58 protein-coding genes and 2 pseudogenes (1 of these 60 only partly in view) are annotated in these 57,671 nt (G+C 47.2%); 21 read left to right on the forward strand and 39 right to left on the reverse strand.

Annotation, left to right across the window (positions count from 1 at the left end; genetic code table 11):
* Positions 1-39: the start of a heme o synthase gene (cyoE, locus tag L6442_RS28075; protein ID WP_194230675.1), read on the reverse strand. It extends 897 nt beyond the left edge of the window; 39 of the gene's 936 nt are visible here — the first part of the coding sequence; its start codon is at positions 37-39; the stop codon falls past the left edge of the window.
* A gap of 307 nt (positions 40-346) precedes the next feature.
* Between cyoE and L6442_RS28080 the strand changes: the two genes are divergently transcribed.
* A complete protein-coding gene (locus tag L6442_RS28080) occupies positions 347-1,330 on the forward strand; it encodes a metal-dependent hydrolase (protein WP_212978173.1) in 984 nt (327 codons plus the stop codon).
* Between the two features lie 288 nt (positions 1,331-1,618).
* On the opposite strand, the gene L6442_RS28085 is transcribed toward L6442_RS28080, so the two are convergent.
* A complete protein-coding gene (locus L6442_RS28085) occupies positions 1,619-1,831 on the reverse strand; it encodes an alpha/beta-type small acid-soluble spore protein (RefSeq protein ID WP_194230677.1) in 213 nt (70 codons plus the stop codon).
* Positions 1,832-1,948: 117 nt separating this feature from the next.
* Between L6442_RS28085 and L6442_RS28090 the strand changes: the two genes are divergently transcribed.
* Entirely contained in the window at positions 1,949-2,125 is a 177-nt protein-coding gene (locus L6442_RS28090; protein ID WP_212978174.1) for a hypothetical protein, read from the forward strand.
* Positions 2,126-2,131: 6 nt separating this feature from the next.
* Here the strand turns inward: L6442_RS28090 and trpS are convergent, their stop codons facing one another.
* Positions 2,132-3,121 (reverse strand): tryptophan--tRNA ligase, encoded by a 990-nt coding sequence (trpS, locus tag L6442_RS28095; protein ID WP_212978175.1) that lies wholly within the window; start codon positions 3,119-3,121, stop codon positions 2,132-2,134.
* 623 nt (positions 3,122-3,744) lie between these two features.
* Between trpS and L6442_RS28100 the strand changes: the two genes are divergently transcribed.
* Positions 3,745-4,722, forward strand: a complete 978-nt coding sequence (locus tag L6442_RS28100; protein ID WP_212978176.1) for an aldose 1-epimerase — start codon at positions 3,745-3,747, stop codon at positions 4,720-4,722.
* Positions 4,723-4,881: 159 nt separating this feature from the next.
* Positions 4,882-5,121, forward strand: coding sequence for an alpha/beta-type small acid-soluble spore protein (locus L6442_RS28105; RefSeq protein ID WP_194230681.1), 240 nt, complete (start codon positions 4,882-4,884; stop codon positions 5,119-5,121).
* A gap of 187 nt (positions 5,122-5,308) precedes the next feature.
* Here L6442_RS28105 and L6442_RS28110 read toward each other — a convergent pair whose 3' ends face one another.
* Entirely contained in the window at positions 5,309-5,716 is a 408-nt protein-coding gene (locus tag L6442_RS28110) for an O-methyltransferase (protein WP_194230682.1), read from the reverse strand.
* Positions 5,717-6,011: 295 nt separating this feature from the next.
* Entirely contained in the window at positions 6,012-7,811 is a 1,800-nt protein-coding gene (locus tag L6442_RS28115) for a M3 family oligoendopeptidase (RefSeq protein WP_212978177.1), read from the reverse strand.
* 132 nt (positions 7,812-7,943) lie between these two features.
* On the opposite strand from L6442_RS28115, the gene L6442_RS28120 reads away from it, so the two are divergent.
* Both L6442_RS28120 and L6442_RS28125 read left to right on the forward strand, forming a co-directional pair.
* Entirely contained in the window at positions 7,944-8,114 is a 171-nt protein-coding gene (locus L6442_RS28120) for a YycC family protein (protein ID WP_212978178.1), read from the forward strand.
* Entirely contained in the window at positions 8,111-8,341 is a 231-nt protein-coding gene (locus tag L6442_RS28125; RefSeq protein WP_194230685.1) for a hypothetical protein, read from the forward strand. The genes L6442_RS28120 and L6442_RS28125 overlap by 4 nt, the downstream gene beginning before the upstream one ends.
* Positions 8,342-8,406: 65 nt before the next feature.
* Here the strand turns inward: L6442_RS28125 and L6442_RS28130 are convergent, their stop codons facing one another.
* A complete protein-coding gene (locus tag L6442_RS28130) occupies positions 8,407-9,108 on the reverse strand; it encodes a DUF2225 domain-containing protein (protein WP_194230686.1) in 702 nt (233 codons plus the stop codon).
* Positions 9,109-9,667: 559 nt separating this feature from the next.
* On the opposite strand from L6442_RS28130, the gene ylbJ reads away from it, so the two are divergent.
* A complete protein-coding gene (ylbJ, locus tag L6442_RS28135) occupies positions 9,668-10,933 on the forward strand; it encodes a sporulation integral membrane protein YlbJ (protein ID WP_212978179.1) in 1,266 nt (421 codons plus the stop codon).
* A 68-nt stretch (positions 10,934-11,001) separates the two neighbouring features.
* Positions 11,002-11,805: an NAD kinase gene (locus L6442_RS28140; RefSeq protein WP_194230688.1), complete on the forward strand. Its 804-nt coding sequence runs from the start codon at positions 11,002-11,004 to the stop codon at positions 11,803-11,805.
* A 24-nt stretch (positions 11,806-11,829) separates the two neighbouring features.
* On the opposite strand, the gene L6442_RS28145 is transcribed toward L6442_RS28140, so the two are convergent.
* Both L6442_RS28145 and lipA read right to left on the reverse strand, forming a co-directional pair.
* Positions 11,830-12,162, reverse strand: coding sequence for a YutD family protein (locus L6442_RS28145; protein WP_194230689.1), 333 nt, complete (start codon positions 12,160-12,162; stop codon positions 11,830-11,832).
* 35 nt (positions 12,163-12,197) lie between these two features.
* Positions 12,198-13,079, reverse strand: coding sequence for a lipoyl synthase (gene lipA, locus L6442_RS28150; RefSeq protein ID WP_194230690.1), 882 nt, complete (start codon positions 13,077-13,079; stop codon positions 12,198-12,200).
* 176 nt (positions 13,080-13,255) lie between these two features.
* Here lipA and L6442_RS28155 point away from each other — a divergent pair, with 176 nt between their 5' ends.
* Entirely contained in the window at positions 13,256-14,341 is a 1,086-nt protein-coding gene (locus tag L6442_RS28155) for a M23 family metallopeptidase (RefSeq protein ID WP_212978180.1), read from the forward strand.
* Positions 14,342-14,501: 160 nt separating this feature from the next.
* Here the strand turns inward: L6442_RS28155 and yunB are convergent, their stop codons facing one another.
* Positions 14,502-15,335 carry a sporulation protein YunB gene (gene yunB, locus L6442_RS28160; RefSeq protein ID WP_212978181.1) on the reverse strand — a complete coding sequence of 278 codons (834 nt, stop codon included), beginning with the start codon at positions 15,333-15,335 and terminating at the stop codon, positions 14,502-14,504.
* Positions 15,336-15,546: 211 nt separating this feature from the next.
* On the opposite strand from yunB, the gene L6442_RS28165 reads away from it, so the two are divergent.
* Positions 15,547-16,221, forward strand: a complete 675-nt coding sequence (locus L6442_RS28165; RefSeq protein WP_212978182.1) for an RNA polymerase sigma factor — start codon at positions 15,547-15,549, stop codon at positions 16,219-16,221.
* Between the two features lie 35 nt (positions 16,222-16,256).
* A complete protein-coding gene (gene clpP, locus L6442_RS28170) occupies positions 16,257-16,844 on the forward strand; it encodes an ATP-dependent Clp endopeptidase proteolytic subunit ClpP (RefSeq protein ID WP_212978183.1) in 588 nt (195 codons plus the stop codon).
* On the opposite strand, the gene L6442_RS28175 is transcribed toward clpP, so the two are convergent.
* Both L6442_RS28175 and uxaC read right to left on the reverse strand, forming a co-directional pair.
* Entirely contained in the window at positions 16,825-17,022 is a 198-nt protein-coding gene (locus L6442_RS28175) for a hypothetical protein (RefSeq protein WP_212978184.1), read from the reverse strand. The two genes, clpP and L6442_RS28175, sit on opposite strands and share 20 nt — an antisense overlap.
* Positions 17,023-17,285: 263 nt before the next feature.
* Positions 17,286-18,689 (reverse strand): glucuronate isomerase, encoded by a 1,404-nt coding sequence (gene uxaC / locus L6442_RS28180; protein ID WP_212978185.1) that lies wholly within the window; start codon positions 18,687-18,689, stop codon positions 17,286-17,288.
* A gap of 88 nt (positions 18,690-18,777) precedes the next feature.
* Between uxaC and L6442_RS28185 the strand changes: the two genes are divergently transcribed.
* From L6442_RS28185 to L6442_RS28195, 3 genes are all read left to right on the forward strand, one after another.
* The gene (locus L6442_RS28185; protein WP_212978186.1) at positions 18,778-19,455 is read left to right on the forward strand and encodes a GntR family transcriptional regulator; all 678 of its coding nucleotides are present in this window, start codon (positions 18,778-18,780) and stop codon (positions 19,453-19,455) included.
* A gap of 221 nt (positions 19,456-19,676) precedes the next feature.
* Positions 19,677-20,765 carry a mannonate dehydratase gene (gene uxuA, locus L6442_RS28190; RefSeq protein WP_212978187.1) on the forward strand — a complete coding sequence of 363 codons (1,089 nt, stop codon included), beginning with the start codon at positions 19,677-19,679 and terminating at the stop codon, positions 20,763-20,765.
* Positions 20,762-21,622: an SDR family oxidoreductase gene (locus L6442_RS28195; RefSeq protein WP_237100109.1), complete on the forward strand. Its 861-nt coding sequence runs from the start codon at positions 20,762-20,764 to the stop codon at positions 21,620-21,622. The genes uxuA and L6442_RS28195 overlap by 4 nt, the downstream gene beginning before the upstream one ends.
* A gap of 161 nt (positions 21,623-21,783) precedes the next feature.
* On the opposite strand, the gene pulA is transcribed toward L6442_RS28195, so the two are convergent.
* Positions 21,784-23,742, reverse strand: coding sequence for a type I pullulanase (gene pulA, locus L6442_RS28200; RefSeq protein WP_212978188.1), 1,959 nt, complete (start codon positions 23,740-23,742; stop codon positions 21,784-21,786).
* A gap of 330 nt (positions 23,743-24,072) precedes the next feature.
* Between pulA and L6442_RS28205 the strand changes: the two genes are divergently transcribed.
* From L6442_RS28205 to L6442_RS28225, 5 genes are all read left to right on the forward strand, one after another.
* Complete coding sequence (locus L6442_RS28205; protein WP_212978189.1) at positions 24,073-25,392, forward strand: YheC/YheD family endospore coat-associated protein; 1,320 nt, start codon at positions 24,073-24,075, stop codon at positions 25,390-25,392.
* A 92-nt stretch (positions 25,393-25,484) separates the two neighbouring features.
* Positions 25,485-26,678, forward strand: coding sequence for a beta-propeller fold lactonase family protein (locus L6442_RS28210; RefSeq protein WP_212978190.1), 1,194 nt, complete (start codon positions 25,485-25,487; stop codon positions 26,676-26,678).
* 197 nt (positions 26,679-26,875) lie between these two features.
* Complete coding sequence (locus tag L6442_RS28215) at positions 26,876-27,955, forward strand: tetratricopeptide repeat-containing glycosyltransferase family 2 protein (protein WP_212978191.1); 1,080 nt, start codon at positions 26,876-26,878, stop codon at positions 27,953-27,955.
* 23 nt (positions 27,956-27,978) lie between these two features.
* A complete protein-coding gene (locus L6442_RS28220; protein WP_212978192.1) occupies positions 27,979-28,869 on the forward strand; it encodes a glycosyltransferase family 2 protein in 891 nt (296 codons plus the stop codon).
* A gap of 25 nt (positions 28,870-28,894) precedes the next feature.
* Positions 28,895-29,605, forward strand: coding sequence for a glycosyltransferase (locus tag L6442_RS28225; protein ID WP_212978193.1), 711 nt, complete (start codon positions 28,895-28,897; stop codon positions 29,603-29,605).
* A gap of 128 nt (positions 29,606-29,733) precedes the next feature.
* Here the strand turns inward: L6442_RS28225 and L6442_RS28230 are convergent.
* The 21 genes and pseudogenes from L6442_RS28230 to L6442_RS28325 form a co-directional block, all read right to left on the reverse strand.
* A pseudogene (locus tag L6442_RS28230) lies at positions 29,734-30,018 on the reverse strand (hypothetical protein); the annotation flags it as partial.
* Complete coding sequence (tnpA, locus tag L6442_RS33205) at positions 29,991-30,206, reverse strand: IS66 family insertion sequence element accessory protein TnpA (RefSeq protein ID WP_416003419.1); 216 nt, start codon at positions 30,204-30,206, stop codon at positions 29,991-29,993. The pseudogene L6442_RS28230 and the gene tnpA, both read right to left, overlap by 28 nt.
* 380 nt (positions 30,207-30,586) lie before the next feature.
* Positions 30,587-31,330 carry a hypothetical protein gene (locus L6442_RS28235; protein ID WP_212978194.1) on the reverse strand — a complete coding sequence of 248 codons (744 nt, stop codon included), beginning with the start codon at positions 31,328-31,330 and terminating at the stop codon, positions 30,587-30,589.
* 900 nt (positions 31,331-32,230) lie between these two features.
* Positions 32,231-32,641: a hypothetical protein gene (locus tag L6442_RS28240; protein ID WP_212978195.1), complete on the reverse strand. Its 411-nt coding sequence runs from the start codon at positions 32,639-32,641 to the stop codon at positions 32,231-32,233.
* Positions 32,642-33,208: 567 nt separating this feature from the next.
* Positions 33,209-33,547 (reverse strand): hypothetical protein, encoded by a 339-nt coding sequence (locus L6442_RS28245; protein ID WP_212978196.1) that lies wholly within the window; start codon positions 33,545-33,547, stop codon positions 33,209-33,211.
* Positions 33,548-33,568: 21 nt separating this feature from the next.
* Entirely contained in the window at positions 33,569-34,231 is a 663-nt protein-coding gene (locus L6442_RS28250) for a hypothetical protein (RefSeq protein ID WP_212978197.1), read from the reverse strand.
* A 111-nt stretch (positions 34,232-34,342) separates the two neighbouring features.
* A complete protein-coding gene (locus tag L6442_RS28255; RefSeq protein WP_212978198.1) occupies positions 34,343-34,528 on the reverse strand; it encodes a hypothetical protein in 186 nt (61 codons plus the stop codon).
* A gap of 123 nt (positions 34,529-34,651) precedes the next feature.
* The gene (locus L6442_RS28260; protein WP_212978199.1) at positions 34,652-34,960 is read right to left on the reverse strand and encodes a hypothetical protein; all 309 of its coding nucleotides are present in this window, start codon (positions 34,958-34,960) and stop codon (positions 34,652-34,654) included.
* 13 nt (positions 34,961-34,973) lie between these two features.
* Positions 34,974-35,900 (reverse strand): RNase A-like domain-containing protein, encoded by a 927-nt coding sequence (locus tag L6442_RS28265; RefSeq protein ID WP_212978200.1) that lies wholly within the window; start codon positions 35,898-35,900, stop codon positions 34,974-34,976.
* A gap of 480 nt (positions 35,901-36,380) precedes the next feature.
* A complete protein-coding gene (locus L6442_RS28270; protein ID WP_212978201.1) occupies positions 36,381-36,803 on the reverse strand; it encodes a hypothetical protein in 423 nt (140 codons plus the stop codon).
* A gap of 12 nt (positions 36,804-36,815) precedes the next feature.
* Entirely contained in the window at positions 36,816-37,949 is a 1,134-nt protein-coding gene (locus L6442_RS33000) for an EndoU domain-containing protein (protein ID WP_373871802.1), read from the reverse strand.
* 59 nt (positions 37,950-38,008) lie between these two features.
* Positions 38,009-38,930 (reverse strand): annotated as a pseudogene (locus L6442_RS28280) (contractile injection system protein, VgrG/Pvc8 family); the annotation flags it as partial.
* Positions 38,931-39,753: 823 nt separating this feature from the next.
* Positions 39,754-40,335, reverse strand: coding sequence for a hypothetical protein (locus L6442_RS28285; protein WP_212978202.1), 582 nt, complete (start codon positions 40,333-40,335; stop codon positions 39,754-39,756).
* A 44-nt stretch (positions 40,336-40,379) separates the two neighbouring features.
* Complete coding sequence (locus tag L6442_RS28290; RefSeq protein WP_212978203.1) at positions 40,380-43,319, reverse strand: contractile injection system protein, VgrG/Pvc8 family; 2,940 nt, start codon at positions 43,317-43,319, stop codon at positions 40,380-40,382.
* 53 nt (positions 43,320-43,372) lie between these two features.
* Positions 43,373-43,789 carry a DUF4280 domain-containing protein gene (locus L6442_RS28295; protein ID WP_212978204.1) on the reverse strand — a complete coding sequence of 139 codons (417 nt, stop codon included), beginning with the start codon at positions 43,787-43,789 and terminating at the stop codon, positions 43,373-43,375.
* Positions 43,790-43,805: 16 nt separating this feature from the next.
* Complete coding sequence (locus L6442_RS28300) at positions 43,806-44,330, reverse strand: hypothetical protein (RefSeq protein WP_212978205.1); 525 nt, start codon at positions 44,328-44,330, stop codon at positions 43,806-43,808.
* Positions 44,327-45,619: a pentapeptide repeat-containing protein gene (locus L6442_RS28305; protein ID WP_212978206.1), complete on the reverse strand. Its 1,293-nt coding sequence runs from the start codon at positions 45,617-45,619 to the stop codon at positions 44,327-44,329. The genes L6442_RS28300 and L6442_RS28305 overlap by 4 nt, the downstream gene beginning before the upstream one ends.
* A 76-nt stretch (positions 45,620-45,695) precedes the next feature.
* Positions 45,696-47,111, reverse strand: a complete 1,416-nt coding sequence (locus tag L6442_RS28310) for a hypothetical protein (RefSeq protein ID WP_212978207.1) — start codon at positions 47,109-47,111, stop codon at positions 45,696-45,698.
* Positions 47,108-47,782, reverse strand: a complete 675-nt coding sequence (locus L6442_RS28315; RefSeq protein WP_212978208.1) for a hypothetical protein — start codon at positions 47,780-47,782, stop codon at positions 47,108-47,110. Before L6442_RS28315 ends, L6442_RS28310 begins: the two co-directional genes overlap by 4 nt.
* 440 nt (positions 47,783-48,222) lie before the next feature.
* Positions 48,223-49,014 (reverse strand): TrmH family RNA methyltransferase, encoded by a 792-nt coding sequence (locus L6442_RS28320; protein ID WP_212978209.1) that lies wholly within the window; start codon positions 49,012-49,014, stop codon positions 48,223-48,225.
* A 47-nt stretch (positions 49,015-49,061) separates the two neighbouring features.
* On the reverse strand, positions 49,062-49,724 hold the full coding sequence (locus tag L6442_RS28325; RefSeq protein ID WP_194230707.1) for a potassium channel family protein: 663 nt from the start codon (positions 49,722-49,724) through the stop codon (positions 49,062-49,064).
* 127 nt (positions 49,725-49,851) lie between these two features.
* On the opposite strand from L6442_RS28325, the gene sspI reads away from it, so the two are divergent.
* Complete coding sequence (gene sspI / locus L6442_RS28330; RefSeq protein ID WP_194230708.1) at positions 49,852-50,085, forward strand: small acid-soluble spore protein SspI; 234 nt, start codon at positions 49,852-49,854, stop codon at positions 50,083-50,085.
* Between the two features lie 77 nt (positions 50,086-50,162).
* On the opposite strand, the gene L6442_RS28335 is transcribed toward sspI, so the two are convergent.
* The 3 genes from L6442_RS28335 to L6442_RS28345 form a co-directional block, all read right to left on the reverse strand.
* Positions 50,163-51,746 carry a peptide chain release factor 3 gene (locus L6442_RS28335; protein WP_194230709.1) on the reverse strand — a complete coding sequence of 528 codons (1,584 nt, stop codon included), beginning with the start codon at positions 51,744-51,746 and terminating at the stop codon, positions 50,163-50,165.
* Between the two features lie 106 nt (positions 51,747-51,852).
* Entirely contained in the window at positions 51,853-53,403 is a 1,551-nt protein-coding gene (zwf, locus tag L6442_RS28340) for a glucose-6-phosphate dehydrogenase (protein ID WP_212978210.1), read from the reverse strand.
* Between the two features lie 296 nt (positions 53,404-53,699).
* Positions 53,700-54,458 (reverse strand): YwmB family TATA-box binding protein, encoded by a 759-nt coding sequence (locus L6442_RS28345; protein WP_212978211.1) that lies wholly within the window; start codon positions 54,456-54,458, stop codon positions 53,700-53,702.
* A 173-nt stretch (positions 54,459-54,631) separates the two neighbouring features.
* On the opposite strand from L6442_RS28345, the gene L6442_RS28350 reads away from it, so the two are divergent.
* The gene (locus L6442_RS28350) at positions 54,632-54,967 is read left to right on the forward strand and encodes a hypothetical protein (RefSeq protein ID WP_212978212.1); all 336 of its coding nucleotides are present in this window, start codon (positions 54,632-54,634) and stop codon (positions 54,965-54,967) included.
* A gap of 275 nt (positions 54,968-55,242) precedes the next feature.
* On the opposite strand, the gene L6442_RS28355 is transcribed toward L6442_RS28350, so the two are convergent.
* Genes L6442_RS28355 through liaF form a run of 3 tightly spaced genes read right to left on the reverse strand, consistent with a single transcriptional unit; the run spans position 55,243 to position 57,625 of the window.
* The gene (locus tag L6442_RS28355; protein WP_194230731.1) at positions 55,243-55,890 is read right to left on the reverse strand and encodes a response regulator transcription factor; all 648 of its coding nucleotides are present in this window, start codon (positions 55,888-55,890) and stop codon (positions 55,243-55,245) included.
* A gap of 1 nt (position 55,891) precedes the next feature.
* Positions 55,892-56,956, reverse strand: coding sequence for a sensor histidine kinase (locus L6442_RS28360; protein WP_212978213.1), 1,065 nt, complete (start codon positions 56,954-56,956; stop codon positions 55,892-55,894).
* Between the two features lie 21 nt (positions 56,957-56,977).
* The gene (liaF, locus tag L6442_RS28365) at positions 56,978-57,625 is read right to left on the reverse strand and encodes a cell wall-active antibiotics response protein LiaF (RefSeq protein ID WP_212978214.1); all 648 of its coding nucleotides are present in this window, start codon (positions 57,623-57,625) and stop codon (positions 56,978-56,980) included.
* Positions 57,626-57,671 lie beyond the last annotated feature (46 nt).

Raw genomic sequence — 57,671 nt, forward strand, 5'->3', positions numbered from 1 at the left:
GGAATCCGAAGGAGCCTGGTAACTTAAATGATTGTCCACGCCTTTAAGAATCCTCCTTATTCTGTTCTGTGGAGGAATCGCTGCCTCCGCTATAAAGTTTATCATATCAAAAGGTAAAAGTGTTTGACAATCCTCAACGAAATCATTCACCATTTTGACAATTTGGTGACGCGATTTAGTATGGTCTTCCCCTTATATATTCATCCAAAAGTGGGCAGTAACTATGTATGAAGGAATCTGCAGCAGGTTTTACAAAATGTTCACGGTGGATGACCCTGCGAAAACAGGAATTGCATTTCCGGATTTGTTACAATACAAATAAGAACAACACGAAGGAGACATGGTAATGGATACAGCCACACATTTTGTGATGGGACTCAGCCTGGCCGGTCTCGCCTACGTCGATCCGGCGGTAGCCGCAAGTCCTGCACTCGCCACCGCCGTACTTCTGGGTACGGTCATCGGTTCTCAAGCCCCTGATTTTGACGGGCTCTTACGCTTAAAGAGCAACGCCCTGTATGTGAAGAATCACCGGGGCATCACTCACTCGCTTCCTTTTCTCGTGATTTGGACCGCGCTCATCAGCGGCATTCTGTCGCTCGTTTTCAGAACGGTGCCTGCGGGACACATCATCCTCTGGACGGGAGTCGCCGTATGCGTTCATGTGTTCAGCGACTTGTTCAATACGTATGGAACCCAAGCCATGCGCCCATTTTCGGAACGTTGGATATCCTGGAATATCATTCATATCTTCGACCCGTTTATGTTTACCACCCACGCAGCAGCCATCCTGCTGTGGAGTACCGGAGCCGTTCATCCGGCACCGCTTTTTACCGGGCTCTATATTTTAACGGCGTTGTATTACGTCTGGCGTACCGTGGTTCATGCGCTTACAACAGCCGAAGTCAAACGCCGCGATACCACCCGTCAAGATGGGGACCGCTACTATGTCATTCCAACCGTATCCTTTCATAAATGGCATGTCGTCAAAGCGCTTGCGGACGGAAGTTATCAAATCGGCGTTATGAACGGGGATGGACTGGATTGGCGCAAACATGCCCGCACCGAGCAGCACCCAGCCGTCGAACACTCCAAACAGCATCCGGATGTGCAGGCTTTCCTCTATTTCACTTCCTTTGCCGTTGCAGAGGTTGAACATCTGCCTTGGGGTTATATCGTGCGCTGGGCCGATGTCCGTTACCGTCACCGCAAGCAGTATCCATTCGTAGCCGTGCTGGTTATGGATAAGCAGTTTCAGCCGATCAACACATATGTTGGGTGGCTGAGCGCCAAGAAAACAGCTAAAAGACTGTCCATCAATTCGGGCTGAGTCAATCATCGGGCAAAAAACTCTTCATATTAATAAGGATTAAAATAAACCAGCTGTTTCCCCTTGGGAAGCAGCTTTTTTTTAAGCTTATAGTACAAGTCTGTTGGGTCCCAGGAAAGTATTTGGAATAAGCATCGAAGTATAGATTCCACTTTGTGGTTTTTTCATCTTGATTTCCAACTTGACGAAAACCCTTCAGTAAGAGAGAATCACCCTAGAGATGTCTTGAGGATGCAAAAAGCCCGAGACGCAGGGAAATGCGCATCGGGCTGTTAAATTTATTGGATTTTATTGATGTCCTTGCAGAGACTGTTCAGCCATTTGGACAAGACGTTTGGTAATGTATCCTCCAAGAGAACCTGTTTCGCGGGAAGTCATGTTGCCGTAATATCCGTCCTGAGGAATTTGCACACCCAGTTCTTGAGCAGCTTCCAGTTTCATTTGCTGCAAAGCTGTTCTTGCTTGCGGTACAACCAGGTTGTTTGAACGAGATTGAGCCATGTTAAGATTCTCCCTTCAATTCTGCGTGATGTTAATATAAGCTTGCAAACTTAGTATGGCTCGCACACTAAGAGTTATACAGAAAAGAAATCATATTTTGTCTGGAGGTTTTTGACAATGAGCAAAGGATTATCCCTTTGGTTTTCATGCTCGTCCATTTTTATGCTGGGAGCTTCCGCCATCTTCATCAGCTATAACGGCTGGATCGCGCTTCTCCTTGGTATCCTGGCAATATGCAATATCGGCTGGGGGTTCGTGATCAAAGCCAAGAAAAACCGTGCCAACCAATCTTGATATCTTTTATTTTTTCGGGAGCAGGAAACCCATCCGTTCCTTCACATCCGTAAGTGTGCGCGATGCGGTTTCCATGGCGTTAGCTGCGCCTTTTGCAAGAATATCGTGCAGCTGACCGGAATTCCGGATCTCATGATATCTATTTTGCAGCGGTTCAAGCACCGAAACAACGACTTCGGCCAACTGTTTTTTGAAGTTTCCATACATTTGGCCTTCAAAGTGATCCCGAATCTGTTCGAGCGACATGCCGGAACATTCGGCATAAATGCTCATCAAGTTGCTGACTTCCGGCTTTTCAGCAGGGTCATAGCGTACCTCTTTGCCGGAATCCGTCGTCGCACGGCTGATTTTCTTGCGGATTTCATCCGGCGTATCGAGCAAAGCGATGTAACTGCCCGGATTCGGATTGCTTTTACTCATTTTTTTCGATGCGTCATCCAAAGACATGATCCGTGCGCCCACTTCAGGGATGTAAGGTTCCGGAATTGTGAAATATTCGCCGAAGCGATGATTGAAACGTCCGGCTAAATCGCGTGTTAGTTCGAGATGCTGTTTCTGGTCTTCGCCGACAGGAACGAGATCCGCATTATACACCAGAATGTCCGCAGCCATCAGGGAAGGGTATACGAACAAACCGGCCCCGACCGACTCTTTTCCTGCAGTTTTATCTTTAAACTGAGTCATACGTTCCAGTTCGCCCATTGAAGTGAGCGTCGTCAAGATCCATCCAAGCTCGGAATGAGGAGGCACATGGGACTGCATGTACACATTTGACTTGTCAGGATCGATGCCTGCAGCGACGAACAGTGCGGCAACCGCCTCCGACTGCTCTCTAAGCGCCGCCGGTTCCTGCGCTACCGTGATGGCGTGCAAGTCCACGACCATAAAGTTGCAGGCGTAATCATTTTGCAGCTTCACAAAATTTTTCATAGCCCCGATATAATTGCCCAGTGTCAGCTTGCCGCTTGGCTGGATGCCGGAAAGTACCTTTTTCATGAATATCCCTCCAAATTGTAATTTGCTTTAAAAAAAACAAAAAGGCCTCATCGTCCGTAAGGGACGTGAGACCGTGGTGCCACCCTTTTTCACTGCAGACCAAAAAAACAATCGATGCAGCCTTATACATTCCTTAACGTGGAATGATCCGGCCGGTCTACGCAGGAAAAAAGCCGCTTCCCTTCAACTCGGCACTCAAGGGTCCATTCGGCAAAATCGGCTCCACCGGTTCGCATCAACCACCGGCTTTCTGAAGGTTATGCCGCCTTTGCTTACTTGTCCCTGTCATCGTGTTACTCATACTCATTGAAAACCTATATGCAATGCCTATGATATAGCTCAACTTGTCAAATTGTCAAACCCCTTTTTTTTAAAATGGGATTATTGGCATTTACGATTGAAGCAGGACTTCTTTCCTGCAGGTTATCGCCTTTTTTTACGAATCGCCGCAAAATCTGTTATGATATGTTTAAGCTGGCGCGATCAAAAAAATAGTGAATCGGATTTGCACGAAAAATGTCCGTCATTACGCTGCTTTCGGCAAATCGAAGGGTCTATTATTTTTTGATCGCGCCTTAATAACCCTAAACGATCTGAATTAAAGTGGAAAAAGGAGCATCGATATGAATCAAGTGACCAAAGGGCAATGGAATGGTTACGACACTTACATCCTTCATAGTCGTGAGCTTGAAGTTACACTGCTGCCGTGGCTTGGGAACAATGTGATCTCCATTTGGGACAACATTCAGAACAGACAAGTCGTCCGAAGACCCGATGAAAATGAGTTGGCATTTTACATGCAAAAGCCCTATCATTTCGGTATGCCGATGCTCATTCCGCCGGGCAGAATTCGCGGAGGCCATTTTGAATATGAAGGCCGTGAGTACCAGTTCGACCGCAATACCGCTGGCGACAATCATATCCACGGCCTGCACCGTACACAGCCTTGGAGAGTCAGCGACATCGAGGAAGACGAAGACGGATGCGCCGTAACGACGGAATTTCTGACCGCGGACGATCCACGATGGATGGAACAGTTCCCGGCTCCGCTTAAGCTTGAAATGACTTTACGTCTTCAGGGTTCCCGATTGACCCAACATTTAAAAGTTACCCATCTGGGAAATTTGCCCGTCCCTTTCGGTATTGGTTTTCATACATGGTTCCTGCTCGACGGACAACCTGGCGATTGGACCCTTCAATTGCCGGTAGACGCCGTTTATGCTCTTGATCAGGACTTGATAACTACAGGCGAAGTGCTGCCGCTCGGCCCTTTGGAACAGCTCAATCAAGGACTCAACTTGCAGGGGACCAATTTCGACACATTGCTCCGGATTGGAAAAGATCAGCCAGTCGAAGCCCTGCTGCTGCGCAAGGACGGTTACGGACTCAAATATTCCGCAGATCCTGAATTTTATAAGCTTTGGGTGCTGTACACCAAGGGCGAAGCTAATGAATTTTTATGCATTGAGCCTTATACTTGGCTGCCCAATGCTCCGAATCTGCAAGCGGGTCCCGAAGTCACAGGCCTCATTCGGCTTGAACCCGGTCAATACATCGACATGGATCTGCATGTGGATATGATTTATCCTGATGAATCTTAACCTGCTGTTCATCACCAAGAAGGCTTTTCGTCATTTGTCGAATAAGCCTTCTTTTTTTTATGCGCTAATAATTTCCATCCGCTTTTGTTCTCTTTTGCTGTATGTTTTCAAATCTTAATAACCATAATAACTCCATAAAGTTCAAAGGAGGTGACAAACATGGGTCAAGCAGGACAACAACAAAACCAAGGACGCAACCGTTCTAACAACCTGGTGGTGCCTCAAGCTAACGCAGCTCTTCAACAAATGAAGTATGAAGCTGCTCAAGAGCTTGGCGTTCAAATCCCTCAAGACGGATACTACGGCAACATGACTTCCCGCGAGACTGGTTCTTTGGGAGGTTACATCACAAAACGTCTGGTACAAATGGCAGAACAGCAGCTTTCCGGTCGTCAATAATCTGCTTTTTGCATTTGTATAATGTGATATCATGTCGGTCAGCGGCTAGGCGGGAGCCATACCCGTTGATCATGCGGGCAAAAACCGCGGAAAAAGGCAGCCTTTACTTAAAGGTTGCCTTTTTTTGCCTCGATGAAACAGGTAATATTATTTTCGGCTATAAATAGTAAGAAATCATGCAATGAGTTCAAAAAATTTCGGTCATTGAATCAGAATATGTATGTCTTGGGTAGCGAATCATCAAATTAGCCATATTATAATTGGATTCCAGAACGGCATCGACAATAATCGCGCCCTGTCGTACTGCAAATTCATAACTAATCTCCCCATGCGTCCAGTGGCGCTTATATTTCAAACTCTCCAATGCCATTAAACGGAATGAAGAGAGCTGCACCGGTGTCAAGCCGAGATCTTCGGAACGAAATTCCCCGTTGCGCCCCACCAGCGGATTGTGACGAATCCCAAATTTCCCAATCACATTATTGCGTATTTGCACAAATACCGTTCCTGATGATAGTCCTGCAAGCTCTTCTTCGAGCTCTTTGAAGACCAAATCAAGCTGTCTAGCCAGCGATAATTGCTCGGTTTTGATCATCTTTTTCCTCCTATCTTCAACATTCGTCAAATTTTATAGGGCTTATGACTCATTATAAGACAGGGTGCCAGAAGGTACAACAATTTAAAACATAATTGGGTAATTATTACTATTATTTTCGCTTTTTCGATTTATTTTTCGTCAATTTTCCGATGTTTTTCTCTTTTTTATGACAAAAAACGAACTTATCTTATCGATTCTATAAATCTACAAAAGCAGGAAAGCACCGCCGGTAAACGGGCCTTCCTGCTTCTTAGGCTTTAAGAAATATGATGAATGGTGCCAGCCGCAAAGCTTACGCCAAATTCTCCGTCATGCTTAGGAAGTCTTCCACATCCTGTTTCAACAGGTCGGAGGCGCTTTGCCAGAAGTCACGTCCTGTCAAATCGGCATTCAGATGTTTCTTAGCGAGTTCTTCAACCGTCATGGCTCCTGTATCCTGTAGCAAAGCATCGTATTTCTCCGCAAAGCTTCCGCCTTCTTTGAGCGCTTGCGCGTAGATGCCGGTGCTGAACATGTAACCGAAGGTGTACGGGAAGTTGTAGAATGGTACGCCCGTGATATAGAAGTGCAGCTTCGAACACCAGAACGTCGGCTCATATTCGGACAAAGCATTGCAGTATGCTTCTTTCTGTGCTTCCTCCATCAATTCATTGAGCTCCTCCGCGGTCAGAAGCCCCTTTTTGCGTTTTTCGTAGAAGCGTGTTTCAAACAGGAAGCGTGCATGAATATTCATGTAGAAAGCTACGCTGCGCTGAATTTTGTCTTCAAGAAGGGCCAGTTTCTCTTCTTCATTCGTCGCCTTCTTCACCATGGCATCGGCAACGATCATTTCGGCAAGGGTGGATGCCGTCTCGGCCACGTTCATCGCATAATTTTGGTTGAACACAGGCAAATCATTCATTACATGCTGATGGTATCCATGTCCCAGTTCATGCGCAAGCGTTGATACGTTGGAAGGCGTGCCGCTAAAGGTCATGAAAATACGGGTTGCCTTGCTAACCGAAAGCGAGGTACAGAAACCGCCTGGACGTTTGCCCGAGCGGTCTTCCGCTTCAATCCATGATTTATCAAACGCCATTTCGGCAAAGTCGGCCATTTGGGGACTGAACTTACGGAACTGCTCCACGATCGTCTCGGCAGCCTCTTGATAAGAGACCTTCGAAGATGACTTGCCAAGCGGCGCATCCACGTCAACCCAGTTGAGCCGGTCTACGCCAAGCAGTTTGGCTTTGCGCTCCATATATTTGAGGAGCATCTCTTTATTGTCTTGAATAACGCCCCACATGGCGTCAAGCGTTTGCTTTGACATGCGGCAGATGGAAAGCGGTTCCTTCAAAACGTCATTCCATCCCCGGCGTTCATATAATTTTAATCTGAAGCCTCCGAGATGATTTAAAGTATCACTGCAGTAATCGGCTTTGTCCGCCCAGGCTTCCTTCCACTTGGCAAACATGTCGTCGCGGACCTTTTTATCTGCATCATGCAGCTTGTTATGTGCCTGCCCTGCGGACAGCTGCACCGTTTCGCCATCCTTTTCAAACGGAATTTTCACCTGGCTGACAATCGTATCGTAATGATCGCCCCATCCATGGTATCCGTCTACAGCCAAATCAAGGGCAAGGCTTTCGAGCTCTGGGCTAAGCTTTTCCCGGGCATGGTCGCGGCTTTCGTTCATCACAAAAGAAATCGGGCGCAGCTCTTCGCGTTCCATCCAGGCTTTCCAAGTATCATCGTCCGTCCGGCCCAAAATATCATCAAATTGCGTGGTAATTGTACTAAATAGCGCATGCAGGTTCGTAATCCGTCCGGAAAGCTGGACCGCTTTGGTGTCGCTTTGATTTTGGGCTTGCAGGCAGCTGACGAACCCGGAGCCCTCGGAGATGCGGGAGATGCAGCTTTCCATCATGGAGATGATGACGTCGAAGCTCTTGGTTTCATCCAAGTTTTTGGGTGCGGCCGCGGCATTAATATCCGCTTTCAGTTGGAGGAGGTCTTTTTCAAGCGTTTCCAAAAAAGTTTGGAATTCGGATGAAGAAGATCCGCCAGGGAAAATGGATTCGAGATCCCAAGTTAATTTCAAATTGTTATTCATTCAGGCCACCATTCCTTTGCTTAGGATTTTATTTGATTGGTTTTCATGATAAGGTATATAACTATAGGGTGCAAATTCATCAATCAAGTCCCTTAACGGGACATGAATAGATCCATTGGAGGGATGCTTGCCATGAGACCACTGCAAATATCACCGGAAACCGCCGTCAAGCTTTCGGAAAAGCTGGGCGTTCCGCTCGAACATCTCATGCATATGCCGCAGCATATTTTGCTGCAAAAAATCGCCGAACTTGGTAAAGAAGAAACAGCGAAAGAACAATCGGAAAAGAAGGACGGGCAATGATCCCTTTTGCCAATACCTGGCCTTACGATAAGCAGATGGGCGATATTTACGTGCATGAATGCCCCTTTTGCGGCGCCGCGCATATCAGGTTGAACTTGAAGCCCAGCGAACTTGAAGCGATTAATGGAGGCCTTAAAAAACTCGTCGTTTTCCCCTGCTGCAGCAGCCGATTGTACGTGATCGAAACCGACAATGATTACCTTCGGTTCGACCGGCCTGTTCGGTAAAGTTCCGCCAGCTTAAACAAAACACGCATGGATCATGCGTGTTTTGTTCTTTCGATGATAATGGATCAGGCCGGGCTCATTTCCTCAGGCAGCTCCATTTTACGCGCCAGCATCTGTTCGCGGAGTACGCCCCATTGTTCGCGGGAGGCACGGATCATGGCCGCATCGACGATATTTTTATCGTTGATGACCTTGGAGAACCATTTGACAGCCTGGCTAAAATCTCCGGTTCTGCGGTTCAGCTCCCCGATCAAATAAAGCAGCCGCGCATTGTTCGCGCCTACCCCTTCCAGCTCGTAAACTTTTATGTATGATTCCAGACAGTACCTCAAGAAGCGCTGCTCCTGCTCCTCATTCCCTTTGTAACGGTACATCCAAGCGATGTGATGAAGCAGGCTCGCAACAATCCGCTCCTTTTCACCGATCGTTTGCGCTACAAGCAGCCCCAGCTTATACGCTTCAAGGGCGGTTCCCCATTCCCTGTGACCGCTAAAATCACGTTCAATCCAGCGGCTGTTGATCTGTTCGGCGAATTGTTTCCTTTGTACGTCGTTCAACCGCTCTGTTGAATTCTCCGTGGAAGCGAAACCGCATTGGGGGCAAACCCTGACAACGTAATAATCCGGGTTTTCGTTTTTGTAATACGCACAGAAATCGGAATCTCTTCGAATCGCTTTTTTGAAGCTGGGACGAACCCTTGACGTTTCAAACTCATGTTCGCAGTAATGACAAGTCACTTTAATAGAGTAAAGAGGTTCTAATTCCACGTCCCCACGTTCCTTTCATGTCTTTCGTTCTGGATCTCCCTCATAAGGTGATATGCTGTAAAAAAGGCAAGGACCCGAAAGCCAGCTTTGGCACCATGGTTCTATTTAGGCAAAATAAAAATCGGATTTCTACAAAATTCGCCCACGCTGCCTTCAGGAAAGTTCATCTTGTGAATTTTGCAACATCCTCAATTATTTCCATTATAACAAAAAACAAAAAAAGGCGCTAAACGTTTTGTTTAGCACCTTGTAAGTACTTTTAGTAGCTGCTCCAATCCTCTTCTCCAGGATGGACCAAAGAGGCGCGAATGACATATACGAAAGCGCAGACAAGAACACCGGCAACTATACTCATGATCTCATCACTCCATCCATATATTTTGAATTTCAGAAATTATATTATTGTTTGTTTGTATATTTTAACATACATTCGCCAAAAAAACATTATTTATTGTAAACGCTTTCCCGATAATTTTGTACTGTTTGTCCGATGCAAAACATAAAATCTAGGAAAACCGATTCAATGCAAATGACCTATTACTTACAGGTAGGTGTGACTATGTCCGTAAACAAGCTGGGTCTTCCGCTCATGATTGGTTCCCTTGCCGGATTGCTCCTGCTTATGATGCTTTTTCCGGGCGCTTATCTTGAATCCGCCTTACGTGGACTGGCCATTTGGTGGGACGTCCTTTTTCCTTCCCTGTTCCCTTTTTTTATTATTTCCGAAATGATGCTTGGTTTCGGTGTCGTGCATCTGTTTGGGACATTGCTCGATCCGCTGATGAAGCCGCTTTTCCGGATTCCGGGAAGCGGGGGTTTTGTCGCGGCGATGGGTTATGTTTCAGGTTATCCCATCGGCGCCAAGCTGACGGCCAAGCTGTGGGAACAGAATATGGTTACACGGGATGAAGGAGAGCGTCTGGTGGCCTTCACCACGTCATCCGACCCTATTTTTCTGATCGGGGCTGTGTCCGTCGGATTTTTTCATAATCCCAAGATCGCGGTGATTCTGGCTCTCGCCCACTATGGCGGCGGGCTGCTGATCGGGCTGCTCATGCGTTTTCACGGCAGGCAGAAGCCTTCAACGGCATCGGCAGCTGCCGGACCAGGGGGAAACATGCTGCAGGGAAGCAAGGCCAAGGGAAGCCGGATTCAGAGAGCTTTTGCCGCCATGCACCAGGCAAGGATGCAGGATGGCCGCAATATCGGGGAGATGCTTCGTCAGGCCGTGGAATCCTCTTTAAAGCTTATTATTGTCGTAGGAGGTCTGGTTGTATTCTTTTCCGTGTTTTTGGAACTTCTGACTCAAGTCGGCGTCTTGAAAAGTTTGTATCTTCTTCTTGATCAAATCCTATTGGCGATCGGTTTTCCCGCTTCGCTGTCGGAAGCGTTGATCGGAGGGCTTTTCGAAGTGACGCTTGGGGCCCGTTCCGCCGGAGAGGCGGCTTCCTCGATTCCTTTGCCATTCAAGGCAGCCGCAGCGGCTTTTGTTTTATCCTGGGGAGGACTTTCCGTCCATGCGCAAATCGCAAGCATATTGCATGCCACCAACTTGCGTTATCTGCCTTTTATGCTGGCGCGCCTGGTTCACGGCGTCATCGCGTCAGCGCTGGTAATGGTATTATGGAACCCGGTCATGGGCAGAATGATGCCTGCTCCCGCTTTCAATCACAGTATCCCTAGCACTCCAATGTGGGTGCCTGAGGCATTAGCCGACCGGATCGCTTACTTTTGCATCCTCATCGCTTTTATGACTGCGGCCTCGTTGCTGTGGGGCTGGATTCGCTTGGCGTGGCGGCGGCTGCAGCGCGGTCCGCTTAAATGAACGTTGTGTTATGCTCCGATATTGTTTATGATCGTTATATACCACCTCAATAAAGGAGCCTAACTCTCTTGAGATATTATGTTCTGGATCGCGGCGATCAGTTATCCGTCGATTTAAGCGAGCAGTTCCATAAGTTAGCCGCCGAGCGCGGATTTCGTTTGGATGCCGAATCGCCTGAGATTGTCATCTCGATTGGCGGGGACGGCACGATGCTTCATGCCTTCCATACGTTTATCGATCATATTCCCGATATCGCTTTTGTGGGCGTTCATACGGGCCATCTTGGATTCTATGCCGATTGGCAGGCAGATGAACTGCCCCAACTAATCGAACTCATGGGCTCGGCCGGCAATTCCGGCTCGATTCGTCCGCGGATTGTCAAATACCCGCTTCTGGAGCTGGAGATTCACAGAAAATCGGGAAATGCTTCTTATATCGCATTGAATGAATTTACACTCAAAGGCGTGGATGGGACGGTTGTAGCCCAGGTGGATATTAATGACCAAACTTTCGAGATGTTCCGGGGCGACGGAATCTGCATTTCGACTCCGTCCGGCAGTACGGCATACAATAAAAGCCTTGGCGGGGCCATGGTTCATCCAACGATTGAGGCGCTGCAAATTGCGGAAATCGCTTCGATCAACAACCGCGTGTTCCGAACGATGGGTTCCCCGCTGCTGCTTCCCAAACATCATCATACGGATATATTTTCGCGCAAAGAACAGCGGCTGCTGCTCACCATTGATCACGTCAACATCCAGGTGGACGATTTGATTTCGGTTCGATGCCAGGTGGCGAAGGAGAAAGTGAGCTTTGCGCGCTTCCGCCCGTTCCCCTTCTGGAACCGGGTCAGAGAAGCTTTTCTGGGTTAACATGCTTCGAAAAAAGCGGCTCCCTTATTGGGAACCGCTTTTTATTTTCTCGTTCTTTTCTTTGTCCTTCTCCTTCGACTGAACCTCCCGGTTCTTCTGCAGAACAAAATAGGCGCAGCCAAAATTGCAATATTCGTTGATGTAGTCCACTATACTGGAAAAGGCCGTGTCCTTAGTGGCTTTGGGATGCTTATCCCGGTAAAACCCCTTCAATCTGAGCTGGTTATAACCCCAGTCTCCAATGATGTAATCATAGCGGTCCAGCACTTCGCTGTAACGATCGCGAAAGGCTTCGGGGTTCCAGCCGTTTTTATGGTCTTTCAGCAGTTCGTAGCTTTTTCCGCCTATCAGGATCAAATGTCCTTCCCCTGCCTTTCATTCGAGATTAATCATTATTTGTTGCTTGCCGCCGATTTTACCTGCTCATGCGCATGGTAGGAGCTGCGGACAAGCGGTCCGGATTCAACGTGACTGAATCCTCTCTTCATGCCTTCTTCCTTCAGCTTGGCAAACTCATCGGGATGATAGTATTTTACAACATTCAAATGCTGCGGAGTAGGCTGCAAATATTGGCCGATTGTCATAATATCGCAGTCAATGGCACGCAAATCATCCATCGCTTCCAAAATTTCATCCCATTCCTCGCCAACACCTAGCATGATACTCGATTTGGTGGGAATATTAGGCTGCATCTCTTTTGCTTTTTTCAAAAGCTCCAAGGATCGCTCATATTTCGCTTTCGCACGGACACGGTTCGACATCCGTTTTACAGTTTCGATGTTGTGGTTCAGAATATCCGGTTTAGCGTCCATGACCACTTTCAAAGCATCCCAATTTCCCATAAAGTCGGGAATCAGAACCTCGACGCTGCACAGAGGCAGACGTTTGCGGACAGCCTTGATCGTTTCGGCAAAAATGCTCGCGCCTCCGTCAGAAAGATCATCCCGCGCGACGCTGGTAATGACGCAATGATTCAATCCCATATTTTCGGCGGCTTCGGCAACACGTTCAGGCTCAAGCAAGTCCAGCTCAGTAGGTCTTCCCGTATTAACCGCACAGAAACGGCATGCACGCGTACAAATATCGCCAAGAATCATAAACGTCGCCGTACGATTAGCCCAGCATTCATATATGTTAGGGCAACGCGCTTCTTCACACACGGTATGCAGTGTTTTGGAGCGCATCATGCTCTTGATTTCCTGATAGTTCTCACCGGTTGTTAACTTGATCCGAATCCAATCCGGTTTTGGTTCCTTGGTGGTTTGATTAGGCAATGATCCAACCTTCTTTCGCTCATGATTAACTGCGCACGCCCCATATTATATCATGAAATACCCCAAAATACTTCCATTTCCCATCCGGCATAAAATGTATTATCTTGTACCACTCTAAACATATGTCCGATCCGTCCGGAAAAAATCTTACAAGCTTGCCAGCAGGAGGTTTAACGATGAGAATTTCTAAATCAAAAACGGGAAACATCCGCCGTTCAATGATTTGCGCTGCTGCTGCGGTGATTGTTTTCGGAGCTGCGGCTTCTCCTGCACGCGGGGCTTCAGAACCCCAACCGACTAAGGCTGCCGAAGCACTGGACAAGTTAAGCCAAGAGGAGATCCTTGTTGCAAGAAAACAACTTTACGATCGCATGGCGGCAGTCACCCATATCCCATGGTACCGTCTTGCGGCAATCGATCAATACGAGCATACGCTCACGAAAGTACACCCGAAGGATCGGAATCATCCGAAGCGATTAACAGGCATTTTCATGAATGAACCATTATGGAGCGGCATGCTTAATCCTGATCAAAAAGATAGCAATCCGCGCTCCATCAGCATTTTTAACGGTTATGGCAAAGACGGTTCGGGTGACGGACAAGCGGATATGAACAATGATATGGATGTGCTCTACAGCATGTCCTCCTACCTTCTTAAATACGGTCAATCCGAAGATGATTTCAGCATTGCCTTGTGGGAATATTATCACAACAGCCGTTCCGTCCAGCGTATTCTGCAGTTTTCCCGGCTGTATGAAAAATTTCAACAGATCGATCTGTCAGGGCACGCTTTCCCGCTTCCCATCTCCAATTCGTATTCATATCGCAGCACATGGGGTACCGGCAGAAGTTGGGGTGGAAACCGTATCCATGAGGGAACCGATATTTTCGCGCCATACGGTACGCCCGTGCGAAGCACCTGCTATGGCATCGTGGAGCTGAAAGGCTGGAACCCCTTTGGCGGGTGGAGAATCGGGATTCGCGATCTGCAGAACCGCTACCACTATTACGCCCATCTCTCCGGCTACGAGAAGAGCATTAACAAGGACGACATCGTCATCCCCGGTCAACGGATCGGGTGGGTCGGAAGCTCGGGTTATGGAAAGCCAGGAACGCAGGGGAAATTTCCTCCGCATCTGCATTATGGCATTTACAGGGACAGCGGGCTAGTCGAATGGTCTTTCGATCCTTATCCTCTGCTTCGCCATTGGGAATCGGCAGAACGCAAAGCGCTTAAAGAAAAGAAAAAGGAACATTATTAAACCTCAAAAATCCCTTTTGGCAAAAAGTGCGGAATATCAAATGAAAACCAACGGTTCGAGCGAAATCGCAACAACCCGGCAGAACCCAAAATTCCCTGCATTCAGCTGAAGCTTGCAGGGAATTTGCTATCCCATTTTCTAAAGGAATTACCCCGGGTTGTTATTTCGATTCGGTTGATCCAGCTTTTTCTTTCGTCCCGCCATTTTCACCCGAAGATATACCCGGAACGGCAAGCCCCCCCTGACCCTGATCGCCATGGCCTGCAGCGCCCTTATTCGTAATGCCAGGCAAAGCAATATTCGGGGCATTAATCCCGTTATTCCCAATCGGCTGCCCCTGACTGTTGTAATAATACATCGGCACATCCCCGACAACCATCAGGTAAGAAACCGGGATCTCCGTATCAATAACTTCAGGCTCCATATCAAACGGAATGACAACCGCTACTTCGACGGTAACATGTATGTAAACCTCTACCAGTACCATGTTGATGCCGGCATCCTTTTCCCTTGTATTCAAATCCACTTTAACCGCCCCTTGCGGTTCGATGCGAATCGGAATATTCGGTCCGAAAGAGGCGAGGATCGGACTGCCCAGCGCCTGCCCCAGAGGGATGCTTTCCGACAGCATATGTTTATTTTGCAGAGTATCCTGCACCACTTTAAAGGTGTCTGAAGTGATTTTCATATGTTCGGCAGCATTCAGCATAAACCCGGATACTTTTCCGGAGGAGTCCATTTTCCAGTCAATCAGCTGCTGCGCGTCTTCCCCCTTGGCCACCTGCGAGGCGATAGCCTCATTAATGGCATCCGTCCCGATTTGCTTCATCCGGATTTTAGCCAAATGCATGATGGGAGGTTTCATATGGTTTTCTACGTACGCCAAAAATTGCAGAAGAAGAATCGAAAGCACAAGCGTTCCAATCAGCCATACCTTGCGCCTGCTGCTCTGGTTATTCACACCCCTGCTCCGCCATCTCGCCCTTCTTCTCATTCTATCGCCATCCCTCCTTTGAAGAAGAGGTTTAGGTTGCTTACCTTAAAAGCATATGACCCTGTCCCGAGAAATAACCCACAAAGTAATGCCAAGCTGCGGGTATAATGTAAGTAGGGGCTGCGGTAATAAATTTTTTTTGCACCCCCGTATCTTTTGGCGGCATCCCGAACGTTTTATATATAGAGGCCTCTCAAGGAGAGTGATTAACATGTTAATCCAAAAGGAAATGGAAGATCTGTACCCGAAACTTAAATATTTTTGCATGAACATGACGGGAAATTCTTGGGACGCCGAGGATTTAGCGCATGATTCCATGCTTAAAGCTTTGGTGTTCTGCCAAAAGGAATCATCCGGCAAGCGCCGGCCCAGCTTTCCGCTGCTCGCGACGATCGCCCGCAACCACTGGATTGACCAGCTTCGCAAACAAAGCCGCGAAACCCTGGGCGAAACAGCCGACGAACCGGCTCATGAAAAGCCGCTGGAACAGCTGCTTAGCGGGCTGGATACGTTGATGGAGCGCCTGACGCCCAAACAGCTGCTGGCGTTTGTTCTGAAGGATATATTTGAATATCGCCTGTCCGATATTGCCGATTCGCTTGAATTGAATGAAACTGCCGTCAAATCGCTGCTGCATCGGGCACGCCGCAAATTGAACATGAACGAGACGCCGGAGATTCCGGCATCCTCTTCGGAGTGGGAGCAGGTCGATGCCGACTGGTTCCAGCGCCAGCTGCTGGTCGCGATCCGGATGGAGCAGCCGGAACTGCTCAAAAGACTGGCCGTTTCCCTGCGGTCCAAAAATCCGGTTACGACAGCTCGTCTACATCGCGCTGCTCGTCAGCCAACCTGCAATTCCTTGTTCATTGAATTCAGTGCGGCGTAGCCCTTTCGGCTGTTTAATAGAAGGAGGCTAAAACCATGAATACGATCCCTTATGTCGTTGAGCAATCCCGCCTTGGAGAACGTTCGTATGACATATATTCCAGATTGCTGAAAGACCGCATCGTTTTCCTCGGATCCGAAGTCAATGATCATGTGGCGAACAGCATCATTGCCCAGCTTTTGTTTCTGGCCGCCGATGATCCAGAGAAAGAAATTTCGCTGTATATCAACAGTCCGGGAGGATCGATCTCCGCTGGTTTCGCGATCCTCGATACGATGGATTACATCAAACCGGAGGTCAGCACGATCTGTATGGGAATGGCGGCTTCCATGGGGGCGTTCCTCTTTCTCGGAGGCGCCAAGGGTAAACGCTATGCGCTGCCAAACAGCGAATTTATGCTGCATCAGCCGCTTGGAGGCGCCCAGGGACAGGCCAGCGACATTGAAATTACCGCCCGCAGGCTTCTGAAGACCAAGGAAAAGGTGAACCTCTTCATCGCCGAAAAAACAGGGCAACCTTTGGAAAAAATTTATCAGGACGCCGACCGCGATTTCTTTCTTACTGCGGAAGAAGCGCTCGAATACGGCATCGTGGACCGGATCATTACGCAGCCGCTGGCATGACCACCGTCATGCCGCCAGCCCATTTGAAATGCCCGATCGCAGGAATAGAGGTAAAAAGGGGCAAAGCTGATAACTTGATCAGCCAATCAAAGTCTCTATGCAGGTATACGAAAATAAAGCCTCTCCTTGAGGTTAAATGAACGTGGAAAGTATTAAAAATAGCAAAGGTTACATCCATTTGGGGATCACATGTGCGAAAGCCATTTGGTGATCATATGTGCGAAGCCCTGACCGGTTGCCCTCTACGCGAAAACCTGCGAATGTGCATCTTTTTCCCGCGGTTTTGCCACTTCATACGAAAAAGCCTGCGAATGCAGGCTTTTTCGGCCATATAAGCTCAATATCAAGTTTAACCTGAAAAGGATGCACATTCGCAAGAATTTTGTTTATTTCCCACGAAACATTGGAAAAGGATGTATTTTTGCATGTTTTCTCTAATACTTATGACATTTGAAAATAACGCTCGGCGTTGTGATAACAAATATCCTGCACGATTTTGCCGATCCAGTCGTAATCCAGCGGAAGCTCCCCTTCCTCCATCCACTGCCCCAGCAGCCTGCATAACACCCGGCGGAAATATTCATGTCGCGGAAACGACATCAAGCTGCGCGAATCCGTCAGCATCCCGACAAAAGTGCTGATTAAGCCCATGGACGACAAAGCCGTCAGCTGTTTCAACATCCCCTCTTTTTGGTCATGGAACCACCACGCCGCGCCAAGCTGCATTTTGCCTTCAGCCTCGGATGATTGGAAATTCCCGACCGTCGTGGCAATCATCTCGTAATGGGAGGAATACAAGCTGTACACAATGGTTTTTGGCAATTGGCCGTCCCGGTCCAGCTCGCTCAGGAAACCATTGAGGGAAGCGGCCAAATGGTAGTCAAGAATGGAATCATAGCCGGCATCCCTGCCGAGCTGCTCGAACATCCGTTCATTGTTATTGCGGATCGCCCCGATGTGCAGCTGCATCGCCCAGCCCCGCGCGTGATACATTCGGCCCAGCATCAGCAAAGTATACGTCCGGTACTTATGCTCTTCCGCGAGCGAAATGCTGCCGCCTGCAAGCGCCTTAGCGAAAATTTGCCCTGCTTCTTTTTCCGTCGCCTTCTCATAAGGAAAAATACCGAATCCGTGATCCGATAACCGGCATCCCTGCTCATGGAAAAAATCAATCCGCTTCTGCATCGCTTGTAATAGATTGTCATAGCTTTGAATATCCTGATTAGCCGCTTGTGCCAGCTTGCGGATGTAATCCGCAAAATCCCCATTCGTTATATCTAAAGCCCTGTCGGGCCGGAAGGCCGGAATCACCTTGGCTGCTCCTTGCGGATTCTTGGCGATTTGCTGATGCGCCGCGAGGTGATCCGCGGGATCATCCGTCGTGCAGGCAATCTTGACGCGAAAAGCATCCAAAATACCTGCCGCCCTAAGTTGCGGCTCGCTCAAACGCTCGTTGCAGCGGTTCCAGATCTTTTCAGCCGTCTCCGCATTAAGGGGTTCCTGAACATCAAAATAACGCTTAAGCTCCAGCTGCGTCCAATGAAAAAGCGGGTTGCCGATCATCCGCGGAACACAGCCAGCCCAAGCCATAAATTTCTCCTTGTCCGAGGCATCGCCCGTAATCAAACGCTCCTCCACGCCAAGCCACCGCATGGCTCTCCACTTGTAATGGTCCCCATGAAGCCACATTTCCGTTATATTGCGAAACTGGCGGTCCGCCGCGATATCCTCCGGATTCAAATGATTGTGGTAATCCAGAATCGGCATCCCTTTGGCGTAATCATGATACAACCGCTTGGCGCTGTCGGTCGTCAATAGCAAATGCTCCGTGGAAATTCCCTTCATCCGTATACCTCCGATCCATTTTTGTTTACGCTTACAGTTCCATACTACCATACTTGTATGGTAGTATGGAACATAGGAGGTGACAACCATGGATGAACGTATGCTTCAACAATCCGGATCAGCCGGAAATGCCGTATACCAGCAGCTTAAACAGCAGATTGTCAATCTGGACCTGCCCCCTGGAACCACTCTTTCCGAAAAAGAAACCTCTTTGACATTCCAGGTAAGCAGGACTCCGGTACGCGAAAGCTTTGTCCGGCTCGCTCAGGAAGGTCTCGTACTTGTTCTTCCCCAACGCGGAACCCGGGTCTCGCTGATCGACTCTGATATGGTTGAAGAGGCCCGGTTTATGCGCGAGCAGCTTGAAAAAGCCGTGATCCGGCTGGCCTGCGAAGCATTTCCGGATGATAAGCTCTCCGCCGTTGAAAGCAATCTCGCCGAACAGCAGCAAGCCATACAGCGGCATGACGGGAAACGGATGTTTGAACTGGATGAGGCCTTTCACCGGATATTGTTCGAAGGCTGCAGCAAAAGCGGCACCTGGAACGTGATCCAGCAAATGAATGCCCATCTGAACCGCACCCGCGTTCTGTGGCTCTGGACAGACCCGCATTGGGAACTTCTGTATGAGCAACACCAGGATATGTTTCTTGCGGTAAAAAAGCGGGATGCGGACCAGGCAGAGAGTATCATGCAGGAGCATATGCGTCTTAGCATCGCAAACCTCCCCGTGCTTAAAGCACGTTATCCGGAGTATTTCAAATGAACATATGCGTAAAATATCCCCACAAAGTGACGTGCAGCCTTCGAAGCTTGTTCCGATTGCTTTGCGGGGACCCCAAGCGGTACTTTCTCTTGCGATATGAGGATGCAAGATCACCGAAGTTTATACTTATATCTTAAAAATGAAATTTCGCCCGATGACCGGACGGCCGGCTGATTTTGACGGACGTCCCAATGTTCATTACATGATAAGGCGGTGAAGGAATGCGTATGGTATTCCGCTGGTTCGGCGAAGGAAATGACACCGTTTCGCTCGGCCAGATCAAACAAATTCCCGGCGTTGAAGGCATTGTTTGGGCGCTGCATGATATTCCGGCAGGAGAAGCATGGCCCATGGAGAGAATCCGGGAGGTTCACAATCAGGCGGCAAAATTCAATCTCCACCTCGATGTGGTCGAAAGCGTCAATGTACATGAAGACATCAAGCTTGGCCTTTCGACCCGCGACCAGTATATCCAAAACTACATCACCACGATGGAACGCTTGGCACAGGTAGGCGTTAAAGTCATCTGCTATAATTTCATGCCTGTTTTTGATTGGACTCGTACGGAGCTGCATAAAAAGATGAACGACGGCTCAACTGCTCTCTTTTTCGAAAAATCGCGAATCGACGGAATCGATCCGTTTACGTTTGTGGAGCAAATCAACCAAAACAGCACGCTGACCATGCCGGGCTGGGAACCTGAGCGGCTTTCGCATTTGACCTCCCTGTTCGAGGCGTATAAGGACGTATCGTCGGAAGATCTTTGGGGACATCTCGCCTATTTCCTGAAAGCCGTCGTACCGGCTGCGGAGCGGTTAGGCATCCAAATGGCAATTCATCCGGATGATCCGCCATGGCCGATCTTTGGCCTGCCCCGCATCATGACCAGCCAGGAAAACCTGCGCCGATTGCTTGCATTGGTCGACAGCCCTTCGAACGGGATCACATTATGCAGCGGCTCGCTTGGCGCTAACCCGGACAATGACATCATTGCCATGATTCATGAATTCCATGACCGGATTCCGTTTGCCCATATCCGCAACGTCCGCGTCTACGATAACGGCGATTTCATCGAAACCTCCCACCGTACCCAGGACGGCACCGTTGATATCACCGGCATCGTCAAAGCGTACCATGACCATAGCTTCAGCGGATACGCAAGACCCGACCATGGCCGCCATCTGTGGGGCGAAGAATGCAGACCGGGATACGGCCTTTATGACCGCGCACTCGGCATCATGTACCTGTGGGGTCTGTGGGATGCCCTGGAGCGGATCCAGCCTATGGACAGAAAAGAGGGAATCGTATGAATGCACATATGCTGCCCACTCATCCTGCGCTGCAGGGGAAAATCGCCGTCATCACTGGCGGTGCGGGCGTTCTCTGCAGCGCGATGGCACTAGAGCTTGGACGTCAGGGAGCAAACATCGCAATTCTGAACAGAACGCTCGAAAAAGGGGAACGCGTCGCCGAGGAAATCCGTGCAGCCGGTGGTTCGGCTGCTGCCATCGCCTGTGACGTCACCGATAAAGACAGCGTTGCCGCAGCCGAAGAACAGGTCCGCACATTGTTTGGCGGCTGTGACATATTGATTAATGGGGCCGGGGGCAACCATCCAAGCGCGAACACCACAAATGAGGTCTATTATGCGGGGGATGAAGCCCTCCCGGATATCACATCGTTTTTTGATGTCAGCGTGCAGGGTTTCCGCAATGTGATGGATTTGAATTTTATCGGTACCTTTCTGCCTACGCAAATTTTCGCCAAAAACATGGTCGGACGTCCGGGAGCTGCCATCCTCAATATTTCATCTATGAGCTCGGTTAGCCCGATGACAAAAGTGCCCGCCTACAGTGCGGCCAAAGCGGCCATTAACAATTTTACGCAGTGGCTGGCCGTACATCTGGCCGAATCGGGTATCCGCGTCAATGCGATGGCGCCGGGATTCTTCCTTACGGAGCAAAACCGCAACCTGCTGACCAACCCGGACGGTTCGCTTACCGAGCGCTCCAATAAAATCATCACCCATACTCCGATGCGCCGATTCGGCGTGCCGGAGGATTTGCTGGGAACCTTGCTTTGGCTTGTAGATGATACAACTTCCGGGTTCGTTACAGGCACGGTGATTCCGGTAGATGGCGGATTCATGGCTTATTCCGGCGTCTAAACTATAAAATAACCCCACAAAGTGGAGCCTATGCTTCGATGCTTATTCCAAATACTTTGCGGGGACCCCCAAAAAAACTTATAAATTCTATACTGCTAAAAAAGGGTGTCCCCTTCGTCTAAGACGTTGGAGCCACCCTTTTGTTTGGTTTAAAAATCATATTATGACTGTACTTCCAATACGATCATGCCGATTCCCGAAGCCTTTATTTGATCGGCCTGCAATTCTTCCACCTGCTCCTCTCCAAACAAAACGCTCCATGTTCCGAGTGCAGGCAGTTTAAGCGTGGTATCCCCCGCCTTGGCATGATACAGCACATATAAATGCTTCGACGCGTCGTCCCCGGCATGATCCCGGAGCGTATAAGCCACGCAGCAAGCCGGTGCCTCCTCGAAGATCAGATGCTTTTTGATTTGGGCCGAGGTGCGCAAACGGAACGCCGGATGTTCCTTACGGAGCTGGATCAGACGCTGCATGTACTTCACGTCGCCAATATGGGCCGCGCAGCGTTCCCAATCCAGCCAATTGATCTCGTCCGGAGATTTATAGCTGTTTTCCTCACCATTTTTAGTGCGCATAAATTCTTGCCCGGCATGTATAAACGGGATGCCCTGGCTTGTCAGAACGATAGCCGAGCCTAGGCGATGCATACTTCTGCGTGCTTCGTCCGTCGCTTCTTCCGTTGACAGCACTAGTTTGTCCCACATCGTATGATTGTCATGGCATTCCACATAGTTCACGTTTTGAACCGGCTCGATCGCAAACTGCCGAAGTTTGGAATCGTATTCGATCCCCCCGGCGACACCCATGCGGACATCCTGTTCAAACCCGCTGGCACCGCTGATAAAACCTTTGTCCGGATAGATGAAAATGCTGCCCTTAACCGCATCCCGGAGTCCATCGTTAAAATGGCCGATGCGAGGCATCCGTGCGGCATTGATCTGGCATGCCCGCTTCTCCTCCGGCAGCACGGTATCCATATTCCAGCCTTCACCGATCATCAGGATGCTTGGATCCACTTCATCCAACCGGCGCCGAATTTCATTCAACGTTTCGACATCCATGAGTCCCATCAAATCAAACCGGAAACCGTCGATATGATATTCCTTAACCCAATGCAGGACGGAATCCACAATGAACTTCCGGGCCATCTTCCGTTCCGAAGCAAACTCATTGCCGCAGAAGGAACCGTTCGACAGCGATCCGTCCTCCTTATACCGAAAATAATACCCGGGAACCAGCTTGTTGAAATTCACCAGATACCAGTCATAAACATGGTTGTATACAACGTCCATAATGACGCGCAAGTCTTGATCATGCAGCGTTTGGATCATTTGCTTCAACTCTTTGATCCGCACGGTTGGCTCATATGGATCGGTGGAATACGAACCTTCCGGCACATTATAATTTTTCGGATCATATCCCCAATTGTATTGCGGAATGTCCAGCTTAGACTCATCCACGCTTTCGGTAGAATAGTCAAACATAGGCAGCAATTGAACATGCGTAACGCCAAGGCTGCGGATATGATCAAGCCCTGTCGGAATATTTTTCGGTCCTTTGGTCCCTCCTTCGGCCAGCCCGATAAATTCCCCCGGATGGGAAACGCCGCTGCTTGGATGAATGGACAAGTCCCGCAAATGCAGTTCGTAAATGACCGCATCCACAGGGGATTCCAAGGATGGCTTATCGTCTGTCCAATAGTCCGGGTTCGTTTCCGCCAGATCCACAATCGCGCCCCGGTCACCGTTAACGCCAACAGCTTTGGCGTAAGGGTCCACCGCCTCATTCCACTGTTCTCCGACTTTTACCTTATAGGTATAACCGATGCCTTTGTTATCTCCTTCAAGATGAAACGTCCAGGTTCCCCCCTGATCCCGTTTCATCTCCATTTCCTCCGCGAATGTGCTCGTCCAGTCCGGATAAAGCAATACCTTCGCTTCCGAAGCTGTCGGCGCCCATAGGCGGAATGTCGTTGCCTCCGGCGTATAATGTACGCCAAGGTCGTCTCCTTCATAGGCAAAATGAGAATCGAATTCCGGATCAAACACGGAAATGCCGTTTGTGACCGCCGGTTCCCCGTAGTCTACCACAACACGATGTTCTTTTTGTACAGACAATTCTGCCACTCCCCATTGCTATATTAACGACGTTCGCCTATGTGCGCGATTTTACTAGCAAACAGCCGGCTCTTTTGATGACAAACGCCTAAAACGCTCGGTCCGCTGTGGTTTTTTATTGATCTTCAGCCGACCATCCTTCAAGAATACCGTCAGTTTTCATTCTTTTCAAGGGTCAGGTTCACATGTTATAGAAAGTTGATGAACCTGACCACCGGATTTGTACTAGAGCCTATCAAAATATTGACATTCGTCCATACCATCGTAATCGCATGATGTCATACATTAGTATAGGTGAATTATACAAACGAACGAATGGGGGGGAGAGAATTGTTTATTCAATGGATTCCTGAACTGAAACCGGATCACATCCGCCTATCGCCGAAGTGGTTTGTGCTCCGGACCATCCCATCATCTTTATGGCTTCATTTCGGAGCCTGGAAGAAAGAATTTATATTGAAAATAAATGATCATTTGCCGCAATCCATAGTAGAATTGCCTAAAGCTATGATGAATCATTTTACGATACCTGCTGATCTGCCTTACGAAATCTATTTGGAAGGAAACCATCTTCATATCGGTCCAGTCATCGCGCTGTTATTGGCCAAACGGAACCATCTGACACCTGAATATCTTGAAAAACACCGGGGATACCTCATAAATTATAGAATGATTAAGGGACTTATTTACATCTGTTCATTGAATGGCATAAACCCCAAAAATCAAACGGTGGAGGGATTCTACTTCGATCCGAATGCAAAAGGAAAAGAACAGTGGAAAAAAGGAATTTTCCCTTATCCCGGTGCAGTCTTCAGAAGAATCCGAGTATATAAAAACGCTCATTACGACCATCTGATCACACATATCGAACGGAAGATTTTCAATCCGCATTTTCTGGATAAGTCGAAGCTGTGGGACTCCTTATCTCCGGATCCTATATTAGTAAAGTATCTGCCTCATACCAAACCATTAAATCATCTGCAAGATTTAAACGAGATGTTGGACTTATACGGGCAGGTCTATTTAAAACCGGCTAACAGTTATATGGGCAAAGGAATCAGCACAGTCAAAAAGATGCGTAACGGATACCTGTTTACGAATCGGCATAAGGAAAAAACCATGATCAGATCCTTCCGCCAAGCTTCCTCTTTCCTTCGGTATTTGAAAAAGGGGAGAAAGTATTTGATTCAACAATCCGTCGCATTGACGTTTAATAATAGGAACGTAGATTTTAGGGTTATCCTGCAAAAAGACGAAAGCCAACATTGGGACTGTTCGGGAATCATAGCACGCTTCGGCAGGTCCGGAAGATTCTATACGAATGACGTAAGTTCCATTGGTCTGGGCAAAGACGCCCTGAGAACCATCTTTCATCTGGATGAGGAAGCAGCAGCCGAGAAAGAAAAAGAAATCATATCGATTTGTACGGAAGTCTGCCGTAGATTGGATACCATATACGGGCCTTCCGGCGATATGGGGATCGATGTGGCGGTAGATCAAAACCTCAGAGTATGGATTCTGGAAATCAACAGTCTTCAACATCATAAAATGGCAGCCTATTTAATAGATGATCCTCATATGTATGCCAGGGTCATGTCAAGACCTTTGGAATACGCGAAAGCTCTTGCTGGTTTTCGGGGGAATGCATAAGATGGGTGCAGGATTGGGCAACTACCGTGCCATTCGGATTCTGGGTGAATATGTATAGGACATATGACTGAATAAAAGGGGGAGCCCTTATTATGGGAATTCGTATTAAAAAACCGAAAGTACCGCCGACGCCGCCACCGACTCCTACACCTACGCCATCACCCACAGTGAAACCAACTTCTCCACCGGCACCCGCACCCGCTCCAGCACCTACCCTAGCACCAACACCCGCTCCAACAATAGCGCCGACTCCTACACCTACGCCCACTCTATCTCCAATTCCGACGCCAACGCCAACAGCGACACCTACGCCAACGCCAACACCTACACCTACGCCGACACCGACTCCAACACCGACTCCAAAGCCTACTACGACCCCAGGCGGCGGCCGCATTTATGTGACAAATAATGCAAGCAACAATGTGTCGGTCATTGACGGGGCCACGAATACGGTCATAGCGACCATCACCTCCGGCATGAACCCTTTTGGCGTAGCGGCTAACCAGACAACCAACCGCATTTATGTGGCCAATAATGCAAGCAACAACGTGTCGGTCATTGACGGGGCCACGAATACAGTCATAGCTACCGTCACGGTTGGAACGGCTCCAGACTCCGGAGTTGCAGTAAATGCGACAACCAACCGCATTTATGTTTCGAATTTCACCAGCAACAACGTGTCGGTCATTGACGGGGCCACGAACACGGTCATAGCTACCGTCGCCGTAGGCACACGTCCGGAAGGCATCGGGATAAATCCGACAACCAACCGAATCTATGTGGCAATTGAAGGCAATAACATTGTCTCGGTCATTGACGGGACCACCAATGCCATCATAGCTACTATTCCCGTCGGTGCGGGACCTGAAAGCGTAGCAGTGAACCCTACAACCAACCGAATCTATGTATCAAACGCCAATGAATTTGGAGCCCCTCCAGGTAACACCGTATCCGTGATCGACGGTACCACCAATACCGTTATAGCCACGGTCACGGTCGGTTCGGGACCTGAAGGCGTGGCTATAAACCCTATAACCAACCGGATCTATGTAGTGAATAACTTTACAAATGACGTTTCAGTGATTGACGGGGCTACGAATACCGTTATAGCTACGATCCCAAAAGGCGTTGGTGGAGAAGCTATTGCGGTGAACCCGGCAACGAACCGCATCTATGCACCAAATGCTTTTGATGTTACCGTCACCGTAATTGACGGGGCTACCAACACCGTTATCGCCACCGTCACCGTTGGCACTAGTCCATCAGGCGCAGCGGTGATATCTTAGCCATAGTTCAACAGTCTCTTCGTTAACGTAGACAAAGTTCAAAGGATTTTTATTACGGGGAAAGCAATAGAGCTAGATCATCTTTTGGTATATTGCTTTCCCTTGCTTATTTAGTCAACGTTTAGCCGAAGTGTCGGTTTGAAAACGTAATGCATATACTTTAGGCGAATACGAAGCAAAACTAAAGAGGTGCTCTTATGATTACCATCAGTTTATGCATGATTGTGAAAAATGAACAGGACACTCTGGAAAGATGTTTGAAATCGGTCCAAGACATCGCCGATGAAATCGTCATTGTAGATACAGGTTCAACGGATCAGACCAAGAAAATAGCGGAACGGTTTACGCCGCATGTCGTCGACTTCGAATGGATTGATGACTTTGCAGCGGCGCGCAACTTCTCCTTCGCCCAAGCGACGATGGACTATATCCTATGGCTTGATGCCGATGATGTGCTTTTAACGGAAGATCGTCAAAAATTACTCCAATTGAAACAATCACTCAATCCCCTAGTAGATGCCGTCTCCATGAACTATCATTGCGCCTTCGACGATCACGGCAACGTAACGCTGAATGTGCGGCGAATCAGGCTGGTCAAACGATCGAACAAATATCAATGGCAGGGTGCTGTTCATGAAGATTTAGCGGTAAAAGGAATTATTTGCGACAGTGATGTCGTTGTGACACATAAACAAATGCACGGCGCTACTGACCGTAATCTAAAAATTTTTGAAAATCTCCTCCGCCAAGGCAAAAAACTCACCCCTCGTGATCTCCAACATTATGCAAGAGAACTGCACCATCATAAGATGTATGAGAAAGCGATCGAATATTATCTGAAATTCATGGACTTGGATGACGTTACACCGGAAGATAAGATCTTCATATGCGGCAAAATGGCCGATTGTTACTACCAACTTGGAGACCGGGATAAAGAATTGGCAGTTACCCTCAAGTCATTTGAATACGATGTTCCGCGCCCGGAATTTTGCTGCCGCTTAGGTTACCGTTTCCTGGAGAAAGGCGAATTCCATCAGGCGGTGTTCTGGTATAAACTAGCTGCCGATTCCCCCCTCCCGAGCAATTCATGGGCGATCGTGAATCAGCCAAGTCGGACTTGGCTGCCTCATATGCAGCTTGGTCTCTGCTATTATCAATTAGGCGACTATGAGTTGTCTTATCGACATAACGAAATTGCCCATACCTACCGGCCGAACGACGAACAGATCGCAAACAATTTGCGGCTTCTGGAGGAATTGCTAAATCAGACCGTTTAATGCCGTGCGCAGGAGGGGATCGAATGACTGACGAATGTAAACCGCTGGTATCGCTTATTTTCCCTGCTAAGAACGAAGGCGGCAACGTCCGCTCCACCTTGGAGTCCGCCTTGCAAGCGAAAACCGACTACTCTTTTGAAATGATTATTGTAGACGATGGGTCTACAGACGGATGCTGCGATGTAGTTGCATCTTATTCCCATGCCAATATGGGGCGAATCCGGTCGCTCAGAACCGAAGGTATCGGGCTGGCGCAGGCTAAAAACCTTGGTGCAAGACATTCCAAAGGCGAATATCTCATCTTCTGCGATGCTCATCTTTTTTTTGAAGACCTATGGATAGACGGCCTGCTCGAACCGATTCGAACCGGACTAGCCGACGGTACAACCCCAGGAATCGCACCTACCAACTCCCCCGATATCGTGGGATATGGTCAGACCCTGGATAATAATTTGGGGATCCAGTGGAATGGATGGCAAGCTAACCCCTTTCCCTCTGCGGTCATGCCGGGAGGATGTTTTGCCGTTTCACGACACGTTTTCTTCGACATCGGAGGATTTGATCACGGATTTCGGTTATGGGGTTATGAAGATGTGGAGATTTCCTTGAAAATGTGGCTGTTCGGCTACAAGTGTTATGTTCAGCCTAATGTTAAAATACTGCACCTGTTCCGCGAAACCCATCCGTACACCGTCACTTATGATCATATTAACTACAACTTGATGCGAATGGCTTATAGCCATTTTAATGTAGCCCGGATCCTGCAGTGCAACGAATTGATAAAATACTCAGATCCGGATCACATCGAATCCACCGTGCTAGAGAGCAATGTTCTGCGACAGAGACAAGCGTATTTTGCACGCCGGAAATATGACGACAATTGGTATATGCACAATTTTGGAATCCCATTTTAAGCTGCCGTAAATGAAGGGGATGTATATGGATACAGTAAGTGTGGTCATCCCGGCTTATAACCATGAAAAATTTATAGGTGATGCGATAGAAAGCCTGTTTAACCAGACATACCCCCACATTGACATCATCGTCGTCGATGACGGATCAACGGATGGGACGCAGAACATATTGGACCGGTACCGAAATCGCATTACGGCCATCCGGCAATCCAATTCCGGGGTATGCGCTGCCAGAAATGCCGGAATCCGATTGGCCCGGGGACGCTACATCTGTTTTTTGGATTCCGATGACCTTTTCCTGCCCGATAAAATCGAACGCCAGCTGAAGGTTTTTCATAAGAACCCCAAAATCGGCTTGGTGCATACCGGAGCGAACGTCATGTCGAAAGCAATGGACGGCTGGAACCTTTGGTATACGTATACCCCTCCTGTATTTCATTCTCGGGATGAGCAAATCAAAGCATTGCTGGAAGCAAATTATATCGTTTGTTCGACCGTGATGGTCAGGCGCGATTTATTTTCCTTAGCCGGTTTATTTGATACGAGATACCGCCATTACGGGGAAGATTATGACATGTGGCTGCGCTTATTGGCATGGTCTGATTTCAGCTCCATTCCGGAAGTTATGCTTCACTATCGTTGGCATGGAGGGAACCAAAGCAGGTCGGCGGATCAAAAGGCTATTTCTAACATTCGGCAAGAAGCGGCGGCTCGGCTCGTCCCTGCAACGGGATGAGTGGCGAATCATCCGCCACAGCAAAGAGACTGGGGATTATAAGACGAATTTCCGCCAGTCTCTTTTTATGTCGTGCTGTAGGTCCGCTGGAAGCCCGCTTAACGCAGTATCCAAACTTACCCCCTGCTTTATTCTTGAAGTAGTTCGTCAGCCAAATTCCTTTTTGACATATAAATCCCATAGGGAAGGAAAACCGCCAAACTTATCGTTATCAATAATAAAATCATCAGCACTGGCAAAGCAAAATCAAAATGAATCGCGGCAGCCGCATCAATCAGAAATATAGAGCGCGTCACGATCAGTCCTATTACAACTCCAGTTAAAATACCTACAAGCAAATAAAGAAAAACCTGAGTGATGATCATTTTGAGCACGCCATAAGGGGTTACAAAAAAGGTACGAATAATGGCAAACTCTTTGCGCTTTCACGGACAACGAGTAATGCACGGGTGGCAGCATCGGGTCCAGAATTTACAACATAAAGAGGCACCCAGGTAGGCGAAGAGGAAAGAGTGGCAGACGGGGACGTTCGTTTGGATTTGTACAGCCAGTATTTTAACTTGTCGATGGAGCATTGATGGGCGGCGCACCAAGCAGCCATGGTCTCCCACTCGCACGAAATTCAGCGATACGCTCGGCTCATTGATAGTAGTTCTTTCGTAGACATAAAGCCAACCTCCTCGGATAGATTGCCTTTATGTTCTCATGAATTCTTACGTAGTTGAAGGCGGGGTTGAATTTGACGCTTACAGATTTGTGAGCTCTTTTTACCTTTTCAAGATACTTTCGAAATTCAGGTTTATTTTTACTACAAAAGCCATCCGCAAATAAAGTTAAAGAAGCAGACGCCGGTAGAATACCGACGTCTGCTTACAGCCTAGGTATATTTTTCAGTATACTAAATTGGGTGTTGACCATACTTTCGGGCGGGATCATTTATTTAATAGAATGTTAATGTACTAAATGTTCAGAATATTAATATTATGCTGACGCCCAACTATCAACATAATAGTCTACATAATAATACCCATCTGCTTCTAAATAAGCCTGTAAAAATCCTATTTCAGTATACAGTGTGTAATGTTGATTGCTACCAAAATAATTAAGCGTGTAGTCACCTCTTACTCTAGCTGTAGCAGTTTTGTTTCCGGATAGAGATAGATTGTGTGATACCGAAACTCCTACTGAGCCTTTGGTACCACCTGCATCATAAGCATAAATGTCCATCTTACTTCCGATTTGATAATAAGTGTTGAGACATAAGGTTGCAACACCACGCCCAACTTCATAGACATAATCGGTGTTCCATTTTGTTCCTGACATATCATATTCTCTACTATAGTCATTTGTACTAAAGTCTCTTGTTAATTTCTTTGGAGTACTTTCATCAACAATAGGTTTTGTTTTTGTAGTAACTCTAACGAAACTATTATCATCCATAACAAGTAAGACAGTACCGTTAGGTCCTAAACCGCTGTTCTTAAGTTTATCATTAACTTTTTCTGAGTTAAAAGCATCAGTTTTTAAATATTGAGCTACAAATTCAGGATTCTCACTTACGTAATCCTCAGCCAATTTATCATTTCCAGAGAGTTCAGCTTCTAGTAGATCAATTTTGAATTGTTCAAATTCTCCCTGTGATTTATTATTTTCCGAAGCAAAAGCAGGAACGGATAAAGAAAGCAAAAGAATAGTAGATAATAATGAAAGAATAAGTTTCTTCAAATTTAGTTCATCCCCTTATAATAGAATTACATACAATATGGCCATTAATTGTATTATAATTCCATTATATACTATAAAAGTAAAAATTGGAATTGATAATATAATAAAATTTTACATTTTAAGATGAATATACTAAACTTGTTTCTGAAGATAACTATAAGGAGGTACTTTATGTATCGATTGTATGCAAGTATTGATATGTTACCATTACCATTGATAATCTACTCTATTTTTATATTTTTAGTATTTGCTGCTCTTATATCTATTATTATTTTGTGTTGGAAGAATATACTTAAAAAAAAATAGCGGTGAGTTGTATTTAAAGATATCGGTTCTTAGCGCTACTGGGTGTGTTAATGGTGTGTTAATGGTGTGTTAATGCCTACTAACGAGATTCATAACCCTTTCGCTTGTCGGAGAATCTCATAGGCAGAAGAAGCGGTCAAGAAGATCACTTCTTCTGCCTATGAGGCGGAGTCACAAGGCGCCTTACTCATGATTCCAAACGTATAATCTTCTACAACTGCTGTTCACCTGATATAAGCCATATCCGTTGTTCCACACCGGCAAAAGAACTCATAAAAAGGCTCATTCCTTCTCATTGTTCAAGTTGGAATAAGCCTCTGAAAGTTTATCAAATGTTTGAGTTGCTTTGTGTTTGGTTTGTTGGTTGTATTGTAAGGTCTTTACTAGAACTTGTAAATATAGGACCCAATGATCCTTTTATCTTGTACTTGAGCTACTCACTCTTAATAGCTATTCTTCCAGATCCAAAATACTCTTGAAAAAAGCCGAAGTCAAACAGTTTCCCCTGAGATTTCATTTGTTTAAAATCTACCTTTTTTAGCTTTGCTTGCTCTATGCTAGTGCTATTCATAAAATCAAATGGAACAGTCTCTGCTATATAGCAATCAGTTCCGCCGCTGTAACGGTGCTGATTCCGTCCATCGACTCTAGCTTGTAATCGGTCTGTGCCAATACCTGTCGAAGCTGTTCCTCGATTTGCTTGATGAGTTCCCGACTTCTCCGCATGTCCTTGACCATGTTGACGGTGAGGAAGTCTCTGTATTCTTGGAAGTTCCGCTTCGTCTCACCATCCTGCTTCACCAATTCCAGTATTTCTTCTGCCTTACGGGTGGAACATGTGTTATGACTCGCTTCATGTAAATAATCCGCCAGTTCATCTACCCCCACCGTCATCCTGACCCCGTAATAGTGACAGATTCGTTTATGGAACTCATTGAAGAAGTCCCAGTACACGTCTGTAAAGTCAATGACTATACGGTCTATGGATACCGTTACCCCATTCATGTTCCGCCCCCTCCCCGAATTTTTCCATGAATTTCGGGCTTAATTATAGGGCAGGCGGCTAGCCTTATACGTTCCCTGCCTGTTATATGTTAACTGCTCGTCAGCAGAGTTCTTTCTTCGCTGTAACAATCGTTGAAAGGTACAATTAAGTTGCGGACGATATGAAAAAAACTTCGTTTTAGCCGTCCTACTCTTAATAGTGGCGGTATCTATCCGAAAAGATGCGATTTACTGCTATTTCATCCTCCCTATCGGGGCGGCATATTCTACAGTTGCAAATAAATTTGAAAAAAAGGTAAGAAAACGAACATAACAAAAAACAGGTCAATCATGGTGGTATCTGTCCATAATCAACCTGTTTTATGTATCCTAGTAGCGTTATTTAGGTTATATAATTACAGCATTTGATGTGCGTACACCCGAAATGGAGAAATCTTCATACGGGTATTACATGGGTTATATGTGTTATTGGTTGAATGAAGAGTTCGTTCGGCACTGGGTAGCCCCACCAAAGAAAAAACCTTGAAAGGCACGAAGCCAGTCAAGGTTAAGGCTAACAAAAGCAAATTAACAACTTTCGAAATAAAATTTACAATAAAATCCTTTTTTTTCGGAATTATAAGTAATCATATCATACTTAATTGATGTATCAGTACCCTTCCTAATATAAGCCGTGCCCTCCGAATACTCTGTGAATTCTACAAACGTATGGAATACTTTCTTTACTTCCCCTAAACTATAATTTCTGAGCTTCACCATAACACAATATATATCATCGTTAGTACTGATGGAGAAATCTGAAACATTGTCGATTCCTTTAAGACAGTCCCTGAATTCAATCTTCAATCCCACATCAGATTGGTACTGTATATTACTTACCATATCACTAAATGCTAATTTATCCATATTTACATCTTACATCCCTTCTTATTTTTTAGGAATATAGTTCCCTCCATTTGCAGACTGAGGATAAGAGTAGACTGTCACAACTTTGTCGCCCCATTCATTAGTAATAACAGTATTACCTCTCTTATCTTGATATCTCCAAGTAACTGAACCATCCTCGGGGTCTATCTCTTTTACTCTAGTATTCTTGTTATTATTTATTATATTGTCAATTTGTTCTGAACTAAACCCACGTTCATTAGCACGTTCTGCACCATGGCCTGTAAACTCTCGACCTCCCTTTGTTGTATCCCCTGCTTTGATACTGGCAGTATCACCCGTCCCCTTAGTCTCAGGCAACTTCTCATTAGGTTTGCTTGATTTCTGCGAGGAAGGCTTTTTCGGCGTTGGACTATTTGATCCTTCGCTTTTAAACATTTGATAGAGATCCTTGGCACTTTTAACGCTATTCGATCCACCGATAAACGTTACTCCTGCCCCATGTGTCCCTACAACAGTAGATTGTACAATAGCACCCACGCCTATAGGGGCTAATGCTCCCGTAGATGTTACCACGCCACCAAAGACTGCTTCCGTTACAGCAGCACCCATTTCTAATACTCCGGCTACAGTTGTTATGAGGTGTCCGATCAATTCACCTGTTTTGCGCGCCTTCGGATGATTTGATGCGTATTCCTTACTCATGATTCCAAGCGAATAATCTTCTACAACTGCTGTTCCCGCTCCTGATGTAGCTTCTCCGACTACTTCTGCGACATACTTTCCCGCCGCGACTTGGGCTTCCGCATTCTGAAGCTAGGCTTCGCCCAGAATAGCCAGCCACGACCGGGATTGTTCCTGCTTCGGCTGCGGCTGTGGCTGTTCTGCCATGTAACGATCGTAGTTCGCCCTCCAGCGTTGTCTCAGTTCGGATGGAATCTGATGATATGCCTGCTCCAACTCACTAGCAGTCTGGGCCATACGTCGGACATAAGAAGCCATATCTTTTGTTTCGTACGGACAAAAAAAGCCCTTCCTACTCATGGGTCACGTTGGAAAGAGCTTTTGAATGTTTATCAAGTATGCTTGACAAGTTTTAAGTGTTTATATTGGCGATTCTTGTCGTCAAGAAGTACAGTTTGTATTTTCTTCTATATATAATAATTTTTTTTGCAATAGTTCAATCATTTCTTGAGTTTTCTTGATGTTTAAATTCCTTCTACCGTTTAAGTAAACAAAGTCCTTTATTTCACTCCAATTACGTTGTTCACTTATTATATTAATTTCTTGAGATAAGCCTCTGATATACACAGGTAATTCTCGACTTATAAACTCTTCAATCAATTTTTCTAAGTCTGTATAATCCATACTCCAGTTAAAATAACTTTCTATAAAATACTTGAGGTTTTCATATTTCGTTCTTTCACTGCTCATTTGCTTCACTCCTTTAATCAAAAACAGGGTAACCAGTAATAATTCTGTAGCCTGATGTCATAGAAGGATCTTTAACTAGGTAAAGCTGGGATTTAGACAAATTGTTATTCACTTTCTTTGAAGCAGAGTTACCACCATTCTTCACATCAACACCTTTGCCAACAGGATAATTATGCTCTGTTTTAGTAATCAAATAGCCTTTTGAATTTGGATTATCTAACCAATCGGAAATTTGATCTGCATTCTTTCTAATATTTTCTTGTGTGGCTTTTAAAGCAGTACTTTTATTACTAAAGGTGGTTGAGGGTACTCCTTCTTGAGCAGCTCGTTTAAGCAACTCTTCATTCGTCTTTCCAACATGTTTTTCAAGTAAGTGACCACCTTTTGCCTCCATTTCATCCAAGATTTCATTATTAAGATTTTTTCGTATACTGTCAGCGCTAGTTTTACTTGAGGCTTTTCCCGGTGTGCCTTCGCTTTTAAACATTTGATAGAGATCCTTGGCACTTTTAACGCTATTCGATCCACCGATAAACGTTACTCCTGCCCCATGTGTCCCTACAACAGTAGATTGTACAATAGCACCCACGCCTATAGGGGCTAATGCTCCCGTAGATGTTACCACGCCACCAAAGACTGCTTCCGTTGCAGCAGCACCTATTTCTAATACTCCGGCTACAGTTGTTATGAGGTGTCCGATCAATTCACCTGTTTTGCGCGCCTTCGGATGATTTGATGCGTATTCCTTACTCATGATTCCAAGCGAATAATCTTCTACAACTGCTGTTCCCGCTCCTGATGTAGCTTCTCCGACTACTTCTGCGACATACTTTCCCGCCGCGGCTTGGGCTTCCGCATTCAGAAGCTGGGCTTCGCCCAGAATAGCCAGCCACGACCGGGATTGTTCCTGCTTCGGCTGCGGCTGTGGCTGTTCTGCCATGTAACGATCGTAGTTCGCCCTCCAGCGTTGTCTCAGTTCGATGGAATCTGATGATATGCCTGCTCCAACTCATTAGCAGTCTGGGCCATACGTCGGACATAAGAAGCCATATCTTTTGTTTTTATACGGGCAAAAAAGCCCATTCCTACTAATGATTCAAGTTGGAAAGAGCTTTTGAAAGATTTATCAAGTGTTTGAATTGTTTAGTGTTTGGTTGGTTTACTCAACTCAGTGTGGAATTTTCACAAATTTAAAACAGCCATTATCTTGTCCATAAGTAAATGTACTTGGTCTTCCGATCCGGATTTTTACCAATAAATCCCGCGCAAATTTCTTTCAAACAATTATAGAAATCGGAACTGTTTATAATGATTTCGTTATATGAAGCAGTGTTAATAAATATCATTATAAGTCAATTAGAAAAAACTAAGTTTTGCAGCCTATTGTTATGAAAATTTAACAAATCATATATTATCATCTCTATTGTAATTTATTAAGAAACTCCCTACATATTCTACCCGACATATTATCAATTGATGCCATTTTTCTCAATTTCTTCATAAGTTCATTGTTATTTATTATACATTCTTTATTATTATCATTAATTAAAAATCTTAAAGAATCAATACACATTTCAAATAGTTCTTTGTCTGTTGTTTCAATAAGTGATAATATTATATTAATTTCTCTTGCATCATTTTCTTCTTCAAAGCAATACACTACTCTTTTTTGCCACTCTAACGATTTATCCATTATATTTTTTCCAAGCAACTCCCAATCTATTTCGGAAAATTTCTCCAACAAGATCATCGCATCATTTACTCCAACATCATACCAATAATCATCTGAAGCATTCTCTCCAGACATTTCAGTTATTAATTTGTCAAATTCTTCATATTTCATAAATTGCCTCCACTAATTTATTGGTTCAAATCCTGGCGTTGGTTTACCTCCCACCGGATATCCAGCAGTAATGTTATTGCCTTCTTTAATAACATCTATTTCAACACCATCTACAGTACCGCTATGCAAAGTTGTAGTTCCCCCATCTGAAGTACGACTTCCAACTGCTGGCGTATCGCTAATTTTTTTTATAGAGCTTATAATTTTCTCATCACTCCATGAATCAGGAAATACTGTGCTTTTTTTAAGCTTTGCGAGAGTTCCATCTGGAAACTGATGATAAAATTGAACAAATTTAGTTCCATCTGGATTCTCCCTGAGGACTTCTACTGCATAATTAGGATTTGCATCATTTACTACATTAGGCGAATGCCCCCCTCTAAGTCCATTTTTACCTGGTATTCTCTCTCCCCCTAATATTTTTTGCTCCATCTCTGGTGTTAAGTAAGATTCACTAGCTTTACCCGTCCCCTCAGGAGACTTGCTCGAATTCGTTGATTTAGGCGGCTCCTTAGATCTGCTTGAATTCGCCTCGTTTACACCCGAGCCACCTTTGTCGCTGGATTTTACTGGTGGCTTCTCTGAAATAGGTGGTTGCTTAGGCTTAACAGATGGCTCTCCGACCGACTTCATACCGACACGAAATCCTACAATTCCATAGATTGTCTCCTCGATTAAATCGCCCAGACCTGTCCTTTCCATATAATCTCCGGATTTCTGCCCGATAACCCCCCGATTGTACCTGCTTATGAGTGCATCCAATTTTTCTTTATCCAACTCGATAGTATTGCTTGAGTCAACCCCCATCGCTACCAAACCATCTTCAATCGCGTTGAGAGTTTTTTCATCCCATACTTGCGTCCGCTTTACGTTGACGATACGCTGAAGGGCAGCCATTTTATTAGGGTCTTTAATATCATACAGTGATAGTTTACCATGTATCGAAATTTCGGTGCGTAGTGCTTGTTCAGCTTGCTTTAGCTTATCTTCATCTTGCCACCAGTTGGCTGTAAAATAATCTGCTTGATTCCAAAATGAAGTATACTCATTTGTCTTGCCTTTTGCCTGAATACGTTGTTCTTCCTTATAATCTCGGTGCCATTTTTCCCGAATGTTCTTAGGAACCTGCTGATACACATGAGCCATCCCATTCGACTCGATTACCAGGTTTTGAACCAGTTCCAATAGACCGCCAGAACTTGCCACATGACGCGCACTTGTAAAAACCTTCCCCAGCAGCCATTTTCTATAATAGGCATCTTTGGCTTTTTCGTGCTCATAATGACTGATGAGTCCTTGCAGTGCCAAACCGGCCAAATATTTCAGTGGATGTAAACCACCGTTTGCGCCTCCGCCTCCAGCACGACTCGTTCCTGTACTGCGAACCGGAATAGCTGCGCCCACCATTAGACTCGCACTCGCTGCCGCAAGTCCGCCTAATGTTGCTCCAACCATTGCTCCTACCACCGGAATGGAACCTAATAGCTTAGACGTCGTACTCAGCAATCCATCGGCTTGTTTTTGATCCGCCGGGCTCGTGATTTTCGCGGTCGGAGTGCTGCTTGACTGAGTTTTGGCCGCTGCTGCGGCTTGTGCTGCTTCATAGTCTTTGATGTTCATCAGCGGCGGCTCCGGCACGGGAGGAAGATCCATGACGAACACCGGAGCCTTCACCGTGCCCTCTTGATCAACCACCGGGGCCTTGATATCCGTCTCACCATCCAGTACCATGCTGCTGGCTCCGCCTCTGAGATACAATGAACTTCCCGCTTTAAGCGACAGTTCCTCACCTGCATCCAGCATCACGTGACCGCCTTGAATCTGCACATCTCCCGGGCTGCTGACAGTAATGCCGCTCCCATCATGGAGTGTAATTGAAAATGCTCCCGAGGTAGACAGGATCAGTTCTTGCCCAGACATGTCTACGCCGCTTCCTTGCGCATGTCTCCATGCTTTGACGTCTGGCTGCCCCGTCGTGTGGCGATGCTGCCGCTGCGAGTCCGTGACATAAGCTTCATGTTCCCGGCTCGTCGGCAAGTAAAGCTCCACCCGCTCTCCAGCCTCCGGCATATCATACCAACCACTATGTTCTTCCGCTACGTAGTGAGTTGCCACCGGGAACCAGCATCAAGCTGTCGTAATTATGCAGCGTCATCTACTGCGGCTCCATCTTCAGCATCTGGTTTACGTGCGTCACGCGATTCCAGTTCTCGCAAATGCTGTTGTGCATCGCTTAGCTACTTCGGCAACTCTCTTCTTGTTGATGGTTTGTATCGCCTAGATCTACATCATGCTGCCATTATGTAATCTTGGCAGTGTGTCTACGTCAGGATCCAACCTATCAAGTCCCGTACGTTTCCCTACTACCTGCACCGCTTCGCTACACCCGCATCCTGAGAATTTCCCAAAAATAGTTGATGCAAAAGCTGTGAATCTACGTTAATCTGGTATTGAGCCATTTCATAACACCTCGTGTATTTAGAATTTTGTCTCGACAACACTTTCTAACTGAGGGCTATGAACATGGCTCCTTTCAATTTTTGGAACCTAGCATTTTACACAATTATACGGACTCAACTTGCGTACAAGCAAAATGACAAAATTATTCATACGGGTATCACATGGGTTATATGTGTTATTGGTTGAATGATGGGTTCATTCGGCACTGGGTGGGGTATTTTTGAATAGCCACCACTTGAATGTTTGTATTTTTTAGCATATAGCGGCGGAAAAAAAAAGAAACCACAACACGGCGGTTTGCTCGAATTGTGGCGTTGTTGGTTGTATTGTACGCTCTTGTTGTTGGAGGTTGGTCAGTTTCATATTTTTTTTCATAAGTTATAAAGCCTGTCTTGGGGAATATTGAGGTAACGGGACTTACATCGTCGCTTTACAAGTACTATTACCAACTACATATCAAATTACACTCATCTTTCAATATCAATACGAATCACTTCCTATCATTTAATATCGCTATCTCCATTAATTCTTGGCAAACCTTCTGCCATAGTAACGCCGTTCCTCGCTTAATGTGAATTCTATCAATAATCTTATGTTGATTCATAAATTCTTCAAAAGTTTGGTATTCACTTTCATCATCTGGAAAGTTGCTATTCCATTTATATAAGGGACTAATCTCAAGATGTATGTGATCTTGAATATTGTAAATGTATGTCTCATTTCCAATTTCAGTAGGGGTGGACCAAACTAAAAAGTCCTCAGCTGGGTCATCAACATCAAAATTATCAGTTGTCCATAATTCGTGAGCATATATATTATGAAAATATCCAACCCCCTTTTCAATATAATTTCCTTTAATTTCAAGTTCACAATTTAATGCTTTTGTAAGTATGTTGTTTAGTGACTTAAGTGCCTCAATAATGTAGTCATTTACAAATAAGTCATATTCATTTTCATCACGTATGTATCGCAACGATACATTTGTTACAGAGTAAATGTCATTCTTGTCACATGGTAAACAAATTACTATCGCCTGTGTTAAAGAAATCTCTAGTTTAATTGTATTGGTCATTTTTCCCCCGCCCTTAATTTACCCATGTAAATTCAGATAAACTTTTATAAACTATTCATTAAATCAATTGCTTTCTGAGTTAACTTAGGTTTACCCCCAACCTCCTTAACATATCCTGCTTTTCGAAGTGCATTTTTCATTTGGTCAGTTAGTGGTGAAAGATTTGGATCACTACTCTTCCAAGGTCTGACATGACCATGATAAGTACCTTCAACTGTTTTATCTAGAACTACAAAATCACCATTTGAATCAATCCCAACTCTTCTATCAGTTGTACTTTTAATATCAATTGAATTATCTAAAGAAAATTGACCATCTTGAGGCGCTTTGCTTTTTACCGAATTTCCAGCTTTTCCATGATAATCTGCATTCTCAAATTTTCCATTTTTGTATGAATAGTTAGGATTACCCGTCCCCCTAGTCTCAGGCAACTTCTCATTAGGTTTGCTTGATTTCTGCGAGGAAGGCTTTTTCGGCGTTGGACTATTTGATCCTTCGCTTTTAAACATTTGATAGAGATCCTTGGCACTTTTAACGCTATTCGATCCACCGATAAACGTTACTCCTGCCCCATGTGTCCCTACAACAGTAGATTGTACAATAGCACCCACGCCTATAGGGGCTAATGCTCCCGTAGATGTTACCACGCCACCAAAGACTGCTTCCGTTACAGCAGCACCCATTTCTAATACTCCGGCTACAGTTGTTATGAGGTGTCCGATCAATTCACCCGTTTTGCGCGCCTTCGGATGATTTGATGCGTATTCCTTACTCATGATTCCAAGCGAATAATCTTCTACAACTGCTGTTCCCGCTCCTGATGTAGCTTCTCCGACTACTTCTGCGACATACTTTCCCGCCGCGACTTGGGCTTCCGCATTCTGAAGCTGGGCTTCGCCCAGAATAGCCAGCCACGACCGGGATTGTTCCTGCTTCGGCTGCGGCTGTGGCTGTTCTGCCATGTAACGATCGTAGTTCGCCCTCCAGCGTTGTCTCAGTTCGGATGGAATCTGATGATATGCCTGCTCCAACTCATTAGCAGTCTGGGCCATACGTCGGACATAAGAAGCCATATCTTTCCATGATGTGGGTAACCCTAACTCACACGCACTTGTAAAAACCTTCCCCAGCAGCCATTTTCTATAATAGGCATCTTTGGCTTTTTCGTGCTCATAATGACTGATGAGTCCTTGCAGTGCCAAACCGGCCAAATATTTCAGAGGATGCACACCACCGTTTGCGCCTCCGCCTCCAGCACGACTCGTTCCTGTACTGCGAACCGGAATAGCTGCGCCCACCATTAGACTCGCACTCGCTGCCGCAAGTCCGCCTAATGTTGCTCCAACCATTGCTCCTACCACCGGAATGGAACCTAATAGCTTAGACGTCGTACTCAGCAATCCATCGGCTTGTTTTTGATCCGCCGGGCTCGTGATTTTCGCGGTCGGAGTGCTGCTTGACTGAGTTTTGGCCGCTGCTGCGGCTTGTGCTGCTTCATAGTCTTTGATGTTCATCAGCGGCGGCTCCGGCACGGGAGGAAGATCCATGACAAACACCGGAGCCTTCACCGTGCCCTCTTGATCAACCACCGGGGCCTTGATATCCGTCTCACCATCCAGCACCATGCTGCTGGCTCCGCCTTTGAGATACAATGAACTTCCCGCTTTAAGCGACAGTTCCCCACCTGCATCCAGCTTCACGTGACCGCCTTGAATCTGCACATTTCCCGGGCTGCTGACAGTAATGCCGCTCCCCTCATGGAGTGTAATTGAAAATGCTCCTGAGGTAGACAGGATCAGTTCTTGCCCAGACATGTCCACGCCGCTTCCTTGCGCATGTCTCCATACTTTGACGTCTGGCTGCCCCGTCGTGTGGCGATGCTGCCGCTGCGAATCCGTGACATAAGCTTCATGTTCCCGGCTCGTCGGCAAGTAAAGCTCTACCCGCTCTCCAGCCTCCGGCATATCATACCAACCACTATGTTCTTCCGCTACGTAGTGAGTTGCCACCGGGAACCAGCATGCTTTAGCCGGGTCTTGTTTAGAATCGATATCCAGCTGGAGCTGTACCAAGTCTTGCTGTACCTTTAGCACGGTACCCGTCAGCGCAATCCCCGCAGCTTGATCGTTTTCATAGCGGGCATAGCGAATATCTTGCTCAGCCTGGAGATCATAACGAGTATGCAGCAGGCCGTCTTCCAGCCGTGTCACTGCCCGAACGACAACCAGCTCTTTTCCTGATCCAATCGGTAACGCAATGATATCTCCCAGCGCATAGTATTGCAGACTTTCGATCACGTAGGTCATATACGAACCTGCACGTTTTCCCGGCTTTCCCGCCTTCAGCTCATGGAACGTTCTCCGTACCTGGTAACTTACATCCCGTTCTACCTTGTACAGCTTGCCTTCAGGCATCCCGAAAAAGACTTTGGGCGAAGCGGCGGTTACCTCCGGCACCAGCACTGACCCGAAGCGAGAGGCCAGACGTTTTAAAAATGCCCAGTCCGTCTCCTCATATTGTAGAACAAAAGTGCCCAGTTTGGCATTGCTGGTTATGGTATCGATGGCGTCTCCATACTTGTATTTTCGAATCATCGTTGTGACCAGATCATCGTAGGTACGATGAATATCCTGATAGGATCGCTTCTTTATCCGGATATCCATCTGATACGAATGCGAAGCGGCTTCCAGTTCAAAAGTATACACGCCCCGAATGCAATGCACGGATAGGCGCGTAACGATGCCATGGAATATTCGTCTTAGCGATTGTCCCTGCTCATCCAATTGGCGGATAACGATCGGTTCCTCTTCCATGTTCTGGCCAATGCATGCGGCTCCCTGTTCTTCCGGCAGCATACCGCTTATCGTTAAATATGCGTGATCGTTGATGGTTCTAGTAATTTGGAGCTTCTCTATATGTTGTGGCTGAAAGGAACCGTAAAAACGCAGACTTTCATACCCGATTCCATTATGTAATACACTCAAGTGAGCTCATGTCTCCTTTCGCTTCCGAATCCTGAAGGCTTAGAAACAGACCCTTAATCCAACTCTTGCCCATCATTTTCAATTTGGATATGACCACAATATAGACACTGAAGGGTACAGTTCTGCGTCAAGGCAGGCTGCCCCTCGATCTTCACATCACTTTTCCCATTCAGCCACGGCATGGTCAGCATCGGAATGCACGGAGCCTTCTTTACGCCATAAATGTCCACCATCTCGCTGGCCTGCACGGCTGGATTTAGCGGGCTGAAGCAATTCCCGAAAGATTGAATGTTCACTCCGGGTACGTAATCTCCAATATTCATTTGTGCTTTGTTTTTAATATAGACGCCATGGCTAAAAGGCCTTTTCAAACGGGTAGGCTGCGTACCATAACTGCAGCTTAAGATCGCTCCTGCCACGACATAGCTTTTTTTCGCACCGGTTCCCGGTTTCACCTGAGTTTCATCCATCTTAATCTCTCCTCCTTCATGCCTCCATCTCGACTCTTTGCACTCGAATGCCTGTAAGAGATCGTCGCAGCAAGCTTTCCGCCACAGCCAAATGGATATAGATATGAGGTTCGATGAGTCCCCTGATCCGAAAAATAGGCGACTCCAACTCCCCCTGTCTCAGTACCAAACGCTTCAATGTATGATTGGGATACCATTCCGTTTGCGCGGACAAACAGTCCTCCATCGGCGGACGAAGCAGCCAATATATGTCCTGTCTGGCCTGCTGAAAGTCGGTAAGGATGGCTGCCCTCCATTCCAGTCCCGGCACATATTTCTCTAATAATACTTTCACCTGGTCCGACACCAGCGGCAGAGGAAATTCCAAGAAATCCGGGTACACCGTTTGTGGATTCGTATGTACAGCTAGAAAAAGAGGATCCTCCTGCTGTTTCTGTCCCTGGGTCTCCTTCAGGATATCTTTTACTTGCAAAGGAGACATCGCAGCAAGCTCCACCCGATTCTTTACCCGTTCGTCTACCTTCAATCGAAAATATCTCAATGCAGCCACTCCCTTCTACGAACGGCATCCCTTACCTGTGCAGGCTCAGAAGACGGTCCTCCATATGGAGAGGAAGCCTCAAAAGTTCCCCAGTCCAATCCGATGGCTTCTCTACGCTGTGCATCCGTAAAAATGACTCCTTGTACATTGGCTTCCGAAAAATCAGCTCCGCTCAAACAAGCACCTTCAAAAGATGCGCCTGATAAGTCTGCTCCAGCAAAGCAAGCATCCGTTAGATCCGCCCCGCTCAAAGTCGCTTTTTGTAGAAACGCATTTTGAAACACGGCACCTCGCAACTGTGCATCTTGAAAACGGGCCCCTTCCAAGCTCGCCCCTGTGAAATTCACGCCGGCAAAACCTAATGGCTCCCAATCTAAAGAAGCATTCGATCCATATCCGGCGTTGCCCATAACGGCATCCAATATTGCCCCTTTCATCGAGCATCCGCTAAAATCGGCTCCATGAAGCATGCTGTATGTCAAATCGATTCCGTTCAACTGGCTTTCCTGCCACACCGTTCCTACTAAAACACAGCCATGCAAGCGGCTATTTTCCATCTGAATCTGACGAAAAGCCGTATAGCGAAAATCCAACAGGCTGTAATCTCCACAAGGCATTTGAACTTGGGTCAATGCTTGGTAGCTGTATGCATGCTCTTCTTTTTCCTCCAGCCACGACTGAATCTCACTTGCCTCCATAACTCTGTGATCTTCTCGATACACCGATACACTGTGGTCCATGTATTCCCCTACACGAATCTCGAATGACTCTTCCCGCTCCAGCTCTTGAAACTCCGGTAAGCAAACGGCTTGTTTCATCGCCAGGCGCATCATGTTTACTATGAGTGCATGAACATGTTCCGCCGCCTCCAGCATGGCATGCTCCCATTCTAGCTCCGATAGAGAAACATGCTGCTGCTCTGCTTCCTTTCGCAACTGCTGCTGCAAATCGGTCCAATAGGAATAGGACCAGCTTGTATCCCATTCAAATCGGATCGGCTTGGGATCGAGCATCCACAAGGCATCTGAAGCCTCCACAAGATAGGCAGGCCGCTCCTCCAGCCATGTGGTACGCAGCATGGAATACGTGATATAGCCGATTTTCCCTTTTCTACCTTGAATTTGCTCTTGCCGAATGTCCCGGCAATACCCCTGAAATGCCTCAACACAGGCCCTAATCTGTTGTTCTTGCCTCACCTTGAACTTCAGCGCCCAATCTCTGCGGATCATGAACCACGCCTGATTCAAGGCGGCCTGCTGCAGGTTGAGCTCGTCTTTAGGCTTCTCCATTTGCAATCCTCCACCACCAGAAGCTCTTTATATGTCATATCATCATGCTGCCGCCATTCTGCCGCCGCACTACAGCCTAATTCGACTTCACCTCACTGCCCTTCATATCCGCTGACCCGCTCAATTGAATATGACTGCCTTTGCAATCCATACGCAGCTCGCTGCCTGCGGACAAACTCATCTTTTTCCCTGCCGACAAACTCAAATTGCCCCCCGCCGAGATACTTACCTGCTTGCTGCTCACAATGTGAATGCCTTCCTTGTCGTCCAGCTTGATAAAAATAGCGCCGTCTTTCCCCGACACGACCAGTTCATCCGGTCCCAAACGAATTTCCTTTCCATGGGGCGTTCGCCATATTTTCATCTGCGGATTGGAAAACCTATTATGTCCGCTCCCTCTGCCCGCACGTCGGACCGCACTTCCCGCAACGCCATCCTCTTCGCGACTTCCCGGAAAATACAAAGAAACCGGGTCTCCTTTTTCCGGCATCACGTACCAGCCTGTATGTCCCCCGCCGCTATACACCGTCATGTAGTTAAACCAATGCGCCTGATCGACCGCTTGCTTCTCGTCGCAATCCAAATGGATACGTACCTGATCCTGACGCACGTCCATGACCACTCCGCCTAGCGAAGCACCCGCCAGTTTTTCCTGATAGTAGCATTTCTGCCGTAAACCCTTGTACGAGGTAAGCACATATTGATGCCGCAGTATCCCCTGAGTCATCTCCGTGTAAGCCTGAATAACAAACAAACTATGTCCTTTAAAAGCTAACTGAGCCCCCAAATCCAGCACTTCGTCCGTCTCTACCTCATAAACAATAAAATCATTTTCGTCCAGCTTTACCTGCTCATTTTCCTGAAAATAACGGAAAGGCAGCATTTGCTTGCGAACTGTATAACGGGTATGATCCAGCACCACCTGTGCCGGGCTGTCCTCGATGCCGAAATAAAATTTGGGACTGTCAAAACGGGCCACGGGCATCAGACTGGTATGATAGCGGGAAGCCATGCGTCTTAAAAAGGCCCAATCCGTCTCCTGATACTGGATAGCGATCCGGTCGATGGGCTCTCCGCCTGTCGCTCCATCAATCACATCCAGCCCTTCATAATCCTTGCCAATCAGCTCCAGCATCTGAGGAATCGTCATTTTGGTATACTGAAAAGAACGGGTACGCTGCTGGATATCCATCCGGTAGGTATGAGAAATGGCCTCAACCACGAGATAGTACACATCCCGTACGACCTTTACTTCGACCGTTAGCGCGATCCCGCTGAATAGCGGCTTGCTTTCGCCTGATTCATCCCGCTGACTCACCTCAATGACCGTGTTCTTCTCCGTCTTATCCACATAGCTGTCCCGCATCTCTTCCGGGATGATCCCTGTAAAATAAAGCCGGGTATGCTCGTTGATTTTCTTCGTGAGGGTAAGCTGCTTCAGCTCGACCAGATCATAGGGATGGATTTGGATATTATCGTAGCCCAGACTCATTGCGAATCCGCTCCTTTCTCAAACGCTGGATATAAGGGTGATGGCGCCGAATGAAGCGATTGTACCGTATTTTCCGCTACAGGCAGCCAGACCCCCATGTCCGATTCCATACAGTTAAACGTACCCATCATCACCTGTCCCTCATGGATGAAAAGCAGGATTTCGTTGTACAAATTCGTATCCACGCCTGCAGCTATAAAACGGATCATCCCGATGGACAGATCGAAACCATTCACAATCACTTGAGTCCCCATCCAGTTACGGATTGGTTGTACAGACCGCAAAACATCCGCCATCTGCTCCACGAACTCAGGAAGCTCCTCAACTGCCAAAAGGGTTTCTGTGCGATTAAAAGTGATATTCACCGTCCCGTTCTCCGAAGTGTAAATAACCTCCGGCCGATGCTCCGAAGGGTATTTAAACTTGGCTTGCTCCGGTGGCATTAAGTTAAAAGCTTTCGGTACGCTAACCTCCATTTTCCCATCCAAAATCACTCTCATTTCCAAAGTAATGAGCTCATCACCCAACCGTAACGCAGAATTTTTTTCAAATGGGGAGTTTCCGTGATCGGCTATAATGGTTTGTGCTAGTGTCGTAATTCCGTTATTAGATGCAGCATCCTGATTAAGCTTATTTTTGAGACTTAGGATACGCTCGTCCATATAGTTCATAGGGGCATTCCTTCCTCTTAGAAATATGACTTCAAAATGCGAAAGTGGATATATTTAACAATAATCCGTCTTATGTATGTATCGGCCAGAAGAGAGACTATTTTTACAGTAAGAACCATTCCATACGTTATTTTCAATGTAAATTTCTGAGTTTAATATAAAAAAGGGTGAAACAAAAAAAAGCCCCGAAATAGAAGGCTTATCATCGGGACTGTTTAGGTTTAGATATTAAATGGTTCGGAAGGTGATTTTGTCTTACTTCTTGTAAGAAAAACGTCTATCGACGTACTTTCTAGGAAGACAGACCGCATTTAGCGGATGTTTTTCTTGCGATTATAGAATTGTTCAGCTTCGCTGAAAATTTATAAATTCTATAATCTTCATAAAAAAACAAACTGTCCTTTTTCAACATAAAATGATGTTATAAAAGGTACACTCCTTCAACGGAACTCCCTCTGCCGCATCGCCTCAAACAGCATCACCGTCGAGGCCATGGCTACGTTCAGCGACTCGGCTTGTCCCTTCATCGGAATGATCAGCGCGTCATCCACCAGCTTTTGCGCTTCAGGGGATACGCCTTTGGCTTCATTGCCTACCAGCAGCCACGATGGCCCGGTAAAATCATATCCGTAGCAGGTCGACGTCGCCTGCAGGCTGGTGCTGACGATACGTACGCCGCTTTCTTTGGCCTGCGGCAGTAGCCTCAAAAGATCCCCCTCCACAACGGGCAAATGGAAAATGGAACCCATCGTGGAGCGGATCGTTTTCGGATTATAAATATCCGCCGACCCCCGGCCTATGATGACACCATCCGCGCCTGCCGCATCCGCCGAACGGATAATGGTGCCGACGTTGCCCGGGTCCTGAACTCCATCCAGAACGATGACCAGGCTGTTTTTCTTTTGCAGCAGCCCGCTTATATCCGCCGAATGCTTGCGGACAACCGCAAATACCGGCTGCGGCGTCTTCGTATCCGTGCATTTGGCAATGACGGCGGCCGAAACGCCGATCCACTCCGCGCGGCTATTCTTGTCCATCATGGACGCAAGCTCCGCAGGAACGCCCCGCTCCACGTCAAAAGCGATACATTCCAGATCCGCTCCGAAGCGAAGCGCCTCCTGCACCAGATGAATGCCTTCGATCATATACTTTTGCTGCTTGTCCCGGTGTTTTTTCTCGAGCAGCTGCGCCCATTCCTTCGCACGGGGATTTTGCGGTGATAAAATATCCATGAAAACCGTCCTTCTTCAATTCATCTAACTTAGAATCCCCTGCGGGATCATTTCGGATACGCTAGCTCCAGCTTGGTCAAATCGTTTTTTTGTCCCACGATGACCAAGATGTCTCCCTCTTCGAGATGGTCATCCGGAGAAGGGGAAATGTTCATTTTCGCGCCTTGTTTGATTGCCATGACGTTACAGCCAAAGCGGGCGCGGACGTCAAGTTCCCTAAGGTTTTTGCCCACCATTTCTTCGGAAGCTTTCATTTCGAGAATACTGTAGTCATCGGAAATTTCAATATAATCCAAAATGTTCGGAGAAACCAGATGATGGGCAACCCTCATACCCATATCCCGTTCCGGATAAATAACCTTGTCCGCTCCGATTTTGTTGAGCACTTTGCCGTGAAGTTCGTTTTGCGCCTTAACGATAATCGTCCCGACCCCGATGTCCTTAAGGATCAGCGTCGTCAGAATGCTTGACTGGATATCCTCGCCGATGGCGACAACCACCACATCGAAATTCCGGATGCCAAGCGCGCGCAGCGCCTCCTCATCCGTACAATCAGCCGAAACGGCATGCGTTACAATATTGGAAACCGCCTGGGTACGCTGCTCATTGGAGTCGATCGCAAGGACGTCGAACCCCATTTCGCTGAGCGCGTTGGCTACACTAAAACCGAATCGCCCCATACCTATGACGGCGTACTGCTTTTTCGCCATTTTTTAACCCCCCGGGTCATCAAAGTCTATCCTGATTATTATATCACAGCGCCTGAAAAACTTGAATTTTGCCAACCGTTGCGGGGAACATTATGAAGGTATTATGATATTGGATGGAGGGAAACGAATGTCGATTACACTTGACCTGCGTCAAGCGGTCATTCATAAGGTACATGACAGCAATGAAGCGGATCTCCGCTCGATGATCGAAGGTTCCGTGGATGGACCGGAACAGGCGCTGCCTGGACTCGGCGTCATTTTTGAAATGATCTGGAAGAACATAGACACCAAGCAGCAGGATAACCTGATCCATATCGCAAATGAACATTTGAAGACCATCACCCCCGGTTCCTTGACCTAAAGAGGTTGTTCAAAAAGCTTTGGAATGACAAAACCTCCGCAGTTAACCCAGTTAACGCGGAGGTTTTTTGCCGATGCTTACGGAGCTGTATCCAAAAACTGGGCGTTCGGATTTTTTTCCATCGCCGTCCGCATCGCGTATTCATTTTCAAATAAAACGACATAGTTTCCTTTTTTATCCTTAACCAGCGTGGAGTTGATCCGGAATTTGCTTGGATCGATATCCTTATCGATGATCCAGCGCGCGAATTGATAAGGCATCCGCTGCAGCTGCACGTCAACTCCGTATTCGCCTTTCATCCGGTACTCGAACACTTCAAACTGAAGCTGGCCGACAACGCCGAGAATCGTATCCTCGAAGCTGACCGTCTGGAATACCTGGATGGTACCCTCCTCCGTCAGCTGGTCAATCCCTTTTTGATACTGCTTATGCTTCAGCGCATTTTTTACAGTTACTTTGGCAAAAAGCTCCGGCGAGAAGGTCGGCAATTCATCAAACACAACTTCGCCGCCTTGATTTAGCGAGTCCCCGATCCGGAAAATGCCCGGGTCAAATAGACCGATAATATCGCCTGGGTATGCCTCTTCGACGATATCCCGGTCCTGCGCCAAAAACTGCTGCGGCTGCGAAAGCTTAATATCCTTGCCGTTGCGTACGTGTTTAACGGTCATGCCGCGTTGGAATTTGCCTGATACGATCCGCATGAATGCGATCCGGTCGCGGTGCGCCGGGTTCATGTTGGCCTGAATTTTGAAAATATAACCTGAGAATTTCTCATTTGACGGTTCAATCAATCCGGCGGTGCTGCTGCGCGGCTGCGGTTTAGGCGCAAGCTGCAGGAAGTTCTCCAAAAATGTCTGCACCCCGAAATTGTTAATGGCGCTGCCGAAGAAAACGGGTGTCAATTCGCCCTTCAGCACTTTCTCCAAGTCGAATGGGTCGCCTGCAACATCCAGCAGCTCGAGATCCTGGGCCAGCTGATCATGCAGATATTCCCCCGCCATTTCACGAATGATCGGATCGTTGTAATCTTCCACCTTTTGTACTTGGATCGTGGAATGATCATTCCCTTGGAAAAGTTCCACCTGATTTTTCATCCGGTCATACACGCCGCATAAATCGCGGCCGGAACCAATCGGCCAGTTCATAGGGACGGAACGGATGCCGAGCACCTGCTCCAGCTCCTCCATCAGCTCAAACGGGTTGCGGCCTTCACGGTCCAATTTGTTGATAAACGTAAAGATCGGGATGCCGCGTTTCGCACATACCTGGAACAGCTTGATCGTCTGTGCTTCGACGCCTTTCGCGACGTCGATCAGCATGACCGCGCTGTCGGCCGCGGTTAATGTCCGGTAAGTGTCTTCACTGAAATCCTGGTGACCCGGCGTATCCAAAATATTAATGCGATGTCCCATATAATCAAATTGCATAACGGAGGAAGTTACCGAGATCCCCCGTTGTTTTTCGATTTCCATCCAGTCACTGGTGGCATGTTTGCTTGCTTTGCGGGCTTTGACCGTACCGGCTAACCGGATGGCGCCCCCGAACAGCAGCAGCTTTTCCGTTAATGTTGTTTTACCCGCATCCGGGTGGGAAATGATAGCGAAGGTTCTTCGCTTATCGACTTCCTGCTGCAAGGCCTGATCAATCGCTTTGCTCATTTCACTATTCCCTTCGTAACTAAAGTCATGCTTATTATTGTACCACAATCCGTAAGCAAATCACCCCCATGCAGGCCTGCATGAGGATGATAAAATTTCATATATTTTATTCATTGACTTGCCATACCACGTCATCTTCGTCCTGACCGTTCACAGGCCACCAGTGGAAACCGTCTTCCGCAAGCAAACGATCCGCTTCCTCAGGCCCCCAGGAGCCTGCAGGATATGGGCGGGGCCCCTCCGGATCCTGCTTCCAAGCTTCAGCAATCCGGTCAACAAAGGACCATGCAGTCGCCACCTCGTCCCAACGCGTAAAATACGTCGAATCGCCGCGCGCTGCGTCATGCAGCAAACGTTCGTAAGCTTCCGGCGAGTTGATGCCTACCATGCAGCTTTGGCAGAAATCCATGGCCAGCGGTTCGATTTCGGACTCGGAGCCCGGCTTTTTGGCATTGATCTTGACGTAAATGCCTTCCATCGGATTAACGCGAATCACCAGCAAGTTAGGTTCCAGCTTATGCTTTTGTCCCAGGTAAACGTTATTCGGCATGCCTTTAAACTCGACTACGACTTCGGTTGTTTTGACCGGCAGGCGTTTGCCTGTCCGGATATAAAACGGCACTCCGGCCCAGCGGAAATTATCCACGAAGACCCGGGCCATAAAATACGTCTCCGTATTCGAGTTCGGGTCGACCTTGTCTTCCTCACGGTATGCAGGCAAATCTTTGCCGCGCGAGCTGCCCTGCACGTATTGTCCGCGAACGACGTTTCTCCCCACTTCTTCGGCACCCGCATACGGACGGAGCGAGCGAAGCACTTTCACTTTCTCGTCCCGGATATCTTCCGGCAGCAGGCGGCTAGGCGGTTCCATCGCGATCATCGTAAGCATTTGCAGCATATGGTTTTGTCCCATGTCACGCAATGCCCCGGCATGATCATAATACCCGCCGCGTTCTTCGACACCGACCGTTTCTCCAAGCGTTATTTGGACGTTTGCGATATGCTTATTGTTCCACAACGGCTCAAAAAACGCATTCGCAAAACGGATCACCTCGATATTCTGTACCATTTCTTTGCCGAGATAATGATCGATCCGGTAGATCTCTTCTTCTTTAAAGACCTGTCGAATCTGCTCATTCAATTCCTCGGCAGACTTTAAGTCATAACCGAATGGTTTCTCGATGACAAGGCGCTTCCATCCGGCACTATCGAGCATGCCGCCCTTTTGCAGGTTAAAAGATACGCTGCCAAACAACTCCGGCGCAAGTGCCAGATAGAAAATACGGTTGCCCGGGATATGGTAACGTTCTTCCAATACCATTGTCTGCTCGTTTAATTCTCGGAAGCCGTCCACATTGTTGATGTCCAGGGACTTATATTCAAAATGCTGGGCAAAGGATCTGAAATCCTCGTTATCCTCCGTCTTATACCGGCAAAATTCCTGAATGGAGTTGAATATGTCACTCCGGAATTCTTCCTGTGTACGCGGACGCCGCGCCACGCCGATGACGGCAAAATCCTCAGCCAATTTTCCTTCGCGGTATAAACTATAGATGGCCGGAAACAGTTTGCGTCTAGCCAGATCTCCTGTAGCACCGAAAATAAAAAATACAGCGCCTGGAGTTTGCAGCATTTCAAGATTTTGATTTTCAGCCATGGCCCTCATTCTTTCCTTATGTAGTATGGTTTATTTTTATACAGAAAAAGGAACAGATGCCCGCACTCCTACAGGCAAACAAAAAACAAAACCAACGAACTTTTCCCTAAAGAACGCCGGCTTCCAGGCGATTATAAAACCGCTTCCGCTTACACGAATGGCTTTATAGTTTCCCTCAATCTCAATTGAAAAAATGATGTTACGTCATTTTAGCATAATCTTCAAAATGATGCTATCAGTTTTCTTACAAAAATACTCAGATATTACGACCATTCTAAAGAATTTGCCGCCCGATTTCAATATTCAATCGTGATCACCGGCAACCCGATGGTTACACGGTTGCTGCCGCTCAAACTATCCTCGTGTACGGCAACCTGCATGCTAAGCCAATCCCCGCCGCTTCTGACCCGGGATGTTAATGACGGCACCTGGTAGCTGTTGCTTACCGTCGTTGCATCTTCATATGTGTCCTGGGGAGTGGCATTCAATGTATCGATAAGATTCCCCTCAATCCGGTTCATCGTATCGACTACAGATGCACTATCATTAACCATGCCCTGTAAAGACGCATTCCATTCGGCTTTAATGCCGGCGTCCCGCATTTTTTTTCCGTATTGCTCCTGCAAATCCGATAATTTGTCCCATTGCTGTGGGCTCCCCGCCTCCAGCTGCATCACTACATAACTGTGATTACGGGAAATTTCCTGCCAATTTAAGCGAATGTTGATGTCGTTTTTCTCATCGATGACCCGGTATGTCACATGCCCGTGCTCCGTTAATGCTTGTACGGGCGCAAGTTGAAGCGAGCGGCCCAGCTTGCGGGCTGCTGCTTCAGCACCCTCCGTTCCGCTTCCTTCCCAAGATCCCTGCCATTTGACAACGACTTGCAGAGGCTGATCCACCATACGATGGCCGAGGTCAAGCAGGGTGCCCAGCTCATTTTGATTCGCCTTTGCTTCGGCTGTCGTTATTTTATTCCAAAAAACGCCAAACATCAATCCCAAAACAGCCGTACCGATCACGCCAAGGCATACCCACTTTGCAACTGTTCTCATTCCCCACTCATCCCCCTAAAACTTAAACTATGAATCTACTAACAAGGATGACCGGGTTAGGAGAATTTTATACCTGCGACTTATGTGGATAAATGGGTGAATAACCATAGCACTTACGCCTATGCATGAATACATTAGTAACAAAAATAGAAGAGGGAGGATTGACCTTTTCCATGATCCCGATATACCCCCTTACAGAAGAAAACATACTCAAGCATCGCGGTAAAATGGTGCTTGCATGTACGCATGACGGCAGAACTTACGTTGGAAAATTGACGCACTGCCGCGATGGTCACATCATATTGGATGGGGACGATAGCGCCGTCCTCAATGCCAATATGAAAACATCCAAGAAACGCCCGCATGCATCTAAAATAAAAAAAGTCGCCCCTAAAGCTCAAGTGCGCGCTTTCTATCCTTATGGATACTACTACCCGCCTTATGGTTACGGATTTGGAGCCGGACTCGCTCTCAGCCTCGGTCTGCTTGCCCTGCTCTTCCTGATTTAGAAGCAGGCTTGCCCTGCATTCTAGATCTTCCTTTTACGTAAATCCCTACATGGTGCAAAAGATGAGGCTCTCACAATAGATCCGGACTTACGAGGGATCCGAAAAAAATAAAATGCACCCTACTTCAGCTTTGGCCAGGACATCTATCATGTCCCGCTTTAGAGCCAGTATGGGTGCATTTTATGTTGTTGTAGAGCTTTTAACCGACATCCTCATGAAAATAACCCCCGCCGAAATCATATTTATTAGGGAGCATTTATCGATAGGCAGATTCTTTATTCCGCAAGGCCGTTTTTATAAGCGTATATCGCAGCCTGGGTACGGTCGTCCACGCCCAGCTTGGCGAGTATGTTCGTCACATGAAACTTAACCGTCTTAATGCCGATTATCAGATCGTCGGCGATTTCCTGATTGGATTTGCCTTGGGCCAGCAGGCGCAGCACATCCATTTCCCGCTCCGTCAGTTCTTTATGCGCAGGGGCTTCCGTTTCCGCATGGCGGAAGCGGTTCATCATTTTCGAGGCCACCTGGGATTCCAGGACGGATTGCCCGCGCGCCGCAGCCCGGATCGCTTCGGCGATTTCACTGGCTCTGGACGTTTTGAGCAGGTAACTGAATGCGCCTGCTTCAATGACGGGGTACATCTTTTCGTCATCCAAATAACTGGTCAGCACAATGACTTTACAGTCCGGATAAAGTTTAAGCAGCTGCCGGGTTGCCTCAATACCGTCCATGCCTTCCATGACCAAATCCATCAGCACCACGTCAGGCTTATATTCCTCGGCTAACCGGATGCCTTCTTCGCCGCTGCCTGCCTCTCCGACGACCTCAATTCCTTCCTCGGTGCCCAGAACGGCAGCCAAACCGATTCGGACCATCTCATGATCATCTACGAGCAGTACTTTAATTTCCGGCTTTTCCATGTCATCCATGTTCCTCATCTCCTCCCTTCTCTTCATTTACGAGCGGAACCGTAATTTCGATTCGCGTTCCTTTGCCAGGGGCCGTAATAAACTGAATCGAACCGCCGATTTCATTCACCCGTTCCTGCATGTTGGAGAGACCATAGGAAGTCTGTTTTTTCTCATCGAGTTCAAAACCCTGGCCGTCATCGCGCAGCATCACCCATACAGCATCCTGCTTCTGGTGAATCCGTATTTCCATTTTATCGGCCTTGGCATGGCGCAGCGTGTTGGACATCGCTTCCTGGATAATCCGGAACAGGTGATTTTCAATCCCTTTCATCAGATGAATGCCTTCATCCATTTCAAACACGATATCCATCGGTACTTTAACCTTAAGCTCTTTAACCAGCTCTTTCAAGCCCTGCTCCAGCGGTTTGCCTTCCAGATATACCGGCCGCAGATGAAGGAGGAGCGCTCTCATCTCCGATTGGGCCACGGCGGCCATTTCCTCGATCAAAGCCACTTGACGCTGTGCTTTGTCAAAATCCTTGGCGAGCGTTCTTCCCACTGCCGTTGCTGTCATCGAAATCGCAAACAGCTGCTGCGATACCGCATCATGAAGCTCGCGTGCAAGGCGCTGCCGCTCTTCGACGATCGCAGAAACCCTCGCCTGTTCGGCAAGCTGGGCATTGTTGGTGGACAAACGTTGGAGCGAGGTAACCTGCTCCTCCCACTTTTTGCTGATCCGGCCCAACTGCTCGCCAAGCCTGCCCACCTCATCCACGCCAAGCTCGGGAACGTCACGCGACAAATTCCCTTTTTCCCAGGAAAGCAGCGTATCCCGCAGCAGCTCGAGTCTCCGTTTGGTGCGGTAACTTTGATAAAAGCCGTACATCGCACCGATCCCCGCCGGCACCAGAATCAACATCAAAACAGGACGTATCATTCTTTTCCAGGAGTCAAATGGAGCCAAATAACCATATGTATACAACACATAAAAAATAACAAGCATCAAAACAAACGAAAGAAGGGCTCCCTCGCCCATGCTTCGGGAGACCATATTGGCTTGCTTTTTTGATTTCACTTGCGGGGAACCCCCTTCTTACTATGTTATGTTAATATCCAGATCTCCAACGAGATAGGATACGACAAACTTCACCTTCTGCTCGCATTCGTCATAGTTTGGCGATTTCCAGTTCAGCCGGTTCATCATGCCATTATCCCGGTTTCCCCGGAACTCAATGGAACCAAACAGAACAAAAGCTTCGATCTCAACGCCGTAATACTCCGGAATTTGCAGATCCATATCCCCCATAATTCCTTGGAACAGCATCACGGTTTGCTTATCTTCCGGCAAGGCAAGCGACAGGTCCAAATCGGCTTCCCCCAGCACATGCCATACGCTCATGCTGCGCATCACCCACGGCCGCTGATCCCAATCAAATTGAGAGGAAAAGTTTTGCTTCTGCAAAAAACCTTCCTTCGGTTGAATCTTCTTGGCTTTGATAAAAAATAATCCTAGTGACAAAAGCGCAATTCCCACTACCATCATAAAATGGTCAAGCAGCAGCAAAATAGCGCCGACAGCCAGAAATCGATAGCCTCTTTTGACATTGCCGCCCCGGATCGTATAAATTCCCATGAATAAAAATAGGAGCGCGACAATGGTGAAAAAGCCAACCCACTTGCCGACCAGCATAAGCAGGCCAACGCCAATGAGTATGAACGCAATGACGTGATTTCTTTTTTCCATGTCGCACCTCCTTATGTTGTTTACAGTCAGATTATCCGAAAGGTCG

The organism is Paenibacillus azoreducens (assembly GCF_021654775.1).
In the GTDB taxonomy this organism is placed as follows: Bacteria; Bacillota; Bacilli; order Paenibacillales; family Paenibacillaceae; genus Paenibacillus_AQ; species Paenibacillus_AQ azoreducens.

Bases quoted from the DNA above. Each gene is read 5' to 3' on its own strand.
- L6442_RS28080 (WP_212978173.1), top strand. From the start codon at position 347: ATGGATACAGCCACACATTTTGTGATGGGACTCAGCCTGGCCGGTCTC.
- L6442_RS28085 (WP_194230677.1), bottom strand. From the start codon at position 1,831: ATGGCTCAATCTCGTTCAAACAACCTGGTTGTACCGCAAGCAAGAACA.
- L6442_RS28090 (WP_212978174.1), top strand. From the start codon at position 1,949: ATGAGCAAAGGATTATCCCTTTGGTTTTCATGCTCGTCCATTTTTATG.
- trpS (WP_212978175.1), bottom strand. From the start codon at position 3,121: ATGAAAAAGGTACTTTCCGGCATCCAGCCAAGCGGCAAGCTGACACTG.
- L6442_RS28100 (WP_212978176.1), top strand. From the start codon at position 3,745: ATGAATCAAGTGACCAAAGGGCAATGGAATGGTTACGACACTTACATC.
- L6442_RS28105 (WP_194230681.1), top strand. From the start codon at position 4,882: ATGGGTCAAGCAGGACAACAACAAAACCAAGGACGCAACCGTTCTAAC.
- L6442_RS28110 (WP_194230682.1), bottom strand. From the start codon at position 5,716: ATGATCAAAACCGAGCAATTATCGCTGGCTAGACAGCTTGATTTGGTC.
- L6442_RS28115 (WP_212978177.1), bottom strand. From the start codon at position 7,811: ATGAATAACAATTTGAAATTAACTTGGGATCTCGAATCCATTTTCCCT.
- L6442_RS28120 (WP_212978178.1), top strand. From the start codon at position 7,944: ATGAGACCACTGCAAATATCACCGGAAACCGCCGTCAAGCTTTCGGAA.
- L6442_RS28125 (WP_194230685.1), top strand. From the start codon at position 8,111: ATGATCCCTTTTGCCAATACCTGGCCTTACGATAAGCAGATGGGCGAT.
- ylbJ (WP_212978179.1), top strand. From the start codon at position 9,668: ATGTCCGTAAACAAGCTGGGTCTTCCGCTCATGATTGGTTCCCTTGCC.
- L6442_RS28155 (WP_212978180.1), top strand. From the start codon at position 13,256: ATGAGAATTTCTAAATCAAAAACGGGAAACATCCGCCGTTCAATGATT.
- yunB (WP_212978181.1), bottom strand. From the start codon at position 15,335: ATGAGAAGAAGGGCGAGATGGCGGAGCAGGGGTGTGAATAACCAGAGC.
- L6442_RS28165 (WP_212978182.1), top strand. From the start codon at position 15,547: ATGTTAATCCAAAAGGAAATGGAAGATCTGTACCCGAAACTTAAATAT.
- clpP (WP_212978183.1), top strand. From the start codon at position 16,257: ATGAATACGATCCCTTATGTCGTTGAGCAATCCCGCCTTGGAGAACGT.
- L6442_RS28175 (WP_212978184.1), bottom strand. From the start codon at position 17,022: ATGGATGTAACCTTTGCTATTTTTAATACTTTCCACGTTCATTTAACC.
- uxaC (WP_212978185.1), bottom strand. From the start codon at position 18,689: ATGAAGGGAATTTCCACGGAGCATTTGCTATTGACGACCGACAGCGCC.
- L6442_RS28185 (WP_212978186.1), top strand. From the start codon at position 18,778: ATGGATGAACGTATGCTTCAACAATCCGGATCAGCCGGAAATGCCGTA.
- uxuA (WP_212978187.1), top strand. From the start codon at position 19,677: ATGCGTATGGTATTCCGCTGGTTCGGCGAAGGAAATGACACCGTTTCG.
- L6442_RS28195 (WP_237100109.1), top strand. From the start codon at position 20,762: ATGAATGCACATATGCTGCCCACTCATCCTGCGCTGCAGGGGAAAATC.
- L6442_RS28210 (WP_212978190.1), top strand. From the start codon at position 25,485: ATGGGAATTCGTATTAAAAAACCGAAAGTACCGCCGACGCCGCCACCG.
- L6442_RS28215 (WP_212978191.1), top strand. From the start codon at position 26,876: ATGATTACCATCAGTTTATGCATGATTGTGAAAAATGAACAGGACACT.
- L6442_RS28220 (WP_212978192.1), top strand. From the start codon at position 27,979: ATGACTGACGAATGTAAACCGCTGGTATCGCTTATTTTCCCTGCTAAG.
- L6442_RS28225 (WP_212978193.1), top strand. From the start codon at position 28,895: ATGGATACAGTAAGTGTGGTCATCCCGGCTTATAACCATGAAAAATTT.
- tnpA (WP_416003419.1), bottom strand. From the start codon at position 30,206: ATGGCTGCTTGGTGCGCCGCCCATCAATGCTCCATCGACAAGTTAAAA.
- L6442_RS28240 (WP_212978195.1), bottom strand. From the start codon at position 32,641: ATGAATGGGGTAACGGTATCCATAGACCGTATAGTCATTGACTTTACA.
- L6442_RS28245 (WP_212978196.1), bottom strand. From the start codon at position 33,547: ATGGATAAATTAGCATTTAGTGATATGGTAAGTAATATACAGTACCAA.
- L6442_RS28250 (WP_212978197.1), bottom strand. From the start codon at position 34,231: ATGAGTAAGGAATACGCATCAAATCATCCGAAGGCGCGCAAAACAGGT.
- L6442_RS28255 (WP_212978198.1), bottom strand. From the start codon at position 34,528: ATGGCTTCTTATGTCCGACGTATGGCCCAGACTGCTAGTGAGTTGGAG.
- L6442_RS28260 (WP_212978199.1), bottom strand. From the start codon at position 34,960: ATGAGCAGTGAAAGAACGAAATATGAAAACCTCAAGTATTTTATAGAA.
- L6442_RS28265 (WP_212978200.1), bottom strand. From the start codon at position 35,900: ATGGCAGAACAGCCACAGCCGCAGCCGAAGCAGGAACAATCCCGGTCG.
- L6442_RS28270 (WP_212978201.1), bottom strand. From the start codon at position 36,803: ATGAAATATGAAGAATTTGACAAATTAATAACTGAAATGTCTGGAGAG.
- L6442_RS33000 (WP_373871802.1), bottom strand. From the start codon at position 37,949: ATGGCTCATGTGTATCAGCAGGTTCCTAAGAACATTCGGGAAAAATGG.
- L6442_RS28285 (WP_212978202.1), bottom strand. From the start codon at position 40,335: ATGACCAATACAATTAAACTAGAGATTTCTTTAACACAGGCGATAGTA.
- L6442_RS28295 (WP_212978204.1), bottom strand. From the start codon at position 43,789: ATGGATGAAACTCAGGTGAAACCGGGAACCGGTGCGAAAAAAAGCTAT.
- L6442_RS28305 (WP_212978206.1), bottom strand. From the start codon at position 45,619: ATGGAGAAGCCTAAAGACGAGCTCAACCTGCAGCAGGCCGCCTTGAAT.
- L6442_RS28310 (WP_212978207.1), bottom strand. From the start codon at position 47,111: ATGAGTCTGGGCTACGATAATATCCAAATCCATCCCTATGATCTGGTC.
- L6442_RS28315 (WP_212978208.1), bottom strand. From the start codon at position 47,782: ATGAACTATATGGACGAGCGTATCCTAAGTCTCAAAAATAAGCTTAAT.
- L6442_RS28320 (WP_212978209.1), bottom strand. From the start codon at position 49,014: ATGGATATTTTATCACCGCAAAATCCCCGTGCGAAGGAATGGGCGCAG.
- L6442_RS28325 (WP_194230707.1), bottom strand. From the start codon at position 49,724: ATGGCGAAAAAGCAGTACGCCGTCATAGGTATGGGGCGATTCGGTTTT.
- sspI (WP_194230708.1), top strand. From the start codon at position 49,852: ATGTCGATTACACTTGACCTGCGTCAAGCGGTCATTCATAAGGTACAT.
- L6442_RS28335 (WP_194230709.1), bottom strand. From the start codon at position 51,746: ATGAGCAAAGCGATTGATCAGGCCTTGCAGCAGGAAGTCGATAAGCGA.
- zwf (WP_212978210.1), bottom strand. From the start codon at position 53,403: ATGGCTGAAAATCAAAATCTTGAAATGCTGCAAACTCCAGGCGCTGTA.
- L6442_RS28345 (WP_212978211.1), bottom strand. From the start codon at position 54,458: ATGAGAACAGTTGCAAAGTGGGTATGCCTTGGCGTGATCGGTACGGCT.
- L6442_RS28350 (WP_212978212.1), top strand. From the start codon at position 54,632: ATGATCCCGATATACCCCCTTACAGAAGAAAACATACTCAAGCATCGC.
- L6442_RS28355 (WP_194230731.1), bottom strand. From the start codon at position 55,890: ATGGAAAAGCCGGAAATTAAAGTACTGCTCGTAGATGATCATGAGATG.
- liaF (WP_212978214.1), bottom strand. From the start codon at position 57,625: ATGGAAAAAAGAAATCACGTCATTGCGTTCATACTCATTGGCGTTGGC.